The organism is Mesorhizobium sp. M0833 (assembly GCF_040319905.1).
Classification (GTDB): domain Bacteria; phylum Pseudomonadota; class Alphaproteobacteria; order Rhizobiales; family Rhizobiaceae; genus Mesorhizobium.
Window position 1 is genome coordinate 167,600 of record NZ_JAMYOQ010000010.1, and the last position, 48,310, is coordinate 215,909.

Consider the following 48,310-nt stretch of genomic DNA (forward strand, 5'->3'; position numbering starts at 1 on the left):
GCTTCAAGATATTCGGTGTGCTGCTCGAAGGCAGGGAGCCGGCCGACGAGGGCGCACCGGTCTATCGCGACGGCAAGAAGGTCGGCGTGGTGACCTGCGCCATGTATTCGCCGCTGGTCAGGAAATCGATGGGCATTGCCCGGCTCGACGTCGACTGCGCGGTCCAGGGCACCAGGCTCGAGATCCGCAACAAGAGCGGCGCCATCAGCGCAACCGCCGAGCCGCTTCCGTTCGACGATCCGAAGAAGACCAAGCGCACGGCGAAAGGCTGAGGCATACTGCGGGTATGGCAGCGAAAAGCATCATCAGCCGCCCGGTCTATGGGACCCTGTCTCCGCAGCCCGGCAAGCACCATCTTTTCGTAGCGGACGCAGAGGGAGCGCTGGCGATTGCCGATCTGGCCGCCAAGGCACCGACGGATTTCTTCGGCGGCGCCCACATCATCTTCATTCCCGGCCGCGACGGTAAATATGCCGAGGCGCTCGAAGCACTGAAGCCGGCGCAGCTCTACCTCGGCCATTCCTTCGCCAGTGCCCTGCCGCGGCTGAAGCAGACGCTGGCCAACGCCCATATGGGCCTCAGGCTCTACCTTGCCGGCACCGAAGGGCTGATCGGCCAGGCCATGCAGGCGGCGCTCGAAGCCGGCATCGACCACACCTCGATCCAGACCGAGCATCGCGGCTCGCTGGCGCGCCGCGTGCAGTGCGTCCATTGCAAGGGCATCACCGAGAACGTCACGACGCAGCCGGCAACCTGTTCGCATTGCGGCCTGCTGCTTCTGGTGCGCGACCACTATTCGCGGCGCCTCGCCGCCTTCCAGGGCGTCTGCATCAACGCCGAGGACCGCAGCGAAATTCCTCCGATCGAGGAGGTCTTTCGATGAGCACCGGCACCACCAAACTCGATGTCGTCGTCAGCGATGTCGTCCCGGTCAACGAGTTGGTGACGCGCTTTCATTTCCGCAGGCGCGACGGCCAGCTTTTGCCGACCTTTTCCGGCGGCGCCCATGTCGTCGTCGAGATGCGCGATGGCGAACGCACCAGGCTCAATCCCTATTCGCTGATGGGCTCGCCGCTCGACACCCGCGAATACACCATCTCAGTGCGCCGCGACGACGCCGGCCGCGGCGGCTCGCTGTTCATGCACAGGCAGGTCAGGCCGGGCACGGAGATGGTGGTCAGCTACCCCGTCAATCTGTTCTCGCTCGACCTTCGGGCCAGGAAGCATCTGATGCTGGCCGGCGGCATCGGCATCACCCCGTTCATGGCGCAGACCGCGCAGCTGGCGGCGCAAGGCGGCAATTTCGAATTGCATTACACCTGCCGCACCGCCTCGCTCGGCACCTATGCCGACCTGCTGAGAGAGCGCTACGACCGCCGGGTCAGGCTTTATCACGACGACCGCGACGAGCGCGTCGATCTCGACCGGCTGTTGTCGTCGCAGCCGCTCGGCACGCATCTCTATGTCTGCGGGCCGTCCGGCATGATCGGCTGGGTGCGCGAACGCGCCGCTGCCCTCGGCTGGCCGCCAGAGACCGTGCATTTCGAGCATTTCGCCGCACCCCAGCCCGGCGCGCCCTTCGACGTGACGCTGGCGCTCAGCGGCAAGACGATCCGTGTCGACGAGCAGCAGAGCCTGCTCGAGGCGATCGAGGCGGCCGGCGTCGATCCGCCCTATCTGTGCCGCGGCGGCGTCTGCGGCCAGTGCGAGACCAACGTGATTTCGCATGACGGCAAATTCATCCACAACGACCACTGGCTGAGCGAGGAAGACCACCGGTCGGGTTGCAAGATCATGCCTTGCGTCTCGCGCTTCGAGGGCAGGTCGCTGGTGCTGGAAAGATAGGAGGCGAGCTTGGGCATCACCTTTCGCAAGGAAACGTTCCGCGACGGCTTCACCTTCAGGAATAGCCCCGAGCACATCAGGCGGTTCCCGTTCCCGTTCCATGAAGACAGCTACATGTATGCGGTCAACATCGAGCCGCATGTCGTCGGGCCGAAGGGCAGCGTGCTGGAGAATTTGATCGACGTCGACGAGCACTATGTCGCCGAGATGCAGGACCGCGCTTTGGTGCTGGCCGAGGATCCGCTGCGCTGCCAGTCGCTGCCGCACATGACGCTGGCCGGCTGGGACCTGCTCGAACTCCTGATGGAGCAGCAGGCGCTGGGCTATCCCGAGCATTTCACGCTGATCCGCGACGGCGATCGCTGGCGCTGGATCAACCGGCCGCTCGGCATCGACGACAGCTTCACCTTCGGCGACGTCTCGACGCTGCCCTATGGGCCGATGGAATACATCACCCGCCAGAGCCAGGGCGATTTCTGCATTCTCGACCAGCGCGACGGCAATCTGTGGATGGATGCCGGCATGGTCACCACCCAGGCCGACTGGTCGCTCGATTTCGACATCGGCATGAACTTCTTCGAATGGCACGCGCCGGTGCCGCTGGCGCACGAGAAGGGGATCTTCGTCCGGGCGCTGAAATTCCTTACCAACATCCAGCAGGGTAAGCCGGCGCGCCGGCTGAACTGGACGATGACCATCAATCCGCGCCTCGACACCAGCCCGGAAAATTACCACAAATGGGGCCCGGACCGCGCCACGGTGACGCCGGAAAACGTCGGCGAAAAAGTGCATCTGCGCGTCGAGCTGCAGAGTTTCTGGCGGCTGCCGCGCTCGAATGCGATCGTCTTCCCGATCCGCTGTTACCTCATCAAGATGGACGAACTGGTGACGCAGCCGAAATGGGCACGCCGCCTGCACCGCGTCATCCGCGACCTGCCCGACGAACTCGCCAATTACAAGGGCCTGACGCGTTATCGGCCGACCTTGGTCGAATGGCTGTCAAAGCTCGACGACGGCAGCCCGACATCGCCGGGCTTCGGGCCGGATTAAAGCTGCCCGCGAAGCTGCTAATCTCCCCCACGAGGGGGGAGATTGGCCAACTCACCCTGCGCTCTGCGGGTAGCAGATGATCGACAGATAGCGCATCGGCAGAACGCTCAACACTTCCGGTCCGTGCGGCGCATCGGCGTCGAAGAACAGGCTGTCGCCGGGCTTCATCGGGTAGAGATTGCTGCCGTGCCGGTAAACCACTTCGCCTTCGAGCATATAGAGGAATTCCATGCCTTCATGCTGGAAGGTCGGGAACACGTCGGAATCCTCCGTCAGCGTGATCAGATAGGGTTCCACGACGACGCCGCTGGTGTTGGAGCCGATATGGCCGAGCAAATTGTACTGGTGGCCGGCGCGCGTGCCGCGGCGTTCGACGTCGAGGCCTTCGCCGGCCTTGACGAAGACGGCACTGCGCTCCTCCTCGAAACGGCGGAAGAAGGCGGTGACCGGAACGCCGAGCGCCCGCGACAGCGCCTGCAACGTGGTCAGCGATGGCGAGGTGATGCCGTTCTCGATCTTCGACAGCATGCCGAGCGAAATGTCGGTGGCGGCAGCCAGATCGGCGACGGTGATGCCGAGCTTTTTGCGGAATGCCCGCACCTCGCGGCCGATCGCGACCTCAAGCACTTTTTCGCGGGTGTCGCGAATGGCGTGAGGGTTCTGGGTGAGCGGCACGCGTATCTTGCGCGGCTCGATCGCGGCGGGTTTGGCTTTGCCCGCCGCGGCGCCGGCATCATGCTTCAGACTGGATGCTTTTTTCGCCATTTCGCCACCCCGGACCTTGCCGATTCATTTCACTCACGGTGAACATATTCGGTGCCGATACAGAAGCGCAACTCTCACGACAAGCCGAATTGCGCAATGACCGGATTTCGCCCGAGCTTCCACGTCGTTTAGAAATCCAGCTCGGCGAAGCGCGGTTTCGCGACAAGCCCTGTTGACAGCATCGAAGGGGCAATTACTGTCCTGTCAGTGAAATTTGTTTCGTTAGAGAAATGAGATTGGGAGGCCCGCATGAAAGATCGTGTTGCCGTCATCGGAGCCGGGCCGTCCGGCATGGCCCAGCTCCGGGCCTTCAAGTCGGCCGCCGACAAGGGCGCCGATATTCCCGAGATCGTCTGCTTCGAAAAGCAGTCCGACTGGGGCGGCCTGTGGAATTACACCTGGCGCACCGGCCTCGACGAGCACGGCGACCCGGTGCATGGCTCGATGTACCGTTACCTCTGGTCGAACGGGCCGAAGGAATGCCTCGAATTCGCCGACTACACGTTCGAGGAGCATTTCGGCCGGCCGATCGGCTCCTATCCGCCCCGTGCCGTGCTGTGGGACTACATCAAGGGCCGCGTCGAAAAATCCGGCGTGCGTCAATGGGTGCGCTTCAACAGCCCGGTGCGCATGGTCACCTTCTCCGACACGACGAAAAAATTCACCGTCACCGCGCATGACCGCACCAACGACGTCACCTATTCGGAAGAGTTCGACAATGTCGTCGTCGCTTCGGGGCATTTCTCCGTGCCCAACGTTCCCTATTTCGAGGGCTTCTCGACCTTCAATGGTCGCATCCTGCACAGCCACGATTTCCGCGACGCGATGGAATTCAAGGGCAAGGATATCTTGATCATCGGCCGCTCCTATTCGGCCGAGGACATCGGCTCGCAATGCTACAAATACGGCGCCAAATCGATAACCTCGAGCTACCGCTCGAAGCCGATGGGCTTCAAATGGCCGGAGAACTGGAAGGAAGTGCCGCTGCTGCAGAAGGTCGTCGGCAAGACCGCGCATTTCAAGGACGGCAGCACCAAAGACGTCGACGCCATCATCCTGTGCACCGGCTATCTCCACTCGTTCCCGTTCCTCACCGAGGATTTGAAGCTGAAGACTGCCAACCGCATGTGGCCGGACGGGCTCTACGAGGGCGTCGTCTGGGAGAAGAACCCGAAGCTTTTCTATATCGGCATGCAGGACCAGTTCTACACCTTCAACATGTTCGACGCGCAGGCCTGGTTCGCCCGCGACGTTATCATGGGTCGCATCAGGCTGCCGTCGGCCGAAGCGATGGCGGAGCACGGCCGGAAATGGCGGGCACGCGAGGAGACGCTGGAAGACGCCGAGCAGATGATCTGGTTCCAGGGCGACTACACCCGAGAGCTGATGGAGCAGACCGACTATCCGGGCTTCGACGTCGAGGCCGTCAATCGGACCTTCATGGAGTGGGAGCACCACAAGGCGGAAGACATTATGGGCTTCCGCGACCATGCCTACCGCTCGCTGATGACCGGCACGATGGCGCCTTTGCACCATACGCCGTGGCTGCAGGCGATGGACGATTCGATGGAGAGCTATCTCGAGGTGAAGGGCGTGGCGGCGGAGTAGCAGTCCGAACGGCGAGTGCCTTGCCTCAGACAACTTCCCGCGCCGGGTCGGCTGCAAGCGCCAGGGAATTTGCGACGTGCTCGAGGTGCTCCTCGTCCAGAATGCTGGTCGCGACGCGGACGGCGTTCGTTTTTCCGGTCGAAAACTTCGCTCCGGCATGGACCGCGATGCCGTGGGCGGCCAGCGTGACCATCGCGTAAGGTTCCGAAGCAACCGGAATGAGGACGCTGAGACCGTGTCCGGCGTCGATATCGACATTGCGTTTGGCCAGTTCGCAGGCGAGCCGTTCGCGGCGGCGGCGGTAGACCTGCTTCGCCCGCTCCACCAGGGCGGCCGTGGCCGGGTCTTGCAGCAGCCAGGCGGTGGCCGCCTGCAGGATGCGGCTGGTCCATCCCGAGCTGAAGCTGCGGTAGGATTGGATCTGCTCGACGATCGTCGCCGATCCGGACAGGACGGCGAGCCGCAGGTCAGGGCCATGGGTCTTGGAATAGGACAGGATATGGATGACGCGATCGGGAAAACGCCGACCCAGCGAAATGCGCGGCGCCGAGGCAATATCGCCGACGCCGTCGTCTTCGACAATCAGCACGTCGGTACCGGCGAGCAGGTCGCCGATGACTTCCAGCCGCGCCGGCGACATGCAGGCGCCGGTCACCGAATGGACGCGCGGCTGGAACAGGAACGCGACCGGCCGCTGCCGCAGAGCGCTGGCGAGCGCGTCCGGCAAGGGGCCGTCACCGTCGCAATCCACCGGGATGATCGGTACGTCGAGATCCTCGAGGATGTCGAGCAGGCGAAGCGCCGTCGGGTTCTCGATGGCCACCGGCGCTCCCGGCGGGACCAGCGCATGCAGCAAGGTGTAGATGGCGTTGTAACCGCCATTGGTGGCCAGGAACGCACCGGGATCGTACGGCCATGACGGGCGCACTGCGGCCTCCAGCTCGGGCAGGATACGCACCCGCTCGTAGCTGTTGAGCTTTTCGGCGCGCGCACCATGCGCCAGCGCGATGTCGAGCGGCGGCAAGAGCCTCACATCGGGCTCCGCGATCGCCAGGTTCAGAACATCCTGTCCGTAATTGCCGCCGCTCATGTGGCGCTCGGGGCGGGCGGCAAAGCGGTTGCCCATGATCCAGGTGCCGTTGCGTCCGCGGCCGCCGATGATCTTGTAGCGCCGCAACTCGCTCCACGCCTGCGAGACCGTCGCCGGGCTGACGCCGAGCACATAGGCCAGATCGCGCACCGGCGGAAGTTTCGCGCCGACCGGCAGCGCGCCGCTTCTGATCAGCGCACTGGTCTCGCGCGCGATGCCGCGCATCGTGCGGTCGCCAAGGCGTTCAGCGAACCATCCTGCATCGAAATCCATCGGCATCGGCGACCGTTGAAGCTAATGTTCAATAACATAATAACATTTGATCGGCAGAAAATAAACATTTACCAATCGCCGGTCAAACATAGCTTTGAAGTTCATGCCGATGGCCGTTTCGATCACTATAGCCACCCGCGATTGGGACTATCTCACTCCCTTGGTCCTGGGTGACGTCGCCTCCAACCGCCTGTCGGTGAAGGTTGACCGCGTCGCCACGCTGATCGCGGATCTCGGCACCGATCCGAACTACGATGCGGCGGAGGTCTCGTTCAGCCGTTATGTGTCGGCCATGGCTTCGGGCGTCGATACGGTGGTTGGACTACCGTGTTTCATTATGCGCGGCTTTCGCCATCGCTGTATCATCACGGTCGAGGACAGTCCGCTGGAGCAGCTTTCCGACCTTGCCGGCAAACGTATCGGCGTCACCGGCTGGCGCGATTCCGGCAACACGTGGACGCGCGGGGCGCTTCGCCGGGAGGGCGTCGGCATCGAGGATGCCTATTGGTTTGCCGGCCGGTTGACATCCGAGCACCCGATCGCCGACCGCCTCGACGGATTCGGCAGGCTGGGGCGCATCGAAACAGCATCGGGCGAGCGCCCGATGATGGAGCTGCTGGCGCAAGGCGAGCTCGACGCCGTTTTCACGCCCTTCATGCCGGACGGCTTTTTCGGCCCGGCTTCCGGCTTCCGGCAAGTGCTGCGCGATTTTCGCGCGGCCGAACGCGCCTATTTCGCCGACGTCGGCTATGTGCCGGGCATGCATCTGGTCGCCGTCAAGGCCGCAGTGGCCAGGGAGCACCCCTGGCTGCCGCAGGAACTCGCCAGGCTGATCGACGAAAGCCAGCGCGTCTGGACGGCAAAGCGCCGAAAATATGCCGACACCTCGCCTTGGATCCTCGAGGAGCTGCTTCATGCGGGGCGCGACCTGCCTGCCTCCTGGAACGCCAGCGGCCTGCCTGCCAACCGGCGCATGATCGAGGATTTCGTCACCGAGCTCCATGCCCAGGGCATTCTGGCGGAACCGATTTCCGCCGAAGCCTTGTTTCCTTTCGAGGCCGGGTCGCGGGCCACCGCCGCCTGACAACGCGCAACGAAGAACACGAAGGAGAATGCCATGAGGACAATCAGCTTCATATTCGCCTCGCTCGTCACCATGCTGGCGCAGGCCGGCTTTGCCCAGGATATCCAGAAGCGATCGGTGAACGAAGACTTGCGGGCCCGGCTGCCGGAAGAGATCCGCACGGCGGGAAAGATCACGGCCGTCAACAACGGCTCGTTCCCGCCCTATGAGATCGTCACTGGCACCGAACTGTCCGGGGCGACCAAGGACATTTCGGACGCTATAGGCCAGCTGCTCGGCGTCGAGGTCGACCATGCCTCGGTCGCCGGCCTGCCGGCTTTGCTGAGCGGCATCAATGCCGGCCGTTATCAGTTCGCGATGGGGCCTGTCGGCGACTATCCCGACCGCCAGAAATCCAACGACTTCGTCGATTGGGTGCGCGAATACGTCGTCTTCGCCGTCGAGAAGGGCAACCCGCAAGGCATCACCTCGCTCGACACCGCGTGCGGCAAGCGCATTGCCGTGATGTCGGGTGGCTCGGCCGAAAAGGTCATCAAGCAGCAGGCGCAGAAATGCACCGAGGGCGGCAAGCCGGCCGTCGAGGTGCAATCCTTCACCGACCAGCCAAGCTCGATACTGGCCGTCCGGTCGAAACGCTCCGATGCATTCTTCTCCTCGCAGGCGCCGCTGACCTATTTCGTCGAGCAGGCGAAGGGCCAGCTGGAACTCGCCGGGGTCGGCCAGGCCAACGGCTTCAAGGACATCTACCAAGGCGCCGTCGTCAAGAAGGGTTCGCCGCTGGGCGGCGTGCTGCTCGACGCCTTCAAGATCCTGATGAAGAACGGCACCTACGCCGCGGTGATGAAGAAGTGGGGCCTCGAGAAGAACATGATCGACGCGCCCGGCATCAACCAGGGCCAGTAGAGGCTGCCATGACCGACGCGACCGCTGCCTACGCGGCCGGGCTGCCGCGGCGTCCCGACGACGCGCTGCGCGACGTCAAACGAGCCCACCGGCCATTCCCGCTCGTCCGGCTGGCGCTCTGGGCATTCACCGTCGCCGTCGCCGCCGGCTTCGCCTATATCGTCGCGGTCAACCCGAATTTCGGCTGGCCGGTGGTCGCCCAGTATTTCTTCGATCCGACGGTCATGCAGGGGCTTTCCGTAACGCTCGGCCTGACGGTCGTGGCGATGATCCTGGGCATCGTGCTCGGCCTGCTGCTCGCCATCGCGCGCATGTCGAACGACAGGCTGGCATCCTTTCTCTCCGGCCTGTTCATCTGGTTCTTCCGCGGAACGCCGCTGCTGGTGCAATTGATCCTGTGGTACAACCTTTCGACGCTGTTTCCGCGCATTTCCATTGGCTTCGCCAGCTGGAACACCAACGACCTGATCACGCCTTTGACAGCCGCCGTTCTTGGTCTGGCGCTGAACGAGGCCGCCTACATGGCCGAGATCATTCGTGGCGGGCTGCTGTCGGTGGACAAGGGACAGGCCGAAACGGCTGAAGCCTTCGGCATGACCCGCGCGCGGGCCTTGCGGCGCATCATCATCCCGCAGGCGATGCGATCGATCGTGCCGCCGACCGGCAATCAGCTGATCAGCATGATCAAGGCGACGTCGCTTGTCAGCGTCATCGCGATGGCCGACCTGCTCTACTCGGTGCAGTCGATCTACAACCGCACCTTCGAAATCATTCCGCTGCTGATGGTTGCAGTGCTGTGGTACCTGCTGATCACCTCGGTTCTCAACGTGGCGCAAGGCGCGATCGAACGCCACTACAGCCGCGGCGACCGCGGCGCCCGTGAGAAGACGGCGACCGCCACACTGGAGGCCGCCAATGAGCGCGCATGACACGCCCCTGGTCAGGGCGCGCAACGTTCACAAGGCGTTCGGCCCGCTCGAGGTGCTGAAGGGCATCGACCTGGACGTCGCGCCTGGCGAGGTGGTGGTCATTCTCGGACCGTCCGGCTCCGGCAAATCAACCTTCCTGCGATGCATCAATCATCTGGAGGCGATCGACCAAGGGTCGATTGAGGTGGACGGCGAGCAGATCGGCTACCGGCTGCAGAACGGCCGGCTCGACAAACTCTCCGACCGGGCGATCGCGGCGCAGCGGCGCAAGATCGGCATGGTGTTCCAGCAGTTCAACCTCTATCCACACATGACGACCCTGCAGAACGTCATCGAGGCTCCGGTCGGCGTTCACCGGGAGAACCGCAAGGAGGCGATCGGCTACGCCCGCGAACTGCTGACCCGCGTCGGTCTCGCCGACAAGATCGACGCCTATCCGCGCCAGCTTTCAGGCGGCCAGCAGCAGCGCGTCGCCATCGCCCGTGCGCTCGCCATCCGCCCGAAATTGATGCTCTTCGACGAGCCGACGTCGGCGCTCGATCCGGAACTGGTCGGCGAGGTCCTCTCCACCATGCGTGATCTTGCCAAGCAGGGCTTGACCATGATCGTCGTCACGCACGAGATCGGCTTTGCCCGCGAGGCGGCGGATCGGGTGGTGTTCATGGACGACGGCAATGTGATCGAGGCCGGGCCTCCGGACGAGGTTCTCGCCAAACCCAGGCACCCGCGCACGCGGGCCTTTTTAAGCCGTTTCATCTGACAGCAAAGCCGGCACGATTACGTGCTCGGCAAAGGACCTTCGATGCCAAAGACCTCCAACCAGTTCGCCGACATTTCCGACTTCGCCGACAAGGCCGCCGAGCTTGCGGCGGTTCGCCAGCACCTGCACGCGCATCCCGAGCTTTCATTCCAGGAGCACGAAACGGCTACATACGTTGCCGAACGGCTCGAAGGCTGGGGCTACGAGGTGACGCGCAATGTCGGCGGGCTCGGCGTCGTCGGCCGCTTGCGCCAGGGCAGCGGCCGCAGCATCGCCATCCGCGCCGACATGGACGCCTTACCGATTACCGAAGCGACCAATCTCCCTTATGCCAGCCAGGCCAGCGGCAAGATGCACGCCTGCGGCCATGACGGCCACACCACGATGCTGCTCGGCGCCGCCGAATACCTGGCGCGCACGCGGCACTTTAACGGCACGGTGAACCTCATCTTCCAGCCGGCCGAGGAAGCCGGCAAGGGAAGCGGGGCGCAGGCGATGATCGCCGACGGCCTGTTCGAGCGCTTTCCCTGCGATGCGATATTCGGGCTGCATAACCATCCGGGCGCGCCGACGGGTTCGTTCCTGATGCGCGCCGGGCCGCTGATGGCGGCGAGCGATACCGTCACGATCAAGATTACCGGGCGTGGCGGCCACGCCTCGCGTCCGCACCTGACGGTCGACCCGATCGTCGCTGCCGCCAACATCGTCATGACCCTGCAGACGGTGGTGTCGCGCAACGTCAACCCGATCGAGACGGCTGTCGTTACCGTCGGCACCATTCACGGCGGCACGGCCTCCAACGTCATCCCGGAACACGCCGAGATCACGCTGAGCGTCCGCTCTTTCTCGGCCGAGATTCGCGACACGCTCGAGCAGCGTATTCGCAATATCGCAGCACTTGTGGCGCAGGCGCATGGCGCAACGGTCGAGATCGATTACGAGCGCGGCTACCCGGTGGTGATCAATTCGGAGGGCGAGACGTCCTTCGCGACAGACGTCGCTGTCGAGCTCGTCGGTCAGGACAAGGTGTCTGTCTGCCCGTTGATCCCCGGCAGCGAAGATTTTTCTTATTTCCTCGAACACAAACCCGGTTGCTTCCTGCGCCTCGGAAACGGCGAGGATTCAGCCATCCTGCACAGCCCGAAATACGATTTCAACGACGGCAATCTGACCGTCGGCGCAGCGCTCTGGGCTCGACTGACCGAGAGATTCCTGGCCATTTGATTCACATCTGCGGCTTGGATTGTCGATCGGCCGGTCGAGCAGAATTGGGGCGACCGGCCGCGCGACTATCGTCAACGAACTCTCACCGCATTCCGCCTCTTCGAATAGGATAAGAGTTTCGCTCTCAGACGAACAAAAAGTCGCTCGTCGTCAGCGTGTTCGTAAAGTTTGCGAGAGTAACTTGATCGACTCCCGCGGTAATGATGGTGTCGGTTCCAGTTTGCGCAATAGTGAGATCATCGAACGATTGCACGCCCTCCACGCCACTAAACACGATAGTGTCGCCTTGGGTCTGGCTGAAATCGTAGATGGTGTTGTGGGTTCCGACCGTCATGGAACCATCGTCCTTGAATATGAATTGATCTCTGCCGCCCTGAGCGAACTCGCTCAGTTGCCCGTCTCCCCACATGTCATTGATGACCGTGCAGCCGGGTGCCGCGCTCCCGGCGTACAGGGTATCGTTTCCACCCTTGGCCGAACCGGACATTTGCAGGGCGTCGCCGCACAGGAAGTTACGGACCTGGCCGCTTTCGCTGTTCTGGCCCCCGGTAAGAATGTCGTTGCCGCCCTGGGCGGAACCGGACATATCGCGCGCGTCGCCGTATAACTCGTTTAGAACATCAGGGAAGGCGCTTTTGTCCCCGCCGGTCAGGGTATCGTTGCCGCCCACAGCGCTGCCGAGCATCGTGACCGCATCGCCATACCCCAAATTATGAGTGCCTTGCAGCACGGCCACGTCGTCGCCCCCAAGCGCATGGTCGGACATGTTGCCGCCCGCGTCCCCGTAGAAAGTTATCTCCGAGCCACCCGCGCTCGTGAAAGTGTCGTTGCCGCCCGCGGCGAAACCGGAAAGATCACCGCCCGCATCGCCATAAAGAGTTTTGCTCCCGATCTCCCCACCCAGGTCCGTATAGTGGTCGTCGCCGCCCTGAGCATGGTCAGACATGTTGCCGCCGGCGTCGCCGAAGAAAGTGTTGGTGGAAAAGAAGCCACCCGTGAAGGTATCGTTGCCACCCTTGCTGTAGTCCGACATATCGCCGTCGGCATCGCCGTAGAAAGTGTTGAAGGAGTCGGTCCTAGTCGTGAAACTGTCGTCGCCGCCTTGCGCATTGCCGGACATGTTGCTGCCCGCGTCACCGTAGAAAATGTTATTGGCTTCTATCGAGCCCTGGAAGGTGTCGTTGCCGCCCTTGCCATGGTCGGACATCTCGCCGCCCGCGTCACCGTAAAAGGTGTGATCGGCTCCTTGTCGAGTGCTGGTCACGAAAATGTCGTCGCCGCCTTGAGCAAAGCCGAATATGTTGCCGCCGGCGTCGCCGTAGAACGTGTTGTCTACCCGTCTACCCACTTCACTGCTCAACGTATCGTTGCCGCCCTTGCTGTGGTCCGACATATCGCCGCCGGCATCGCCGTAAAAAGTGTTGAAGGAGTCGCCCTCGGCCCTAAAACTGTCGTCGCCGCCCTGAGCATGAACGAACATGTTGCCGCCGACGTCACCGTAGAAGACGTAGGTGCCTAGCGAGGCGCCTGTGAAACTGTCGTTGCCGCCCTTGCTGTGGTCCGAGCTATCCTCGCCGGCATCTCCGAAAGCAGTGGTGGTGGAGGATGGCGATCCCGTGAAGATGTCGTTGCCCCCCCTCGAGAAATCTAGCAGGCTTCCGCCAGCATCGCCGATTAAGATGTTTGTATTTAGATCGCCTGCGAGGACGTCATCGGTGCCCCGTTGACGATCTACTAGATCACCGGGAGTAAAGGGAACGCGTATAGCCATTGTTCGCTCTCCTGTTAAGCCTGCCCGTCCGGTGACAGCCGTACGATGTGAGGTAACAGCGAGCAATCATCCCGAATGGCTATATCTTTAGGCGTAGGGATCGGTGCCTCGTTAACGGCGCGCTTGGCGGCAGCTTCCTGAGGCCGTCCTATTCCGGACTATCCCAGCCTTGCGCGAGCCTTCGCCGTCCAGGCGTTGAACAGCCGGTCGGCGACGATGCCGATGAAGGCAATGGCCAGGCCGGCGACGATGCCGCGGCCGGAATCGGCCTTGGACAGGGCGATGAACACCTCCTGGCCGAGATCGCGGGTGCCGACCATGGCGCAGATGATGATCATCGCCAGTGCCATCAGGATCGTCTGGTTGACGCCAAGCATGATCTCTGGAAGGGCCAGCGGCAGCTGCACGCGAAAGAAGGTCTGCCGCCTGGTGCAGCCGGACACCTTCGCCGCCTCGATCAGCGCCGGCGGCACCTGCCGGATGCCGTGATTGGTGTAGCGGATCGCCGGCACCACGGCGAAGGCGACGGTGGCGATCATCGCGGTGACGTCGCCGACTCTAAACAGCATCACCACCGGAATGATGAAGCAGAACGACGGCAGCACCTGCAGCGTGTCGATGACCGGCGTGACGGCCTTTTCGAAGCGGTCGCTGCGCGATGCCATCAGCCCGATCGGAATGCCGATGAGGCAAGCGATAAAGGCCGAGATGCCGCACAAATAGACCGTCGCCATGGTCTTTTCCCAAAGGCCGGTGACGGCGCAGAACGCTGTCAATGCCGCGACCAGAGCGGCGAGGCGGAAGCCGCCGAGCTGGTATCCGGCAAGGCCAAGGAGACAAACCGCGCCCAGCCACGGAAAGCCCTCGCAGAAGGCGCGCACCGGGTTCAGCACGTTGAGGATAAGCGCCACGCGGAACGCTTCGATCGTGTCGAAGAAGTTGATGGTGATCCAGTTGACCGCCGCCTTCCACAAAGGCGCGGTGGTGAAGGTGATCGCTTTCGGCACCGCGGCGAACGCCGGCACGAACAGGCCGAGCAGCGTGGCGATGGCGAGGATGACAACGGCCAGCGTCAGATTGGGATAGCGCCGCCAGAAACTGGTGCCGGCCTGGTGGCGGACATTGCCCTTGGCGTGATTGTGGGCGATCGCCTGGCTCAGCCGGTCGAGTGCAATTGCCAGTGCGACAATGGCGAGGCCAGCCTCCATCGCCTCGCCGACCTTGAGCGCGCGCAGCGCCAAAAGCACGTCATAGCCGAGCCCACCGGCGCCGATCATCGAGGCAATGATCACCATATTGAGCGCCAGCATGATGACCTGGTTGACGCCGACCATCAATGTCGGCCGTGCCGACGGCAACAGCACCCGCCACAGCTTCTGCCGTGCCGTGCAGCCGGCCATCTCGCTGAAATCGTCGATCTCCGACGGCACCCGCGACAGGCCGAGCATCGTCGCCCGCACCATTGGCGGCGTCGCGAAAATTGCCGTCGCGATCATTGCCGAGACCGGGCTGTTGCCGAAAAGAAGCAGCATCGGGATGAGATAGGCGAAGGTCGGGATCGTCTGCATCAGATCGAGGGCAGGGGAGATCAACAGCCTCTCCGCCCAGGGCTTGCGCCATGCCCAGATGCCGGCGAACAGCCCGGTGACAATGCAAAACGGCACGGCGATCGAGATTAAGCCCAGCGTCAGCATGGCGCTGGTCCATTGCCCGAACAGCGCGATGTAGAGAAAACAGCCGCCGGCCAGCGCACCCAGCTTCCAGCCGCCGGCGGCGCGTCCGGCAAGGTAGGCGGCAGCGCAGACGCCGACCCAGGACAGGCGCGGCAACACGACCATATCGGCGCCATGGCCGATCTTGAGATTCTTGGCCAGAAGAGCCAGCGCGAAATCGAGCGGCACGCCGAGCACCGCGGTGATCGAACGGGTCAGCCAGGAGAAATTCGACTTCACCCAGTTCATCAGCGCACCGACCCAGTCTGCGACAGGAACGATCGCGCCGGCCGGGTAATTGACCGCCCAGGGCAGGCTTTCCTGCAGCAGGAAGACGATAAGCACGGCGGCGAGCGCGCAGGCCCAGATCGCCAGCCAGGTTTGAACCGGCCGGGGCCTCGCTGCGCTGGCGCTTGCCGTGACCGTCATGCGCCGGCCCCACGACGTTCTATGCCGGCGAGAAGATCGATCACCGCCTGCGGCGTGACCTCGCCGATCGGCTTTCCGGCGCCGTTGACCACCGCGAAGGGCTTGCCGGCAGAGACGATATCAGCCGAAAAACTCGATATCTTGGCATCCGGCGCGACCGTGCCGCCGTACTCGGCGCCGTCGCAGGCGCGCATCAGGCTGCGCGCCGATATCACCTTGGCGCGATCGACATCGCGCGTGAATTCGGCGACATAGTCGGTCGCCGGATTGACCACCAGCTCTTCCGGCGTGCCGATCTGGATGACCTCGCCGTCCTTCATGATGGCGATCCGGTCGGCCAGCCGGATGGCCTCGTCGAAATCATGGGTAATGAAGACGATCGTCTTGTGCAGCATGGTCTGCAGCCGCATCAGCTCGTCCTGCATCTCGCGGCGGATCAGCGGATCGAGGGCCGAGAACGGTTCGTCGAGGAACCAGATTTCCGGCTTCGTGGCGAGGCTGCGGGCGATGCCGACACGCTGCTGTTGTCCGCCGGAAAGCTCGCGCGGATAGAAATGCTCGCGGCCGCGCAAGCCAACCAGCTCGATGACTTCACGGGCCCGCTTCTCGCGCGTCGGCCGGTCCTGCCCCTGGATGCCCAAGGGAAAGGCGATGTTCTCCAGTACGTTGAGATGCGGCAGCAAGGCAAAATTCTGGAACACCATACCCATGCGATGGCGTCGCAGCTCGATCAGCGCGGCATCGGAAATCTTGAGCAGGTCCTTGCCTTCAAACTCGACCTTGCCGTGGGTCGGCTCGATCAGCCGCGACATGCAGCGCACCAGCGTCGACTTGCCTGACCCCGAAAGTCCCATGATGATGAAGATCTCGCCCTGGCGGATTTCGAGATCGACGGCGCGCACCGCGCCGACCAGTCCGGCGGCGGCGATGTCCGCCAGGCTGGCCTTGCCGTCGCGCTGGCGGATGAAATTGGCCGCGTCCGCGCCAAACAGCTTCCAGACATTGCGACAGGCAAGTTTTATCGGGCGTGCATCGTTGCCCGCTTTCGCCGCCTGTTCAATCGTATCGCTCATTCAATCGTCCTTCTGGAATAGGGGATCGAGACCCGGCCCTGAGTGGCCGGGTCGTCGCGTTTCCAGTCAGACGGTCACTCGGCCCAGGCTTTCCAGTCGGCTTCGTGGGCGGCGATCCAGGCGGCGGCGACGTCTTCCGGCGTCTTGCCTTCGAGATCGATCTCGCCGCTCATCTTGTTGAGCTCGTCGGTATCGACCGTGTAGTTTTTCGCGACCTTGTAGGCGACCGGCCATTTGTCCTTCATGCCGGCCCAGGAATATTTCCAGATCTCGCCATGCGGCTTGCCGCAGTCATATTTGGCGTCGGGGTTCACGCCCCATTTCGGGTCGTTGTAGCATTCCGGCGTATAGTCGGGGAATTCGACCCATTCGCCCTTGTATTTAGCCGGCGCCCAATGCGGCGAATAGATCCACAGCATGATCGGCGCCTTGCGCTGATAGGCCGAGTCCAGTTCGGCGAACATCGCCGCATCGGTACCGGCATGGATGACGGTGAAGGGCAGCTTCAGCGCCTCGACGCGTTCGTCGTCAAAACCTTCCCATGTTACGGGGCCGCCGAGATAACGCCCCTTCGGCGCGGTTTCGGCGGTCGAGAATGCTTCGGCGCATTTCGGGTCTTTCAGCGCTTCCCAGTTCGGCAGGCCGGGGCATTTCTCTTTCATATATTCGGGAAACCACCATTCTTCCTTGGCCTTGGGTCCGAGCTTGCCGAGACGTTCGGTCTGGCCGGTCGCGTCCGAGGCCTTCATCGCCTCGCCGGCCGTCGTGTCCCAGAATTCCAGGCCGACATCGATGTCGCCATTGGTCAGGCCGGTGGTCAGGCTGGAGAGATAGTCGGCGGTCGGATACTCGACGGTGTAGCCGAGCTTTTCGAGGATGCCGCCGAGGATCTTGGCGTTCAGATTGACGCTGGTCCAGTCGAACAGCGCGATCTTGATCGGGTCGTTGGATTCCGGCGCTGCCGCATAGGCCGAAGACGTCAGCGCGCTCGCCGCGGTAAGTATTAAGGCTCCCATTGAGAAACTCGAAATCATGTTCCGAAGTGACATGCTTGTTCTCCTGTCAAGCTCTGGTGAAGTTATCGTTCGTTCCCTTCTTGCGTCTTTTTTTGATTGTGTTGGAAAAGCTGGTCGTTGCGCAAGGGCGTTGGCGCCAGATTGCTGCCGGCGCTGAAGCGGCGCAGAGCGGATGGTGCCCAATTTTGTGAAAATGTGCCGGAGGGGACCGTGTCATGGCTGCCGATGGATTGCCGCCAAGGCAGTCCGCAGATCGATCGCCGGTCTGGCGGCGCTATGAAAGGTGCGAGCCATCAAGGTCCCATGATCTCAGCTGTCGGCCTGGCGAACCCATCTCGCCAGAGCCGTTTCATGGGATGAAATTATATATACCAACATTCATGTCTCGCAACGCGTAATGCCGTCACGGTCATGCAATTCGGACAGGGCACTGCCGCCCGAGTATCCTCACGACATGATCAGGCCGCCATCGACATTGATGGTCTGCCCGGTGATGTAGGCCGCATCGTCGCTGGCGAGAAAGCTGACCAGGCCGGAGACATCCTCGCCGCTGCCGGCGCGGCCCATCGGGATGTTCTTCACCCATTCGGCCATCAGTTCGCCGGGCTTGTAATCGCCCATCAGCTTGCCCCACGCCGCGTCGTTATAGGCCCACATGTCGGTGTCGATGATGCCGGGGCAGATCGCGTTGACGGTGATCTTCTCCTTTGCCACTTCCTTGGCCAGGCTCTGGGTGATGCCGACGACGCCGAATTTCGAGGCCGCATAATGCGGCGTGTAGATAAAGCCCTGCCGCGCCTGGCCGGATGCGGTGTTGATCAGCCGGCCGCCGTCGCCGTGCTTGCGGATGCGCGCGATCGCCTCCTGGCAGCACAGGAACACGCCCTTGGTGTTGACCGCCATCACCTTGTCCCATTCGGCCTCTGTCATCGCCTCGACCCTGGCGATTGTGATGACACCGGCATTCTGTACGGAGATGTCGACGCGGCCGAACTGTTGCTCGGCCAGGTCATAGAGGGCGACGACCTCGTCCTTCCTGATCACGTCCATGCGCAGCGATGCGACCCTGGCGCCCGCAGCCTTCAGGTCGGCGGCAACCTCATCGACGCGCGCGTCGATGGCGCTGACGACGACCGCCGCACCTTCCGCGGCGAAGCGCCTGGCCATTGCCGCCCCAATGCCGCCGCTGGCGCCGGTGATGACCGCCGTTTTTCCCTGGAATCGCTTCTGCATCTTTTCTCCTACCAGCAGACGAAGCCGCCATCGACGATCAGGTCGATGCCGGTGACGAAACTCGAGGCGCGGCTGGCCAGGAACACGGTCGGGCCGACCATCTCTTCCGGCGCCGCCATGCGGCCCATCGGGGTGTCGCGCTCGAAGATCTTGACCTGATCGGCGACCTCCGGCCGCTTGTTCATCGGCGTCAGCGTGTAGCCGGGGCTGACGACATTGACGCGCAGGCCGCGATCGGCCCATTCCATGGCCAGGCTCTTCGACATGTGGATGACCGCGGCCTTCGACGAATTGTAATGCGCCTGGGTCAGGCCGCGATTGACGATCGAGCCTGACATCGAGGCGATGTTGATGATCGAGCCTTTGCCCCGCGTCAGCATGGCGCGGGCCTCGGCCTGGCAGGACAGGAACACGCCGCTGACATTGACGTCGTAGAGCTTCTGCCATTTCTCCAGCGACAGCGTCTCGGCCGACTCAGCTCCGGCGACGCCGGCATTGTTGACGGCGACCGTCAGCGCGCCGAGTTCCTTCTCCGTACGCTCGATCGCGGCCGCAAGATCGGCCTCTGACGTCACCGTGCCGTTCAGCACCAGCGCCTTGCGGCCAAGTGCCGTGATCCGGTGCGCGGTCTCCTCCAGCCCGCCTTTGGAGGCGTGGCCGAAGCAGGCTATGTCGGCGCCGGCCTCGGCCAAGCCGATGGCGATTGCTTGGCCGATGCCGCTGCCGGCGCCCGTAACAAGTGCCACGTCACCATGAAGTTCGAATAGTTTCATCGTCGGTCCCTCTGTTCCAACCGCCGTCCTCCGGAAATAAAGGGGCGCCAACTCTGTTGCTGGCGCCCCGCGCGGTCTGGTGCCCGGGAGGATACCACCTGCTGCGCTTTGTTTCGATGGGCCGTCCTAGCTCGTGGCAAGTTCCATGACGGCGACATTGCTCGCTTCGCTGCGGTCGAGAATGCCGCGTTGCCGGCCGCGGCTCAGCACCAGCACGCGATGCGACAGGCCGAGCACTTCCTCGAGATCGGAACTCACCACCACCACCGCCATGCCGGAACGGGCAAGGTCGGCGATGACATCATAGATTGCGGCGCGAGCGCCGACATCGATGCCGCGCGTCGGCTCGTCCAGGATGAACACCTTGGGCGGGCGCGACACCCATTTGGCAATGATCACCTTCTGCTGGTTGCCGCCGGAGAGCTTGCTGACCGCCTGGTTCGGCCGGCCCTTGACGCCGAGCCGGCGAATGCCGGCCTCGGCGAATTTCTGTACCGCCTTCGGGAACACCCAGCCATTCGGCGCGACATGGTCGAAATTGCCGATCGCCAGGTTCTCGCCGATCGTCTGGTCGAGCACCACGCCTTGCGCCTTGCGGTCTTCCGGTACGAGAACGACGCCGGCCTTGATCGCCGCCGCCGGGCCATTGAGATGCACCGGCTTGCCGGCGACGCGCACCGAACCCGATGAGATCGGATCGGCGCCGGCGATCGCCCGCACCAGCTCCGTGCGTCCGGCGCCGATCAGCCCGGCAATGCCGAGGATTTCGCCGGCCCGCACTGAAAAGCTGACATTTTGAAAGCTGCGTTCCGGCGAGGACAGGTTCTCGACGTCGAGCAGCGTGTCGTTGCCCGGCGCCGATACCGTAGGGAACATCCGCTCGACGCTGCGGCCGACCATCTGCTCGACCACGGTGCGCACCGGAATGTCGGCGCGCTCGTGCCGGGCGACGATGCGCCCGTCGCGCATCACCACCACGCGATCGGCGATTTGGGCGATCTCGTCCAGCCGGTGGCTAATATAGATGAAGGACATGCCTTCCGCCTTGAGCTTGCGGATTTGCTGGAACAGGAGCTCCGTTTCCTCGCCGCCAAGGGCGGCCGTCGGTTCGTCGAAGATCAGCAACTCGGCATTGAGCGTCAGCGCCTTGGCGATTTCGACCTGCTGCTGGGCGGCGATACGCAGCGTGCGCACTTTGCGCTCGGGCGAGACATCGAGGCCGAGGCGCTTCAACTGGGCCGATGCCCGTGCATTCATTGCTGCGCGGTCGATGCGGCCGCCGCGCATCGGCAGGCGCCCCACATAGACGTTTTCGGCGACCGACAGATCGGGCAAGAGCTTCAACTCCTGGTGGATCATGCCGATGCCGGCGTCGATCGCCGCGGCAGGATTGGCGGGGGAATAAGGGTTCCCCCGCCAGGTGATGGTGCCGGCATCGGGTTTCGTCGACCCGGCGATGATGTTCGAGACAGTCGACTTGCCGGCGCCGTTTTCGCCAAGCAGCGCCACGACCTCGCCCGGCCGCACCTCGAAGCTCGCATCGGCCAGGACCTGCACCGGCCCGTAGCTCTTGCAGAGGCCGCTGACGACGAGCCCGTTATGGGGGCTGTGCGTATGGCGAGGATCGGTGGACATCGTTGCGCTCGTTGACTGCCGGACTGGTCTCAATCAGGGATGCTTGGCGATGAACTGCTCGACATTGTCCTTGGTGGTCAAAGTCGCATCCTGCAGCTGTTCGGCGGGAATGGTCTCGCCGGCCACCAGCTTGATTGCCGCGTCGACGGCAAGCCGGCCCATGCCTTGCGTCTGCTGCGTTGCCGTCACGTCGAAGACGCCGTCCTTTAGTGCCTTGAGCGCCGCCACGTCGCCGTCGAAGCCGGCAACCCAGACCTTGTGGCCGGGATTGGCGACCTTTACCGCCTGCGCCGCACCGAGCGCCAGCGCGTCGGCCTGGCCGATGACGATCGACACATCCGGATGCGACTGCAACAGATCCTGCGTCAGCTTGAAGCCTTCGTCCTGGTGCCAGCCTTCGCTCCACAATTCGCCGACGACCTTGATGTCGGGATAGTTCTTCAGCGCTTCGCCGCAGCCCTTCGAGCGATCGACCTCGGGCGTCGTACCCTTCTGGCCGTGGATGATGATCAACTCGCCCTTGCCGCCGGCCTGCTTGGCGATGTAGTCGCAAACCGCCTTGGCCGATGCCACGCTGTTGGTGGCGATGAAGGTGTCGCCGGGTGCGCCGTCGGCGTTGCGATCGACATTGATCACTGGGATGCCGGCCGCCTTGGCCGTCTTGGTCGGCACGGTGGCGGCGGTGGCGCCGGCTGGAATGTAAATCAGCGCATCGATGTTCTGCGTGATCAGGTCCTGCACCTGGCTGACCTGGGTCGCCGAATCGCCCTTGGCATCGACGGTAACGACCTCGATGCCCTTTTCCTTGCCATAGGCTTCGACGGACTGCTTGATCTGGTTGAAGAAGTCGGCCTGCAGATTGGCGACGGCGAGGCCGAGCTTCTTGGCCTCCTTGGCCGAGGCCATATCGGACAGGCCAAGCAGCGGGATGACGGCCGCGGCGGCAAGCAGCAATGAACGTTTGGTCAGCATGTTATTCCTCCGTTGATGTTCAATCTGTCCTGCCCGCGCATCGCGGCGCCCCTTGGCCGAACAACTCCCAGTTTCGGATCACCGATCCGTTTTCGCCCGAATATCCGGGTGAATCTCATTGAGCCCAATTCTTCATTGTGCCCATTCTTCATTGTGCTCGGCGCCGCCAGGTGTCGGTGGCCACCGCCAGCGCGATCACCACGCCGATAACCACTTGCTGGATGAAGGGCGAGACACCGAGCAGGTTCAGCCCGTTGCGCAGCACGCCGATGATGAGGACGCCGATGGCGGTGCCGCCGATCGAGCCGACGCCGCCCGACAGGCTGGCGCCACCGATCACTACCGCCGCGATGGTGTCGAGTTCGTAGCCGAGGCCGGAGCTCGGCTGGACGGAATCGAGCCGCGCGGCAAGCACGATGCCGGCGAGACCGGCCAGTACGGCGCAGATCGCATAGACCCAGTTCGTCAGCGACTTGACCGGTATGCCGGACAGCCGGGCGACTTCGGCACTGCCGCCGATTGCGTACAGGCTACGGCCGGTGGCGCGGTAGTTGAGGAAGATCGCGAAAACGACGGCAAGCACGATCATCAGCCCGACGGTGACCGAGAGGAAGCCGAAATGCCGGATGATCGACAGGCTGGTGAACCAGTCGGGAAAGCCGACGATCTGCGAGCCGTCGGTGATCATGTTGGCGAGACCGCGCGCCACAGACATCATCGCCAACGTGGCGATGAAGGGCGGCAGCTTGGTGATCGTGACCAGCAGGCCCGAAACCAGGCCGCAAAGACCGGCGACGACGAGGGCCGCGGCGATGCCGGCGGGCAGGCCGAGATTGAGATAGTCCGGATGGGCGACGAAGCCCATCACCATGGAAGCCAGTGCCAGCACCGAGCCGACGGACAGGTCGATGCCGCCGATCAGGATGACCAGCGTCATGCCGATCGCCATGATGCCGAGCACGGTGACCTGGTCGAGCACGTTGAGGATGTTGCGGATGGTCAGGAACGTGTCGGTGGTCAGCGAGAGCGCCAGGCACAGCAGAACCAGTCCGATCAGCGGACCCATGGTTCCGGCAAAGACAGCTGAAAACCTTGCGCCTGCCGTAGCCTGCGCGCCAGCGCCTGCCTTCAACTCGCCTGCCTTCAAATTGCTTGTGTCGTTGCTCACAGCCACTTTGTCTCCTCCACAGCAATCCGGCGCTGCATCACCGGGCCACTTTGCTCACCAGGCTCCTCCCTGTGAACAATTTATCTTTAACATGCAATTTTGTTCAGCTAAACTGTTCGTCGGAAAATTGTCAAGGCCTGCCGCTTCATTCGAGGACGGGTTTGCGCTGTCCGCCGGTTTGGCTTACGCAAGGTCTTCGAAATCTTGGGCATTTCGAAGTCGCCGGATTGGAATTTCATGAGCAGAGCCGGGCGGCTGCGGCAAGGCAAACAGATGACGATCGTAGAGAACGAAAGAGCCTCGCGCTTCCCCGACGCTGAACTCAAGGCCCGCGCCGCCTGGCACTATTACGTCGAGGGTCTTACACAGGAACGGATTTCCGAAATTCTTGGCGTCGGCCGCATCAAGGTGCATCGCATTCTCTCCGCCGCCCGCGAAGAGGGGGTCGTCCAGTTTCGCATCCGTGACAGCGTCGTCGAATGCGTGATTTTGGAGGAAAGCCTGAAGCAGCGGTTCGGGCTCAGCCAGGCCGTGGTCGTGCCGTCGGCAGCCGACCGAAGCAATGCGCCGCTGATGATCGGCCACGCCGCTGCCGCCTACCTGGCCGACCATGTGAATGCCGGCGATGTCATCGCGCTGGGCTGGGGGCGGACACTGAAATTCGCCATCAATGAATTGCCGCGGCGGCCCATCGCCAGGACGACGGTGGTTTCGATGCTTGGCGGCCTCACCCATGCCCAGCCGCTCAACCCGACAGAAAGCGCCTGGGATTTCGCCGAAAAGATAGGTGCGGAATGCTTCCTGCTGCCGGTGCCGGTCTATGCCGACAGGCCGGAGCAGCGCGACGCCTTCATGAGCCAGCGCAGCGTTCAGGACGTCGTCTTCCGCGCACGCCGGGCAAACATCGCCGTGCTCAGCGTCGGCTCGTTTTCCAACGACAGCCCGATCGCCAATTATGGCTTCATCAAGCCAAGCGAACTCGAGGAATTGCAGGCGGCCGGTGCCGTCGGCGATATTCTGTGTCATTTCATCGACGCCGAGGGCCGCCCGGTCGACCACGAGGTCAACCGCCGCGTCTGCGCCTATCCGCTGCAGGATCTGTCGGATATCCCGAGCATCATCCTGGTGTCGGGAGGCAGCGAGAAGGTTGCGGTGATGCGGGCTGCGCTCGCCAACACCAAGGTATCGGTTCTGATCACCGACGAAGACGCGGCAAAGGGGCTGCTCAACCGCTAGATTTCGCGGAGAGCGCCGAGGCGGGTATGGATATCGCGCGTCGCCTGGTAAAGGTCGCGGTAGATTGCCTTGCGGTCGCGATAGGCGGCGACAAGCCCGTCGACCGGATCGACATGCCTGGTGGGAGCGGCAGCCATTGCCTGCGCGGCGGCTTCCGGTGAGGCAAACCAGCCGACAGCCGCTGCCGCCAGCATGGCAGCGCCGAGTGCGGCGGCTTCGTTGACCGGCGAAACCGAGAGCGGCCGCTGGAGCACGCTTGCCATGATCTGCATGAGCAGTGCGCAATTGGTGCCGCCGCCGGCGGCAATCATCGCCGCCCGTCCGCCGGCCCGGGCTTCCATGGCCTCAGTGGCGACGGCCTGCTCGAAGGCGATGCCTTCCAGGACAGCGCGGAAGAGATGCTCCGGCCGGTGATCGAGCGACAGGCCGACAATGGCGCCGCGCGCTGCACCGTCCCAATAGGGGCTCATGACGCCGGCCCAATAGGGCATGATGAGCAGGCCGTCGCTGCCCGCGGCAACATCCAGCGCAGCCTTCTCCAGCGCTGCCGCCGACGGCGAACCGGTCGTGCGAACGATCCAGTCGACCAGCTGCATGCCCGAGCGTAGCACGGTCTCCAGCATGAAACCGGAGCCGGTCGGCGAGACCAGCGTTCGAAAGGCGTCCGAGGTTTTCACCTTGCCGGAATAGCAGCCGCTGACCACGCCGGAACCGAGCGAGAGATAGCTCTTGCCCTCGCCGTAAACGCCCATGCCGAGGCCCATAGCTTGGCCGTCACCGGCGCCGGCAACGACCGGCGTGCCGGCCTTCAGGCCGGTCAGCTGCGCTATGCTTGCGGAAAGACTGCCGCAGACCACGCCCGGCGCGACCAGCTCGGGCAATTGCTCCAGTTGCAGCCCCGCCGCCGCAACGAGCTCTGGACGCCAAGTGCCTTTCTCAACGTCGAGCAGCCCGAGCGGATCCGCACTTGCGGTGCTGGTGACCAATCGCCCGGTCAGTCGCTGGACGAAGAATCCGTGCACGTCGACCAGCGCCGCTGCCTGGCGAAGCACTTGCGGCTGGTGCTCGGCAAGCCAGGCGATGGCGTAGAGTGCCGGCGTCGGGTCCGGCGGCTTGCCGCTCCAGTCGCGGATCGCCTCGCGGCCGAGTTCGGCCGACAGCCTGATAACCTGCGGACGGGCGCGTTCGTCCAGCCACAGGATCGCCGGGATGAGTGCTTTGCCGGCGCTGTCCACCAAAGTGAAGGTCTCGCGCTGATGAGCGATGCAGATCGCCGCCACCCGCGCAGCGCCGACCGCCTCGGTGACCTGCTTCAATGCGCCAAGCAGCGCCGTCCACCAATGTTCGGCGTCCTGCTCGAAATGGCCGGGCTTCGGATTTGAAAGCGGGTACGGCTCGCGCGCCTGGAACAGCTCCTCGCCGTCGCGCGTGAAGGCAATTGCCTTCACGGCCGTGGTCGAGGCGTCGATCCCGATTACGACATCTTCCATCAGGCGGAGATCCGGCGGGGTCAGGCCGCGTTGGTGGCGAACCGTCCGTCTGACTGGTCGAGACGGCGGCGGATCTGGGTTATCACCATCGAATCGTCGGGTACACAATTTTCATAGGTCAGGAAGTCGCCGGTCTTGAGCGGCTTGACCACCTTGGCGCGTTCGGCAAGGCCGAGCGGCAGGGCGCCGCAGGCGCGCGCATCCTCCCAGGTCATGGCGAAGCCGCGATAGTCGTTCTCGCCGATCATGCCGAGAGATTGGCCAATGCCGAGATCGCTCTTGGCAACCGCCACCGCCTCGGCGACCGGATGGTCGAGCGGCTCCATGTCGGCACGCTTGTAGACCACCGCGCGCGCCGCCGACAGCGGCACTTCCAGGCTGGTCAGATGATAGGGCCGGAAGATCGTGAAATAGGGGCCTTGGCCGACCTTGAGGTCGATCATGCGCTCCAGCACACGCGGATGCCGGGTCTCGATGATGCAGAACACGCCGGGCGCCACACCCTTGCCGATCGAGTAATCGACAACGCCCTTGCGGTGCAGCACGCCGCCATCCTCGCGCGGGCAAAGCACGCTTGCCAGCTCCTCCAGCGTTGCGGTCGGGCCGTGCATGCCCGGCACATCGGGCACCAGGCCGGTCGCATTGGCGATTGCCACCATTTCGATCGCCGTCTTCGAGCCGTCGACGAATTCGACCAGCATGCGCGCATTCATGTTGCGCTCGGCCGCCTCCTTCTCGTAGTCGGCCGGCATGGCGTCGATCTTCAGCGGATTGTTCTTGCCCTTGCCGGCGGCGATGATGTTGAAGCCGAGGCTTTTGGCAAAGCCGATGATCTCCAGCGTGCAGGCGGGCTCGTCGCCGGCGGCACCGGTATAGACGACGCCGGCCTTGCGTGCCTCCTCCTTCAGGAAGCGGCCGATGGTGATGTCGGCCTCGACATTGAGCATGACGATATGCTTGCCGTTCTTCATCACTTCGAGCGCAAACAGCGTGCCGATATTGGGATTACCCGTTGCGTCGATGATGACGTCGATCCGGCCGGCCGCCGCCAGGGCATGCAAATCTTCGGTCACCGCGATCTTGCCCGCCTCGATGGCGCGATCGATCGCCGCGGCATTGCCGGCCTGAACGATGTCGGATTGGTCATGGCCAGCGAGCAGCGCCGCGTCGATCGCTGCCTGCGGCCTGACTTCGGAAATGGCGCCGATCCGCATGCCCGGCATCAGCGCGACCTGGACGACGATGTCGGTGCCCATCTGCCCGGCGCCGGCAAGCCCGATGGTGATCGGCCCCTGCTGTTCAGCGCGCTGCAGAAGTTCCGCTGCAAATTGCGGATGGGACATGTCGCTTCCTCCAGTTCCTGATGCGCCGCAGCGTCCAAATCAACGTTTTGAACATTTCTATTTGCAAATGAAAAATATTTCAACCGGCAATTGGGCATTGTCGCTCTGCAATCAGTCGAAGACGATTGGATGAGCGGTCAATCCACACGGCCGTGCCTCCGCAGTCAGAAGGACGCGGCATATTCAGGTTGATTCGGTGCAGCCTTATTGCAGCTCAGCTGCCGATTTCGAAGAAGGGCGCACCGAGCAGGCCGGGAACGACATCGATGCCTAGGCCCGGCCCATCCGGAATGCCCATACGGCTTCCCGAAACCGGCGGCATGTTGGATGCGGTGCGCACCGTCACCCATTCGTGAAAGGCGATGGCGTGCAGCCGGTGCTCCTCCGGCGTCGACAGCGACAGATGCGCCATGGCCGATGTGTCGATCTCGGCGCCGCCAGTGTCCTCGACCGTGATCATGAAGCCGAGGTCGACGGCAAGGTCGCGGATCTGGCGCGTTTTGGTGATGCCGCCGAGGCGTGAGATCTTCAGCGTCAGCCCGTCGGCGGCCCCCTTGCGATAGATGTCGAGCATATCGTCAAGCGAGGCGACGGATTCGTCGAGCACCATCGGTTTGTCGAGCGAGCGGCGCAGCGACAGGCATTCGTCGATCGTCGTGCAGGGCTGCTCGAACGTGTAGTCGATGTTGCGCGTCGCATCGGCGAACTGGCGCGCCTGGTAAGGCGTCCAGCCGGCATTGGCGTCGCAGAAGATGACGGTGCCCTTCGGCACGGCGGCGGCGACGGCTGTGACGCGTTCGATGTCGTCATGGACGTTGCCGCCGACCTTGACTTGCAGCCGGTGAAAGCCGTCCCTGACGATGCGCTTGGCGAGTGCGGCCATCGCGTCGACGGTGCCGTGAGTGACGACCTTGTAGAGTTCGGCCGTCTCGCTTTCGCGCCCACCGAGCAGCGTGACCAGCGGCACGTCGGCGGCGCGCGCCGCGAGATCCGAGCATGCCATGTCGAGCGCCGACTTGACATAGGGATGGCCCTTGAACACCGTATCCATCAGCCTGTTGATGCTTGCAAGCCCGCGTGGGTCATGGCCAATGAGATGCGGTGCGATCTCGACGACGCCGGCGCGCGTGCCGGCGGCGAAGGCAGGCGAATAGAAGTTGCCGAGCGGCGCCATCTCGCCCCAGCCGGTGAGCCCGCTATCGGCGGTGACGGCGACGATCACCGCGTAGAACGCATCGGCGACGCGCCCCTTGGACATACGATAAGGCCCGTCAACGAAGGGCTGCACGACATGGTAGGCCTTGATGGTTTTGATCTGCACGTTTTCTGTCCGTTATCTGCGGTATTAAGGGTGGCCCGCCAAGCTTATCGGGCTCGTCACGCGGTTTCTGGCCGGCCGCGGGTCAGGCTTGCACGATCAGCGTCATTTGCGCGGCGTCGCTCCAGCCCGCGCGCATAGGCGAGCAATGCCTCGAAATCGAAATCGATATGCTCCTTGGCGTGGCGCTGGGCAGCGCGCATGTCGCTGCCCTTGAGCAGCCGTACATAGGTCTCGTGAGCATCTTCGGCAGGCACCAGCTCGTTGCGCGCCCGCTGGTGCAGCGCGAAATACATCTGCAGCCGGCTGGTCAGCCGCTGCCACGTCTCAAGCAGCACCGAATTGTCGGCCCATTCATGGATCAGGCCATGCAGTTGCAGCGCCGTTTCGATCTGCCGCGTCGTGTCCAGTTCGCGCGTCGCCTGCTTCACCGCCGCATGGCGTCGGTCGATCTCGTCGAAGAAGCGCTGGTCGCGAAGCGGCCAGGTCCGCGCGATGGCGAATTCGTCGAGCACCTTGTTGAGCGAATAGGCATCGTCGATATCCTTCGCGGTAACGTCGATGACGAAGGTTCCGGCGTAAGGAATGCTGGTCAGGATGCCTTCCTGCACCAATTCGCGCATCGCCTCGCGCAGCGGCGCACGGCTCACCCGCATCTGCTCGGAAATCCTGAGTTCGTTGAGCTTCTGCCCAGGTTCCAACTGGCCGGTCAGGATCGCCCGCCGGAGCAGCGCCACGATCTCGGCGCGTCTTGTCGTGTCGGCGATCGGACTGAAATCCAGCGTTGCCATTCCGGCTGCTCCAGCAAACCGGAAGGAAAACCAGATTGTCGACAATCTTACAAGAGGCTGGTTGTGGATTTCTTGACTTCCGCTTGGCCGGCGGCTTGCGGCGCAGGCAAGGCCGTCAGGGCGCACGGCCGCAAAAGCCGACCCCGCTGAACATCACGCCGGCTTCTCGAAGCCGGCGTATGTAGCGCTTTCCCCAAGGAATTGCGTAAGACGAACATAGCAAAACGGCGCCCTTGGCGTGGGAGCCGAGGGCGCCGCGGGACCGGACCTGATGGGGGTTATCAGGTGGCCGGTTTCTCGGGCAGCGGCGAGACCGGCATTCCCGGGCCGATCTTCTGTAGATTGCCGGTAATGACCCGGTCGCCTTCGGCCACACCGCTCAAGATGGCGACCTGATCGCCATTGGTCGGTCCGAGCGAAACGATACGCTGGTCGACCGTGTTGTCCTTGCCGACGACATAGAGGTATTTGCCGAGCTGGCCTGAGCCGAGTGCCGTCTGCGGTACCATCAGCGCATCGGGCTGCTCTTTGACGTGCAGCCGGACGCGGACATATTGGCCGGGGAGCAGCGTGAACTTGGCGTTGCCGATCGTCGCCCGCGCCGTGATCGTGCCGGTCGAGCGATCGATCGTGTTGTCTATGAAGGTAAGATCGCCCTTCTGGCGCGGTTCCGTTTCACCGGGAAGCAGGACGTCGACGCTGATCGGTCCTGCGGCCCGGGCTTCCTCGATCTGTGTCAGGTCGGTCTCGCTCGGATTGAAGGTGACGTAGATCGGATCGAGCTGCACCAGGGAGTTGAGCACGGTGCCGGCAACGCTGACCAGCGTTCCGACGGAAGCCTGGCTGCGTCCGATGCGTCCCGCGAATGGGGCACGGATTTCGGTATAGCTCAAATTGAGCTCGGCGGTCCGCAAGGCGGCCTGGTTCACGGCGAGCGAGGCCTGAGCCTCACGCAAGGTGCTGGTGCGCTGGTCGAACACGTCCTTGGCGAGATAGCCGCTCTTGGCGAGCTCGCTGCCGCGCCCGAGATTGGAGCGCGCATAGTCGAGTGTTGCCGTGTCGCGCTGGATAAGCGCCTTCGCCTGCTCGAGGGCAGCCTGGAAATCCTCGGGGGCTATCTTGTAGAGAAGGTCGCCCTTCGCAACGTCACTGCCGTCGATGGCGACCTGCTCCTGCAGGTAGCCCGGCACGCGCGCCTGCAGCGTGATGCTGCGGATCGGCTCCACCCGGGCGGCGTAGTCGAGATAGATCGGGATCGTCTTCTTGACGACGCTCACCACCGGCACCGGCATGACGAAGGCTTCCGGCTTGGGTGTTGCCGCCCCGGCTGTGCCGGCGTTGAGGCTGAGGCTGCCCATGTCGAGCAGGTGAACGCTCGCCACCGAAATCGCCCCAAGGGCGACGGCCGTTCCCAGCGCGATTTTCCATTTACGCATGATCAATTCTCCAGTCCTATTCAGCCGCTTCGGCCAGGGGCTCGAAGGCGGGTTCGGCAGTTGGTTGTTCGGTCGCTTCGGAAACCGGTTCGCTCTCGCTGCGGCGCTCGCGCAGCTGCTCGATCACCGCATAGAAGACCGGCACGAACACCAGCGACAGGATCGTCGCCGCGACCATGCCGCCAAAGACGGTGGTGCCGATCGACTGCCGGCTTGCGGCACCCGCACCTGTGGCAAACATCAGCGGCAGCACGCCGAGGATGAAGGCGAAGGCGGTCATCAGGATCGGTCGCAGCCGAAGCCGCGCCGCTTCCATCGCGGCGTCGACGATGCTGAGGCCTTCTTCGCGCCGGCGCCGGGCAAACTCCACGATCAGAATCGCGTTCTTGGCCGCCAGTCCGATCAGCATGACGAAGCCGATCTGCGAATAGACGTCGATCTGCATGCCGCGCAGCCACAGCACGACGAACGCACCGAACAATGCGAGCGGCACCGCCAGCAGCACCATGAACGGCATCGCCCAGCTCTCATACTGCGCGGCCAGGATCAGGAAGACGAAGACGATTGCAAGGCCGAAGACGACGGATGCGATCGATCCTGCCTTGAGCTCCTGATAGGTGATGCCGGTCCATTCGTAGCCGAAATCTCTCGGCAATGCCGTGGCAGCGGCACGCTCCATCGCCGCCACCGCCTGGCCGGACGAAAAGCCGGGGGCGGCGCCGCCATTGATCAGCGCCGACGCATTGTTGTTGTAATGCGGCACGGTCTCGGGGCCGACGATCGGCACAAGCTTGCCCAACGTGCTCAACGGCACCATGCCACCCGACGCATTGCGGACATAGAGCCGCGATATGTCGGCCGGACCGGCGCGAGAGTCCTTGTCGGCCTGGATCGTCACCCGGAAGGTGCGGCCGAACAGGTTGAAATCGTTCACATAGAGCGAGCCGAGATAGATCTGCAGCGTGTTGAAGACGTCCGGCAGGTTGAGCCCGAGCAGCTTCGCCTTGGCGCGATCGAGATCGTAGTTGAACTGCGGCGTCGAGGTCGAGAACGACGAGAACAATTGCTGCGGGTTGAGCTCCGGCTGCTTGCGCGCCTCGGCAATCACCGCTTGCGTCGCATCGTTGAGCGCCACGCTGCCGCGGCCGGTCAGGTCCTCGACCTGGAACTCGAAGCCACCAGTGGTGCCGATGCCCGGGATCGACGGCGGGTCGAAGCTCAGCGCAAAAGCCTCCGGAATTTGCAGCAGCTTGTTGCGCACGTCGGCGACGAGTTTCGAGGCGCTCTGGTCGGGGCCGCGTTCGTCCCATGGCTTCAGGATCGCGAATTCGACCGCCGAGTTCGACTGCGCGGCACTGGTCAGGAAGTTCAAGCCGCTGATCGAGCCGACGATATCGACGCCCGGCGTGTTTTGCAGGATGTCGCGCGCCTTTTGCGCCACTGCATCGGTGCGTTCCAGCGAGGCCCCGTCGGGGAGCTGGATGACGACGAAGAAATAGCCCTGGTCCTCGACCGGAAGGAAGGTCGACGGCAGGCGCTGCCAGACGAAATAGGTCGCGACAAGTCCGGCCGCGAACACGCCGAGCATGATCCAGCGCAGGCGGATGAGAATGCGTACGCCATTCGCATAGGCATGCGCCAGCCGTTCGAAGCCCCTGTTGAACCAGCGGAACAGCACGAACTGTGTTTCCGGCCGGTGGCGCAGGAAGGCGGCGCTGAGCGACGGGGTAAGCGTCAGCGAGACGAAGGCCGAGATGCCGAAGGAGATCGCCACGGTCAGGGCGAACTGGTTGTAGAGTCGGCCGGACACGCCGGGAATGAAGGCGACCGGCACGAACACGGCCATCAGCACGGCGGTCGTGGCGATGATCGGGCCAGTGACCTCGGCCATCGCCGTGCGCGTGGCGGCCAGAGGCTTGAGGCCGGCCTCAAGTTGGCGTTCGACATTCTCGACGACGACGATGGCGTCGTCGACGACGAGGCCGATCGCCAGCACCATGCCGAGCAGGCTGAGCATGTTCAGCGAGAAGCCAAGCATATGCATGACGGCCAGCGTCGTCACCAGCGACACCGGAATTGCGATCGTCGGGATGATCGTGGTGCGCCAGCTTTGCAGGAAGATGAACACCACGGCGACGACCAGGACTAGCGCTTCGCCGAGCGTGATCAGCACGTCGTGCATTGAGGCCGAAACGAAACGTGTCGTATCGTAATGCATGGCGTAGCTGACGCCCTTCGGGAAACGGGCTGACAGCTCCTGCATCTTGTCCTTGACGCGCTGCTGCAGATCGAGCGCGTTGGAGCCCGGCATCTGGTAGACCGCGAGCACCACCGTCGGGTCCTTGCCGAAGAAGGCCGACGACGAATATTGCAGCGCACCGAGTTCGATGCGCGCAACGTCGCGCAGCCTGACCAGCGAACCGTTGGCGGTATTGGCCCGCACGACGATGTCGCCGAACTCCTTGGGATCGCTCAGCCTGCCGACGGCGTTGACCTGCATCTCGAAGGCAGTGCCGGCCGGAGCCGGTGATTGCCCGATCTTGCCGGCCGCCACCTGGACGTTCTGCTCGGCGACGGCGTTCTGCACGTCGACGGCAGTAATGCCGAGATTGGCGAGCTTGTCGGGGTCGAGCCAAATGCGCATCGAATAGCGCCGCTCGCCGAAGATCTGCACGTCGCCGACGCCGGGCAGGCGCTTCAGCGGATCGACCACCTGCAGATAGGCGAGATTGCTCAGCGCGACCGGATTGACGGAACCGTCCGGCGAGGTGAGGTCGACGATCAGGACGAAGTTCGGGTTCTGCTTCTTGATCGTCACGCCGCCCTGATTGACGATGGCCGGCAGCGAGGAAGCCGCCTGCGAAACGCGGTTCTGGACGTCGACGGCCGCCGTGCTCAGATCGTAGCCGACGTCGAAGGTGATGGTGATCGTCGACGAGCCGTCATTGGAGCTCGACGACGACATATAGATCATGCCTTGGACGCCGTTGATCTGCTGTTCGAGCGGTGTCGTCACCGTGTCGGCGACGACCTGCGCGCTGGCGCCCGGGTAGTGGGCGCTGACCACGACCTGGGGCGGCGTGATGTCGGGAAATTGCGAGACCGGCAGAAGGAAATAAGAGATCCCCCCGGCGAGCACCATGATGATGGCGATCGCCGACGCAAAGATCGGACGATGGATGAAGAAGTTTACCATGAGATGCACGCCTCGCCCGATGTTCTGGCCCGGCCGAAGGCCTTGGCCACCCTGGACAGCCGCCGGCTGCGCGTTGAGCCGGAATCTTCGAGAAAGCCGAAATCTTGCAGGGGACGACGCGGCGCATTGCGGCGCTCGGCCTGCTCGTCCGCCAGCGCACGCAGCATCGCCTCGAAAGACCGCGGGTCGACGCGGTCGGCTTTCATCAGCATGCGGATCATCGGATCCCTCACGACTTCATCGATCGTCAGATCATTGCGCTGCGACATCGAAGCGGCTCCTGGTTTTGGCGATACGCGGCAAGCCGCGGATCTGGTGTTTTCTTGCTCGCCGGCCGAGGCCGTGCGGTGCGGTTCGTCCCCTTGCCGATCGGGGCGGGGCTGATGACCGGCACTTGCGAATTTGACATAATGCAATGCGGGTGTTACAGGTAAGTAACATCTCTAACGTTACAGACCGGTAACACCCTAGTCAAGAGGTGCACCGAGGGAATTTCGGAAACGCAATCACGGAGGTTTTGATGACAGACGGTGTTGTGGAGCGTGTTCGCCCCCGGGACAGGATCCTGGAGACGGCACGGGACATGTTTCACAAGCATGGCATTCGCGGCGTCGGCATCGATGCCATCACCGAGGCTGCCGGCACCAACAAGATGACGCTCTACCGGCATTTCGAGTCCAAGGACGACCTGATCATCGAATGTCTGCGGGCGACCGCCTGCAGCGCTAACGCGATGTGGGAGAAGTTCGAGGCGGAGAATCCGGGCGACAAGCTGGCGCAGCTGCACGCCTGGGTCCGGATGGCGGCCGATTGCCTGATGTCGGATCGCCGCGGTTGCGACATGGCCAACGCCGCCATCGAGCTGAGCGAGGCCGATCATCCGGCAAGGCAAGTGATCAAGGAACTCAAGGAAGCGCAGCGCGAGCGTCTGGTCTCGCTGTGTCGCGATGCGGGTATCGGACAGGCCGAGCTTCTCGCCGATACGCTGTCGCTTCTGCTCGAGGGCGCCCGCGTCAGCCTGCAAAGCGTCGGCGCCGAGGGCCCGAGCGCGCAGTTCGTCCGCATGGCGGAAGGCCTGATCACTTCTTTCAGGGCCAGATAATCTCGCAAGCGGCGAAACGATCCGCGGCGTTTCGATTGCGCGCCGTGCCGCCGGGTGATGTCTCGTCCATCGCGATGTGCCATCTCGCGTCTCCCTTGCCCCAACAGCATTGCTGGCGCGGCGTTGTTTGCTGGTCGTGAGGCAGGATAGGGCCGCTGGCGAACCGGTGAGAGTGACAAGTGTGGCAGGATTCTGCCCGACAAGCCGCGGCGAAGCTCAACGATTTGCGGATGAACAGCCGTGTCCGAAGCTAGTAACGACCCCAAGCATCGCCCCCTATCCCGGCGCTGGAACAAAAAAAGCCCGCTGCCGGGAGGAGGTGGCAGCGGGCTCGATTTCGAATACGGCACGGGAGGAGGTGTACCGCACTCAGCGTCGGCATCGCATCTGGGAGGAGTAGATGGCCGACACCTGCGAAACTATCAATTGCCCAATGATTCGGCAACCAAAAAAGTTGCATAGGTGATGTGCAGATTTGCGGTATCAACCGAATTTTAACGATCAAGGCCCGAGCGACCATCGCCCCCGCACGACATCACTGCACCGGGACATTTTCCTTGAAGATCAGGCGCGGCTCGATGAATTTCCGCGTTAGATAGGGCGCCGACGAAGCGATCGAGCCGAGCAGGCGAATGACCAACTGTTCGGCGATCAGCCGCGCATTCTGGTCGATGACGACGTCGAGCAGATCGTCGACCAGATAGCCGCGCGTCTCGCGCGTCAGGTCATGGCAGATGAACACCGGCTTCGTCCGCGGCCTGGCTTCGAGCAATGCTTTTGCCACGCCCGAGCGCCCGGCCCCGATACAGTAGATGCCGAGCAGCTCCGGCTCGTTGTGCAGCGCCTTCATGGTCGCGGTATAACTGACCTCCGGCTCGTCGTTGATCTCGACGGCGCTGGTGACGGCCAGGTTGGGGAACTCCTCGCCGAGCACGGAGCGAAAGCCCATCTCGCGTTCCTCGTGGCCGCGATAGGAGCGTGAGCCGACCACCATCGCCAGATGGCCCTGGCGGCCGCCGAGGAACCGTCCCATCAGCAGCGCCGCGGTGCGGCCGGCCACTCTGTTGTCGATGCCGACATAAGCTGAGCGCGGCGCGCCGGGAACGTCGGACACCAGCGTGACAAGGCGGATGCCGGCCTCGACGATCTCGCGCAAGATGTTGCGCGTTCTCGGATGGTCGATGGCGATGACGCCGACACCGTTCGCCTTGAGCGAGAGGTTTTCGACGGCCGTCTGCAAGGCACTCGGCGAGATGCCGGCGAGCTGGTGGATGCGGCAGGAGGCGACCAGCGGCAGGCGCGCCGCATAATCCTCGATGTGCCTGGCCAGATCGGCCATGAAGGCATTGCTGCCCATCGGCAGGAAGAATTCGAGATGTGCCGGCCGCGAGGGCAACGCGACCTGGTCGACGACCGGCAGATAGCCGAGCTGCTTGGCCGCCTCCATCACGCGCTGCCGGTTGGCGGCACTCGCCCCCGGCCGGTTGTTGAGCACACGGTCGACCGTCGCGGTCGACAGGCCGCAGCTCCTGGCAATATCCGAAACGGTGGCTTTCATGTCGCAACCATGTGGCGATGCGATCCAGTGCCTCGACGATAAGCCCGGCCCGGCTGCTCACCCGGGCCGTTGCGTGCCCTCGGCCAGCGCGTCACGGATCTCCTTGTCCGACATGCCGGTGATGACGCGCTCGACTTCGGCGACGCTGGTCTTCTTCGGGTCGATATCGTCGGCGACCACCTTGCCGCGGCGCATGACGACGATGCGGTCGACCACCTGGAAGACATGATGGATGTTGTGGGCGATGAAGATGCAGGAATGGCCGGAATCGCGGGCACTGCGCACGAAGCTCAGCACCCCTTGCGTTTCGGCGACGCCGAGATTGTTGGTCGGCTCGTCGAGGATGATGAGGTCGCTGTCGAAATGCATGGCGCGCGCAATCGCCACCGCCTGCCGCTCGCCGCCGGAGAGTGAGCCGATCGGCGTCGTCGGCGGGATGTTCTTCGAGATGCCGACCTGCTTGAGCAGGTCACGGGCAACCACGTTCATCGCCTCCTGGTCCATGCGGTTGAGGAAACGCGGCGGCTTGATCGGCTCGCGTCCAAGGAACAGGTTACGGGCGATCGACAGCTGCGTCACCAACGCGGAATCCTGGTAGATCGTCTCGATGCCATGGGCGATGGCGTCGCTGGTACTGCGCAAATTCACCTTCTTGCCGCGGATAAAGATGTCGCCGCTGGTCAGCGGGACCGCGCCCGACAGCACCTTGATCAGCGTCGACTTGCCGGCGCCGTTGTCGCCGAGCAGTCCGACGATCTCTCTTTCGTTGACATGGAAATTGGCATCAACCAGCGCCTGCACACGCCCATAGGACTTGCGGATGTTCGTCATGCGGATCAGTGGCTCGACCATCGTCTCAAGTCCCTGCCTGATGCCGGCGTTCCAGCCATGAGTGGAGCGCCATCATGCCGAGGATGATGGCGCCGATGAAGATGTTGTAGGCAAGGCCCGGCACACCGATCAGCACGATGCCGTTGCGCATCACGCGCAGGATCAGGATACCGAGCACCGTGCCGATGATTGTGCCGCGCCCGCCGGTCAGCGCCGTGCCGCCGATCACTACCATGGCGATGACTTCGAGCTCGTAGCCGGTACCGCTGTTGGGGTTGGCCGCCGAGGTACGCAGCGAGGAGATGACGCCGGCGAGCGAGGCCAGGATCGACGACAGGATGAACAGGCCGATCTTGACGCCGCTGACATTGACGCCGCGCGCCCTTGCAGCACTCGGGTTGCCGCCGGCCGCCTGGATCCAGTTGCCGGTCCGGCTCTGCGTCAGCACGTAGCCGAGCGCGATTGCGGCGGCGATGAACCAGAACAGCGACATATAGATACGGAACGGCCCGATGAAGAAATCGCCGACCAGGGCTTCCGCCAGCCAGCTGCCCTCGGCGCTCCAGGTCCGCTGCGGAAACCCGCTGGTGACGAACAAAGCGGTGCCGCGCACCACCAGCAGCATGCCAAGCGTCACCAGGAAGGACGGGATCTTGAGCTGCGTCACGAACCAGCCATTGACCAGTCCGATGAAGGCAGCGACCACCAGCGCAACGACGAAGGCGGCTTCGAGCGAGGCGACGCCGCTGTTGAACAAGGTCCACATCAGGACCGGCGAGAAGCCGAACACCGAGCCGACCGAGAGGTCGAATTCGCCTGATGTCATCAACAGCGTCATCGCCAGCGCGATCAGCCCGAGTTCGACCGTGAAGGCCAGCGTGTTCGAGATGTTTTGCGGCGACAGGAAGTCGTGGTTGATGCCCCAGAACACGGCGATCTCGATGACGAGCAGCACGAACGGCCCGAACTCAGGCCGCGCGATCGAGCGTTGGATAAGAGAACGATTTTCCACCTTGGACCCGCGATAGGATTGGATTTGGCCGAGACCGCAAGCGGTTCGGCGGAATGATGAGACGGTCACGGCCTCCGAAGCGGCCGTGACCAACTCGATCGCGGACCTATTTGCCGGACAGGATCTTGTCGTATACCGCGGCGGTGTCCTTCTCGTAGAGCGCGCCGGTGATCACGTCGAAGCCTGGCGGGATACCGCTTGCCGCCATGTTGGCGAGCGAGAGCGCGACATAGCTGGTCGCCTGCGGATCCTGCCACTGCGCGGCATTGACGTAGCCGTTCAGCACTTCCTGGGTGGTGTCGAGCGAGTTGCCCCAGCCGACGACCGGGATTTCGCCCGGCTTGACGCCGACCTGGTCGAACACTCGCTTGATCGAACCGGTGACCAGGTCGCCGAGGCCGATAACCGCCTTGACCTTGGCCCTGTTGGCGGTGAGGTAATCGACCATGCGGTTGATCACTTCGGCCTGGTCGAGCGTCGCTTCGGTGATTTCGTAGGTGATGCCGAGCGGCTCGAACACGCTCTTGATGCCTTCCTCTTCCTGGACGCCATAGGTGGCGCCGGGAATCTCGACCGGCATCCAGACGAAGTCGCCCTTCTTCACCAGGCCCTTGTCGACCAGATACTGCGCCCAGTGCTTGCCGAAGGTGACGTTGTCGCCGCCGACATAGGCGTTGAAGTCCGCCTTCGGGTCGGGCGTGTTGAAGTTGATGATCGGGATGTTCGCCGCCCGCGCTTCCTTGACGATCTCGACAAGGCTGCCCGGATCAGGGCTGGTCGTGGTGATGCCGTCGGCCTTCGCGGAAATCGCGGCGCGAATAGCCTCCTGCTGCGACGCCACGTCGCCATTGTGGAACGATGTGTTGACAGTGTTGCCGGTGTCCGCCGCCCATTGCTTGGCCCCGGCAAGGAAGTAGGTCCAGACCGGATCGGCCGGGCCGCCATGCGAAATCCAGTAGAACGTCTTGGCCTGTGCCGCGGCCGGAATGGCCAGCGCCACTACCAAGCCAAGTACAAGCAGTCTTAGCCTCGTCAGCATGTGATTTCCTCCCATTTGAACCGAACTCCTCCTCCGACGACGATCACCGCGAAAGGCCGTGCGCGGCCAAAACGGTGGTCGCATTTTGCCAGCGTCGACCTGGGCGCATTAGAGCATTCCCTTTTTCGATCGATGGCAAGCCTCCATCCGCCAATGGACGTTGGCGCAATGCACGACGCCATCAGCAATCCCATCAGATTGCATCAGTTTGGCTGATATTTTCCAGGCGGCCGACGATCGGCCCTGCGACCGTCACGCAATGCCGCGCGGCGGCGCGCCGAGCACGGATTGCTCTAGGTCGATAAGCGTCCCGGTCATCAGCCCGGAGGCGTCGCTGAGCAGGAACAGCGTTAGCTGGGCGACTTCGTCCATGGTCAGCAATCGACCAAGCGGCAGGCCGGCGGCGGCGATCTTTGCCCAGTTTTCGCCCTTGCCCAGCGTGCGCGCCTGCATCTCTTGTTCGGCCGGCGTCGCTACCCAGCCCATGTTGATGCCGTTGACGCGGATGCGATCGGAAAGATGCGCGTTGGCAATGTTTCTGGTCAGCGTCGAAAGCGCGCCCTTGGTGGCGGAATAGATGGCAAGGTCCGGCGCACCGCAATGCGCATTTACCGACAGTATGTTGACGATGGCGCCCGCCGCCCGCCGTCTCTTCATGTCGGCTACGGCCGCCTGCATGAGGAAGAACGGCGCGCGCGCATTGACGGAAAACAACCTGTCCCAGTCGTCGATTGTGCCAGTTTCCAGCGAGGCCCGGTCGGTGAGGGCCGCAGCGTTCACCAGACAATCGATGCGGCCGAGTCTTTTGATGGCTTCCGCCATGACAGCTGCAGGCGCGGCCGGATCTCCAAGCTCGGCCTGGATGAAGACGACGGGCCGGCTTGGTCGTGAAAGCTCTTCGGCGATGCGTGCGCCACGCTCGGCATTGCGGCCGACAATGGCGATCCCTTCGCCGCCGCCGGCTGAGGCCAGCCGGGCGATGGTCTCGCCAAGCCCTTGCGTCCCGCCGGTAACGACAAGGGTCTTGCCCTCAAGAGCGACGATCAATGGACTCTCCCGAATGCTGACGAGCAGGTAATTTCCAATCAGAGAATTCTAGATCTATCGGATGTTAGGCTGGGGACTAGATGAGGTCGGCCCTTGCGAGGTCACGCATCAGATGGCTGGCGCCGTAGGTCCAGTGTGGGCAGTCGGGTGACAGCCGCACGCGGTTGACCAAGGCACCGAACTTCTCCGAGGATATGGTGACGATGTCGCCGACCTTGTGGGTAAAGCCCTTGCCTGTTTCGCCGCGATCCTTCGACGGCACGAACATCGTGCCGAGATAGAGCGCCAGCCCGTCCGGGTATTGGTGATGTGGCCCCATGGCGGCGGCGACCAACTCTTCTGGCGAGCGGCTGATCTCGGCCATCGAACTGGCGCCTTCGAGCGAGAATCCATCCTCGCCTTCGACTTTCAACCGTACGATCGCCTGCTTCACGTCGCCGATGGAAAATGTCTCATCGAACAGCCGGATAAAGGGGCCAAGTGCTGCCGAAGCGTTGTTGTCCTTGGCTTTGCCGAGCAGCAGCGCCGAGCGCCCCTCGACGTCGCGCAGATTGACGTCGTTGCCGATCGTCGCCCCGACGATCCTGCCGCTGCTCGCGGCGATCATGGCGATCTCCGGCTCCGGATTGTTCCATGTCGAAACCGGATGCAGGCCGACATCGGCGCCGAAGCCGACCGAGGCCATCGGCTGGCATTTGGTGAAGATCTCGGCATCGGGGCCTATGCCGACTTCCAGATATTGCGACCAGGCGCCGCGCGCAATCAGCTTGGCCTTGATCTCCATCGCTTCCGGCGAGCCGGGCTTGAGCTTCGACAGATCGTGGCCGATCAGCCCGGCGATGTCGGCGCGAATGGCGTCGGCCTTGTCGGCTGAACCGCGCGCCTGCTCCTCGATCACCCGTTCGAGCAGGCTGACGACAAAGGTGACGCCAGACGCCTTGATCGCCTGCAGGTCGACGGGGGACAGCAGGTACGGTTTCCCCGGATCGCGCGCTGTCTCGAAACTGTTGGCCGCAATGGCGTCGAGCGGGCCGATCGGCCGCCCCTTTGCCGAGCGGACGTGTCCTGCCGGATCCGGCAATTCGCAAACGTCGCGTACGGTCGGTGCCACATTTGACGTGATGTCGAAGACCGTGCCGTCACGCACCGTGACCACCAGCGGATGGGAAGCATCACTCGCCCGGGCGCGGCCCACGAAGAGGCCTTCGGCGGGCAAATGTGTGGCGTTCGTCATGGCTTGTATTTCCTGTTGTCTTGTCCTTCGGCCGCGGCACTTTCAACAAATTCCCGGCAAAGGTCTATCCCGTTTCGAAGGCCAGCTTTGTCAATCTGTTAAGGTCGTCTTGCGCGGCTGGATCGTAATCGATTTCGCCCTGCGCCAATGGCGAGCCGAAAACAGGCTGTCAAATCCATGAAATCGTCATTAGGATTTTCACTGAAAAGCGCAGCCCAGGTGACCCTTGTCCTTACGGTTTTCCGATCCGATCTGGCAAAGGCCGCGGACAGCCACCGCGTTCCAGTCGCTTGTTCCTGCAGGCCAATGCGTCGATGTCGTCATCGTCGGCGGCGGCATCATGGGGCTGTCAACGGCCTTGCACGCTGCCCGGCTCGGCCTTGCGGTCCAGGTGCTGGAGGCCGGCGAAATTGGCAATGGCGCGTCCGGCCTCAACGGCGGTCAGGTTATTCCTGGCCTGAAATACGATCCGGACTGGCTGCTGGAGCATTTTGGTCTCGAACGCGGCGAGGCGCTCGTCAACTTTGCCGCCTCGACGGCGGACGCCGTTTTCGAAATGATCCGCGACGAAAGACTGGCGGTGCCGTTCGTCCGCAATGGCTGGATCCAGGCCGCCCACACCGAGACCGCGCTGAAAGCGGCGGCGAATCGGGATCGGCAGTGGCGGGCGCGGGGCGCCGATGTCCGGTTGCTGAGCGGGACGGAGATCGCGACGATGACCGGCGCGCAAGGCTATCTCGGCGGCTGGCTCGATCGCCGTGCCGGCGTCATCGACCCGCTCGCCTACACGTCGGAACTGGCGCGCGTCGCTGCAGCGACAAGCGTGAACATCGCCGAGCGCCAGAACGTGATGCAGATTAGCAAGAATGCCGGCAATTGGCACGTTTTTACGGAAAGCGGCGCCGAACTCAAGGCCAAGGCGATTGTCCTGTCGACCAACGCCTATACCGGCGGCCTGCTTCCCGGCCTCGCCGAGACGATCATCCCGCTGCATTCCTTTCAGATCGCGACAGCACCGCTATCGTCCAATCTCGCGGCGGCGATCCTGCCGGAGGGGCAGGCGGTTTCGGATTCGCGCCGCATCCTCGTCTATTACCGCAAGAGTGCCGATGGTCGGCTGGTGCTCGGCGGACGCGGCCGCATGGCCTTGCCGAACAGCCCGGCCGACTGGGCGCATCTGGAACGCGCGCTGCTGCGGCTCTACCCGGCGCTGTCCGACGTGGCCATTGAAAAGCGCTGGTTCGGCCGGGTGGCAATGACGCCGGACCATCTCCCGCATATCCACGAGCCAGAGAAGGGTCTGCTGGCGGTCGTCGGTTGCCAGGGCCGCGGCGTTGGCCTGATGACGGCGCTTGGCGAGCGCATCGCCTCCTATCTGTCGAATGGCGACACCAGGCAATTGCCGTTCCCGGTCTCGCCGATCCGGCCGATCCCGTTTCACGCCTTTCGGCAGGTCGGCGTTGCCGCGACCATCGCCTGGTACCGGATGCTGGACGCCTTCGAACGCTGACGTTCATGCCCAAGCGTCAAACAGCTTGACAGCTTCACGAATATGAAAAAAGCTTGGTCGATTTCAAATTATGATGGGCAGCCGATGTCGACCGTCGCCGCAACGCAGTCGCTGCCGGAAACCCGGTCTTCGCCGGGTTTTCGCTTCGCCATGCTGCTGCCCGGCGGGCTCGTCACCTTTCTGCTGATCCTTTTCGCCCTTGGCCTTGTGTTCTTCCTCGCCTTCCGCGGAAATGACGGCTCGCTGCTGGGGGCTGGTTTCACCCTTGCCAATTTCGTCACCGTGGCAACCGATCCGCTGTATTGGACGGTGACATTGCGCTCGCTGGGCATCGCCGGCCTGGTGACGCTGGCAACCGTCGTCACGGCGTATCCTGTCGCCTACTATCTGGCCTTTCATGCCGGGCGGCGACGCGGGCTGCTGTTGCTCCTGCTGACCCTGCCATTCTGGACCAGTTATCTGCTGCGCGTCTTCGCCTGGAAGATCGTGCTTGCCTATAATGGCGTGCTGAACTCGGCGCTGATCGAAAGCGGCATTTGGTCGGAGCCGACATTGGCCTTCCTTAATACGCCGGCAGCGGTCATCGTCACGCTTGCCCACGCTTATGCCCCGTTCGCCATCCTGCCCATCTATGTGGCGCTGGACACGATCCCGAAATCGCTGCTCGAAGCCGCTTCCGATCTCGGCGCAAGACCGTTCACCAGCTTCCGCCGCATCGTGCTGCCCAATTCGATGCCGGGCGTGCTGGCGGCGGCCCTCGTCGTCTTCGTGCCGACCGTCGGCGACTATGTCACCCCGGCGTTGGTCGGCGGCCCGGCCAGCACCATGATCGGTACTCTGATCCAGGCCGAGTTCGGCAAGGCAAATGACTGGCCGTTCGGCGCCGCACTCGCCGTCGCCGTCATGCTGGTCATCCTCGCCGTGGTGCTGGTGGTGCGCTTCGCCGACCGCCGATACGGCAGCCGCACATGAACGCGGCGCGTGTCGATGCAAAACAGGGCGGCGGCTGGCTCGGCGCCTATGTCCTTGCCTATTTGATATTCCTGTATTTGCCGATATTGCTGATCCCGCTGTTTTCCTTCAACGATTCGATCCAGGCGGCGTTTCCGCTGCAAGGCTTCACGCTTGAATGGTACGGCACGCTTTACGGCAATTCGGCGCTGTCCGGCGCGCTTGCCACCAGCCTCGTCATCGGCGCAATTGCTGCCACCGGCGCAACACTCTGCGGCGTGACCGTGTCCTATATGGACCTCTATGGCCGCTCGCCGCTGGCCGTCGCGATCAGTGCTATAGCGCGGCTGCCGATCCTCATCCCAGGCGTCATCGTCGGCATATCGCTGCTCATCCTGGTCAACCTCGCCGGCTTTGGGCCGTCGCGCATTGCCATTGTGCTCGGGCATGTATTGGTGGCGCTGCCGACGACGGTGGTGGTCATGCGCAGCCGCTTCGCCGCCATCCCGAAGACCATCCGCGAGGCAGCGCTCGACCTCGGCGCTTCCGACTGGACGACCTTCAGACGGGTGATGCTGCCGCTTAGCCTGCCGGCCATTATTTCGGCGTTCATGCTGGCCTTCCTGACCTCCTTCGACGAGTTCATCGTCGCCTTCTTCCTTGCCGGCACCGAGCCGACGCTGCCGCTTTATATCTGGAGCCAGCTGCGCTTCCCGAAATCGCTGCCGACCGTCATGGCGCTCGGCACTTCGATCCTGGCCGTGTCGTTCCTCATCGCCGCACTCGCCGAAATGCTTCGCCATCGCGGGCTTGCTGCCACCCGGCGGTCAGCGCCCGCCAACCTGTCAAAACCAGAAGAAACCGAAGGAGGAGAACTGCAATGGCATTCGACCTGAAATCGATAACGGCAAAGACAGCGAAAACCGGATTGGCTGCGTTCGCGCTGGCGCTTGCGTCGACTGTCGCCTTTGCCGGGGACAAGCTGCAATATTTCACCTGGTCGGGCTATGAACTGCCCGACTTCAACAAGAGCTTCCTCGCCGCGCACCCCGATGGTGTCGAAGCTTCGATGTTTGGCGACGACGATGACGCTTTCACCAAGGTCAAGGCCGGCTTCCGCCCCGATGTCGCTCACCCATGCTATGACAAGGTGGCGCGCTGGAACAAGGAAGGCCTGCTGCAGCCGATCGACACCAAGCGCATCAAGAACTGGGATTCGATCTTCCCGGTCTTTAAGAACCTGCCCGACCTGCAGGCCGGCGACGGCAAGGTCTGGATGGTGCCGTGGGACTGGGGCAACACCTCGATCCTCTACCGCACCGATCTGGTGAAGAACCCGGAAGCCAGCTGGAACCTGCTTTGGGACAAGCAATATGCCGGGCGCATGGCGACCATCGATGCCGTCCACGACACACCGGTGGTGGCGGCCCTTCTCGCCGGCGTCAATCCATTCGACATGACACCGGAACAGATGGACAAGGTGGCAGAAAAACTTCGCGAGCAGCGCCCGCTGCTCTCGAACTACACCACCGACATGACCTCGGTCGAACAGGCATTGGCCAGCGGCCAGCTGGTCGCGGCCATGACCTGGAACGCCTCGGCCACCTCGCTGAAGAAGCAGGGCGTGCCTGTCGAGTTCATGAAGCCGAAAGAAGGCATGCTGACCTGGGCTTGCGGCTTCGTCATGCTCAAGGACGCCAAGAACGTCGACCTAGCCTATGACTTCATCAACAGCCGGCTGGAGACGGATTCCGGAAAGTATCTGATCCAGGCCTACGGCTATGGCAGCTCGACCAGCTCGGCTTTCGCCGCCGTGCCGAAGGAGGAGTTGGAGAAACTGCAGCTGCCTTCCGATCCCGAGGTGATGCTGAAGACCACCATCTTCACCGGCCCGATGAAACAGAATGACGAACTCGCCAAGATGTTCGAGAAGGTCAAGGCAGGCGGCTGAGTTCGCAATTCCTTCTCCCGTTGCGGGAGAAGTGTCGCCGAAGGCGGCGGATGAGGGGTGTTCCAGATGGCGCCAACGGCACTCCGGCCGACACCCCTCATCCGTCTCGGCGCTTCGCGCCGATCCACCTGCTCCCACAAGGGGAGAAGGGGAACCTTACCAAACAAGGACGAACGAATGGACATGTTGGACGAAGCGGCTGAAAAGCCGAAGGACGACGCCGACGTCAGGGTCGGCCGGCGCGTGCGGGCGCTCAGGCTGGAGCGCAATCTCTCCCTGGCCGAACTCGCCGCCAAAGCCGGCGTCTCGATCGGTGCGCTGAGCCAGATCGAGCGCGGCATGTCGTCATTGCGGGTGCGAGTGATCTGGCCGCTCGCCGCCGCACTCGACATCGAGCCGTCGGCGCTGATCGTTGACGGCAACGATGCCGGCAACGATCTTTATTGCGTGCGCGCCAACAGCCGGCGTCAGATCCCGGTCAAGTCGGAAGGCATCGCCAAGGCGCTGCTGTCGCCGCCGGCTGCCACGCTGACCGGCATGCTGGTGACGGTGGAAGCCGGTGGCGGCACCGCCGAAGCCTACGCCCATGCCGGCCATGAATTCGGCTTCGTCCTGTCGGGCGAGGTCGAGCTGGTGGTCGATTCGACCAGATACGGGCTGAAGGCCGGTGACAGCTTCGCCTTCAAGAGCACCTTGCTGCATGCCTTCCGCAATCCGGGCAGCGAGCGCTGCCAGATCCTGTGGGTCAACACCACCAAGCCGTCCGAGGTTCGCGATGGCGCCTGATCCGCTCGTCCGGCTGGACAAGGTCTCCAAGATTTTCCCCGGCGGCATCGTCGGGCTCGACACTGTCGATCTCAATATTTCGCGCGGCGAGTTCCTGACCCTGCTCGGACCGTCCGGCTGCGGCAAGACCACCAGCCTGCGGGTCATCGCTGGTTTCGAAGGCCCGTCGAGCGGCAGGGTCCTGCTCGAAGGGCGCGACATCACGGGGCTCAGGCCCTTCGACCGCCCGGTCAACACCGTATTCCAGGACTACGCGCTGTTTCCGCACATGAACGTCGCCGAAAATGTCGGCTTCGGCTTGTCGCTGCGCAAGCTCGCGGGTGCCGAACAGGCAAAGCGCGTCGGCGCAGCGCTCGACATGGTCGGCCTTGCCGACAAGCTCGGCGCCCGCGTGTCCGAATTGTCGGGTGGCCAGCGCCAGCGCGTCGCGCTTGCCCGCGCCATAGTCTGCGAACCGCGCGTGCTGCTGCTCGACGAGCCGCTGTCGGCGCTCGATGCGCATCTTCGCGAACAGATGCAAGTCGAATTGAAGCGCCTGCAGTCGCGCCTCGGCACCACTTTCGTCATGGTCACGCATGACCAGACCGAGGCGCTGTCGATCTCTGACCGCATCGTCGTCATGAACAAAGGCCGCATCGAGCAGATCGCGCCGCCGGCGACCCTCTACGACCGGCCCGCCACCAAATTCGTCGCCAGCTTCATCGGCACGATGAACATTCTGCAGTCGCGCTTTGTCGGCCGCGACGGCGAGCGCTTGCGGTTCGCCGCCGGCGCCCTGCCGCTGGAAGCGGTTTCGGAGACGGGCGAATTGCCTGGCGAGGGCACGGTGCGCACCATCGGCGTGCGTCCGGAGGATCTTTTGGCGACGACCGAGGCCACGGCCGGCACTGTACCGGTGCGGGTGAACAGCATCGTCTTCCACGGCCGCACCTTGCGCCTTCATGCAGAGCTGGGGCAGGGGACACAGGTGGTGATCGACGCGCCACGCCCGACAGAGGGTTTTCAATTCAGCGTCGGCGATGTGGCGCATATCAGCCTGCGCCGCGGCGCCAACTGCCCAATGCTGCCCAGCTAGAGCGTCGGACATTCAGGTTGAATCGCGAAGGATTCCGCTAACGTCGGGTTTGTGATTCACTTCCTTAAGGAGGTGATTTGCCATGCCCAAG

General features: G+C 63.3%; 42 protein-coding genes (1 of these 42 only partly in view). 18 read left to right on the forward strand and 24 right to left on the reverse strand.

The window, feature by feature from the left end; genetic code table 11:
- The 4 genes in view from NKH98_RS14185 to NKH98_RS14200 are tightly spaced (at most 14 nt apart) and all read left to right on the forward strand, a layout consistent with a single transcriptional unit that may run on beyond the window.
- Positions 1 to 272, forward strand: partial view of an aminomethyl transferase family protein gene (locus tag NKH98_RS14185; RefSeq protein WP_352899240.1) — the 3' end only. The gene continues 862 nt to the left of window position 1, outside the view; 272 of the gene's 1,134 nt are visible here — the last part of the coding sequence; the start codon falls outside the window, past its left edge; its stop codon occupies positions 270 to 272.
- Between the two features lie 14 nt (positions 273 to 286).
- The gene (locus NKH98_RS14190; RefSeq protein WP_352899242.1) at positions 287 to 883 is read left to right on the forward strand and encodes a dimethylamine monooxygenase subunit DmmA family protein; all 597 of its coding nucleotides are present in this window, start codon (positions 287 to 289) and stop codon (positions 881 to 883) included.
- Entirely contained in the window at positions 880 to 1,845 is a 966-nt protein-coding gene (locus NKH98_RS14195; RefSeq protein WP_352505299.1) for a PDR/VanB family oxidoreductase, read from the forward strand. Before NKH98_RS14190 ends, NKH98_RS14195 begins: the two co-directional genes overlap by 4 nt.
- 9 nt (positions 1,846 to 1,854) lie before the next feature.
- Positions 1,855 to 2,895, forward strand: a complete 1,041-nt coding sequence (locus NKH98_RS14200) for a heme-dependent oxidative N-demethylase family protein (RefSeq protein ID WP_352899243.1) — start codon at positions 1,855 to 1,857, stop codon at positions 2,893 to 2,895.
- 51 nt (positions 2,896 to 2,946) lie between these two features.
- On the opposite strand, the gene NKH98_RS14205 is transcribed toward NKH98_RS14200, so the two are convergent.
- Complete coding sequence (locus NKH98_RS14205; protein WP_352899245.1) at positions 2,947 to 3,660, reverse strand: helix-turn-helix domain-containing protein; 714 nt, start codon at positions 3,658 to 3,660, stop codon at positions 2,947 to 2,949.
- A 249-nt stretch (positions 3,661 to 3,909) separates the two neighbouring features.
- On the opposite strand from NKH98_RS14205, the gene NKH98_RS14210 reads away from it, so the two are divergent.
- Positions 3,910 to 5,268, forward strand: coding sequence for a trimethylamine monooxygenase (locus NKH98_RS14210; protein ID WP_352899248.1), 1,359 nt, complete (start codon positions 3,910 to 3,912; stop codon positions 5,266 to 5,268).
- Positions 5,269 to 5,293: 25 nt separating this feature from the next.
- Here NKH98_RS14210 and NKH98_RS14215 read toward each other — a convergent pair whose 3' ends face one another.
- A complete protein-coding gene (locus NKH98_RS14215; protein ID WP_352899251.1) occupies positions 5,294 to 6,637 on the reverse strand; it encodes an aminotransferase-like domain-containing protein in 1,344 nt (447 codons plus the stop codon).
- A gap of 103 nt (positions 6,638 to 6,740) precedes the next feature.
- On the opposite strand from NKH98_RS14215, the gene NKH98_RS14220 reads away from it, so the two are divergent.
- The 5 genes from NKH98_RS14220 to NKH98_RS14240 all read left to right on the forward strand — a co-directional run bounded on the left by NKH98_RS14220 (position 6,741) and on the right by NKH98_RS14240 (position 11,531).
- Positions 6,741 to 7,715, forward strand: a complete 975-nt coding sequence (locus NKH98_RS14220) for a substrate-binding domain-containing protein (RefSeq protein ID WP_352899253.1) — start codon at positions 6,741 to 6,743, stop codon at positions 7,713 to 7,715.
- A gap of 72 nt (positions 7,716 to 7,787) precedes the next feature.
- Positions 7,788 to 8,618, forward strand: coding sequence for an ABC transporter substrate-binding protein (locus NKH98_RS14225; RefSeq protein WP_502894254.1), 831 nt, complete (start codon positions 7,788 to 7,790; stop codon positions 8,616 to 8,618).
- A gap of 8 nt (positions 8,619 to 8,626) precedes the next feature.
- A complete protein-coding gene (locus tag NKH98_RS14230; protein ID WP_352895948.1) occupies positions 8,627 to 9,547 on the forward strand; it encodes an amino acid ABC transporter permease in 921 nt (306 codons plus the stop codon).
- The gene (locus NKH98_RS14235) at positions 9,534 to 10,307 is read left to right on the forward strand and encodes an amino acid ABC transporter ATP-binding protein (protein WP_352899258.1); all 774 of its coding nucleotides are present in this window, start codon (positions 9,534 to 9,536) and stop codon (positions 10,305 to 10,307) included. The genes NKH98_RS14230 and NKH98_RS14235 overlap by 14 nt, the downstream gene beginning before the upstream one ends.
- 42 nt (positions 10,308 to 10,349) lie before the next feature.
- On the forward strand, positions 10,350 to 11,531 hold the full coding sequence (locus tag NKH98_RS14240) for a M20 aminoacylase family protein (protein ID WP_352899260.1): 1,182 nt from the start codon (positions 10,350 to 10,352) through the stop codon (positions 11,529 to 11,531).
- 124 nt (positions 11,532 to 11,655) lie between these two features.
- Here the strand turns inward: NKH98_RS14240 and NKH98_RS14245 are convergent, their stop codons facing one another.
- From NKH98_RS14245 to NKH98_RS14285, 9 genes are all read right to left on the reverse strand, one after another.
- Positions 11,656 to 13,302, reverse strand: coding sequence for a hypothetical protein (locus tag NKH98_RS14245; protein ID WP_352899262.1), 1,647 nt, complete (start codon positions 13,300 to 13,302; stop codon positions 11,656 to 11,658).
- Positions 13,303 to 13,460: 158 nt separating this feature from the next.
- Entirely contained in the window at positions 13,461 to 15,443 is a 1,983-nt protein-coding gene (locus NKH98_RS14250; RefSeq protein ID WP_352899264.1) for an ABC transporter permease, read from the reverse strand.
- A complete protein-coding gene (locus NKH98_RS14255; RefSeq protein ID WP_352899266.1) occupies positions 15,440 to 16,516 on the reverse strand; it encodes a quaternary amine ABC transporter ATP-binding protein in 1,077 nt (358 codons plus the stop codon). Before NKH98_RS14255 ends, NKH98_RS14250 begins: the two co-directional genes overlap by 4 nt.
- Before the next feature lie 74 nt (positions 16,517 to 16,590).
- On the reverse strand, positions 16,591 to 17,565 hold the full coding sequence (locus tag NKH98_RS14260; protein WP_352801396.1) for an ABC transporter substrate-binding protein: 975 nt from the start codon (positions 17,563 to 17,565) through the stop codon (positions 16,591 to 16,593).
- Positions 17,566 to 17,979: 414 nt separating this feature from the next.
- Positions 17,980 to 18,765 (reverse strand): SDR family oxidoreductase, encoded by a 786-nt coding sequence (locus NKH98_RS14265; RefSeq protein ID WP_352899267.1) that lies wholly within the window; start codon positions 18,763 to 18,765, stop codon positions 17,980 to 17,982.
- A gap of 8 nt (positions 18,766 to 18,773) precedes the next feature.
- Positions 18,774 to 19,538, reverse strand: coding sequence for an SDR family oxidoreductase (locus NKH98_RS14270; RefSeq protein WP_352899269.1), 765 nt, complete (start codon positions 19,536 to 19,538; stop codon positions 18,774 to 18,776).
- Between the two features lie 126 nt (positions 19,539 to 19,664).
- Positions 19,665 to 21,173 (reverse strand): sugar ABC transporter ATP-binding protein, encoded by a 1,509-nt coding sequence (locus tag NKH98_RS14275; protein WP_352899271.1) that lies wholly within the window; start codon positions 21,171 to 21,173, stop codon positions 19,665 to 19,667.
- Positions 21,174 to 21,206: 33 nt separating this feature from the next.
- The gene (locus tag NKH98_RS14280) at positions 21,207 to 22,145 is read right to left on the reverse strand and encodes a sugar ABC transporter substrate-binding protein (protein ID WP_352899273.1); all 939 of its coding nucleotides are present in this window, start codon (positions 22,143 to 22,145) and stop codon (positions 21,207 to 21,209) included.
- A 148-nt stretch (positions 22,146 to 22,293) separates the two neighbouring features.
- Positions 22,294 to 23,277, reverse strand: a complete 984-nt coding sequence (locus NKH98_RS14285) for an ABC transporter permease (RefSeq protein ID WP_502894255.1) — start codon at positions 23,275 to 23,277, stop codon at positions 22,294 to 22,296.
- 273 nt (positions 23,278 to 23,550) lie between these two features.
- Between NKH98_RS14285 and NKH98_RS14290 the strand changes: the two genes are divergently transcribed.
- Positions 23,551 to 24,549, forward strand: a complete 999-nt coding sequence (locus tag NKH98_RS14290; RefSeq protein WP_352899277.1) for a sugar-binding transcriptional regulator — start codon at positions 23,551 to 23,553, stop codon at positions 24,547 to 24,549.
- Here the strand turns inward: NKH98_RS14290 and NKH98_RS14295 are convergent.
- The 7 genes from NKH98_RS14295 to NKH98_RS14325 form a co-directional block, all read right to left on the reverse strand.
- A complete protein-coding gene (locus tag NKH98_RS14295) occupies positions 24,546 to 26,039 on the reverse strand; it encodes a xylulokinase (protein WP_352899279.1) in 1,494 nt (497 codons plus the stop codon). The genes NKH98_RS14290 and NKH98_RS14295 overlap by 4 nt on opposite strands.
- A 20-nt stretch (positions 26,040 to 26,059) precedes the next feature.
- Positions 26,060 to 27,382 carry an NAD(P)H-dependent oxidoreductase gene (locus NKH98_RS14300; protein ID WP_352899281.1) on the reverse strand — a complete coding sequence of 441 codons (1,323 nt, stop codon included), beginning with the start codon at positions 27,380 to 27,382 and terminating at the stop codon, positions 26,060 to 26,062.
- Between the two features lie 214 nt (positions 27,383 to 27,596).
- Complete coding sequence (locus NKH98_RS14305) at positions 27,597 to 28,703, reverse strand: mandelate racemase/muconate lactonizing enzyme family protein (protein ID WP_352899283.1); 1,107 nt, start codon at positions 28,701 to 28,703, stop codon at positions 27,597 to 27,599.
- Between the two features lie 56 nt (positions 28,704 to 28,759).
- Complete coding sequence (locus tag NKH98_RS14310) at positions 28,760 to 29,491, reverse strand: GntR family transcriptional regulator (RefSeq protein ID WP_352899285.1); 732 nt, start codon at positions 29,489 to 29,491, stop codon at positions 28,760 to 28,762.
- 281 nt (positions 29,492 to 29,772) lie between these two features.
- Complete coding sequence (locus tag NKH98_RS14315) at positions 29,773 to 30,927, reverse strand: efflux RND transporter periplasmic adaptor subunit (RefSeq protein WP_254820387.1); 1,155 nt, start codon at positions 30,925 to 30,927, stop codon at positions 29,773 to 29,775.
- 16 nt (positions 30,928 to 30,943) lie between these two features.
- Complete coding sequence (locus NKH98_RS14320; protein WP_352895925.1) at positions 30,944 to 34,123, reverse strand: efflux RND transporter permease subunit; 3,180 nt, start codon at positions 34,121 to 34,123, stop codon at positions 30,944 to 30,946.
- A complete protein-coding gene (locus NKH98_RS14325) occupies positions 34,117 to 34,392 on the reverse strand; it encodes a hypothetical protein (protein WP_352801404.1) in 276 nt (91 codons plus the stop codon). The genes NKH98_RS14320 and NKH98_RS14325 overlap by 7 nt, the downstream gene beginning before the upstream one ends.
- A gap of 251 nt (positions 34,393 to 34,643) precedes the next feature.
- Between NKH98_RS14325 and NKH98_RS14330 the strand changes: the two genes are divergently transcribed.
- The gene (locus NKH98_RS14330; protein ID WP_031211029.1) at positions 34,644 to 35,225 is read left to right on the forward strand and encodes a TetR/AcrR family transcriptional regulator; all 582 of its coding nucleotides are present in this window, start codon (positions 34,644 to 34,646) and stop codon (positions 35,223 to 35,225) included.
- A 535-nt stretch (positions 35,226 to 35,760) separates the two neighbouring features.
- Here the strand turns inward: NKH98_RS14330 and NKH98_RS14335 are convergent.
- From NKH98_RS14335 to NKH98_RS14360, 6 genes are all read right to left on the reverse strand, one after another.
- On the reverse strand, positions 35,761 to 36,783 hold the full coding sequence (locus tag NKH98_RS14335; protein ID WP_352899288.1) for a LacI family DNA-binding transcriptional regulator: 1,023 nt from the start codon (positions 36,781 to 36,783) through the stop codon (positions 35,761 to 35,763).
- A 57-nt stretch (positions 36,784 to 36,840) separates the two neighbouring features.
- Complete coding sequence (locus tag NKH98_RS14340; protein ID WP_352801405.1) at positions 36,841 to 37,635, reverse strand: ATP-binding cassette domain-containing protein; 795 nt, start codon at positions 37,633 to 37,635, stop codon at positions 36,841 to 36,843.
- A gap of 4 nt (positions 37,636 to 37,639) precedes the next feature.
- A complete protein-coding gene (locus NKH98_RS14345) occupies positions 37,640 to 38,626 on the reverse strand; it encodes an ABC transporter permease (RefSeq protein ID WP_254820392.1) in 987 nt (328 codons plus the stop codon).
- Positions 38,627 to 38,732: 106 nt separating this feature from the next.
- On the reverse strand, positions 38,733 to 39,665 hold the full coding sequence (locus NKH98_RS14350) for a sugar ABC transporter substrate-binding protein (protein WP_352505274.1): 933 nt from the start codon (positions 39,663 to 39,665) through the stop codon (positions 38,733 to 38,735).
- 252 nt (positions 39,666 to 39,917) lie between these two features.
- Positions 39,918 to 40,712 (reverse strand): SDR family oxidoreductase, encoded by a 795-nt coding sequence (locus tag NKH98_RS14355; RefSeq protein WP_352899291.1) that lies wholly within the window; start codon positions 40,710 to 40,712, stop codon positions 39,918 to 39,920.
- Between the two features lie 76 nt (positions 40,713 to 40,788).
- Positions 40,789 to 41,946, reverse strand: a complete 1,158-nt coding sequence (locus tag NKH98_RS14360; RefSeq protein WP_352737098.1) for a fumarylacetoacetate hydrolase family protein — start codon at positions 41,944 to 41,946, stop codon at positions 40,789 to 40,791.
- 226 nt (positions 41,947 to 42,172) lie between these two features.
- On the opposite strand from NKH98_RS14360, the gene NKH98_RS14365 reads away from it, so the two are divergent.
- The 6 genes from NKH98_RS14365 to NKH98_RS14390 all read left to right on the forward strand — a co-directional run bounded on the left by NKH98_RS14365 (position 42,173) and on the right by NKH98_RS14390 (position 48,219).
- The gene (locus tag NKH98_RS14365) at positions 42,173 to 43,456 is read left to right on the forward strand and encodes an NAD(P)/FAD-dependent oxidoreductase (protein ID WP_352899293.1); all 1,284 of its coding nucleotides are present in this window, start codon (positions 42,173 to 42,175) and stop codon (positions 43,454 to 43,456) included.
- A gap of 84 nt (positions 43,457 to 43,540) precedes the next feature.
- Positions 43,541 to 44,428 carry an ABC transporter permease gene (locus tag NKH98_RS14370; RefSeq protein ID WP_352899296.1) on the forward strand — a complete coding sequence of 296 codons (888 nt, stop codon included), beginning with the start codon at positions 43,541 to 43,543 and terminating at the stop codon, positions 44,426 to 44,428.
- Positions 44,425 to 45,303 carry an ABC transporter permease gene (locus tag NKH98_RS14375; RefSeq protein WP_352899299.1) on the forward strand — a complete coding sequence of 293 codons (879 nt, stop codon included), beginning with the start codon at positions 44,425 to 44,427 and terminating at the stop codon, positions 45,301 to 45,303. The genes NKH98_RS14370 and NKH98_RS14375 overlap by 4 nt, the downstream gene beginning before the upstream one ends.
- Positions 45,288 to 46,358, forward strand: coding sequence for an ABC transporter substrate-binding protein (locus NKH98_RS14380; RefSeq protein WP_352899302.1), 1,071 nt, complete (start codon positions 45,288 to 45,290; stop codon positions 46,356 to 46,358). The genes NKH98_RS14375 and NKH98_RS14380 overlap by 16 nt, the downstream gene beginning before the upstream one ends.
- 177 nt (positions 46,359 to 46,535) lie before the next feature.
- Entirely contained in the window at positions 46,536 to 47,144 is a 609-nt protein-coding gene (locus NKH98_RS14385; protein ID WP_254820400.1) for a cupin domain-containing protein, read from the forward strand.
- Positions 47,134 to 48,219, forward strand: a complete 1,086-nt coding sequence (locus NKH98_RS14390) for an ABC transporter ATP-binding protein (RefSeq protein WP_352899303.1) — start codon at positions 47,134 to 47,136, stop codon at positions 48,217 to 48,219. Before NKH98_RS14385 ends, NKH98_RS14390 begins: the two co-directional genes overlap by 11 nt.
- Positions 48,220 to 48,310 lie beyond the last annotated feature (91 nt).

Bases quoted from the DNA above. Each gene is read 5' to 3' on its own strand.
- NKH98_RS14190 (WP_352899242.1), top strand. From the start codon at position 287: ATGGCAGCGAAAAGCATCATCAGCCGCCCGGTCTATGGGACCCTGTCT.
- NKH98_RS14195 (WP_352505299.1), top strand. From the start codon at position 880: ATGAGCACCGGCACCACCAAACTCGATGTCGTCGTCAGCGATGTCGTC.
- NKH98_RS14205 (WP_352899245.1), bottom strand. From the start codon at position 3,660: ATGGCGAAAAAAGCATCCAGTCTGAAGCATGATGCCGGCGCCGCGGCG.
- NKH98_RS14210 (WP_352899248.1), top strand. From the start codon at position 3,910: ATGAAAGATCGTGTTGCCGTCATCGGAGCCGGGCCGTCCGGCATGGCC.
- NKH98_RS14215 (WP_352899251.1), bottom strand. From the start codon at position 6,637: ATGCCGATGGATTTCGATGCAGGATGGTTCGCTGAACGCCTTGGCGAC.
- NKH98_RS14220 (WP_352899253.1), top strand. From the start codon at position 6,741: ATGGCCGTTTCGATCACTATAGCCACCCGCGATTGGGACTATCTCACT.
- NKH98_RS14225 (WP_502894254.1), top strand. From the start codon at position 7,788: ATGCTGGCGCAGGCCGGCTTTGCCCAGGATATCCAGAAGCGATCGGTG.
- NKH98_RS14230 (WP_352895948.1), top strand. From the start codon at position 8,627: ATGACCGACGCGACCGCTGCCTACGCGGCCGGGCTGCCGCGGCGTCCC.
- NKH98_RS14235 (WP_352899258.1), top strand. From the start codon at position 9,534: ATGAGCGCGCATGACACGCCCCTGGTCAGGGCGCGCAACGTTCACAAG.
- NKH98_RS14240 (WP_352899260.1), top strand. From the start codon at position 10,350: ATGCCAAAGACCTCCAACCAGTTCGCCGACATTTCCGACTTCGCCGAC.
- NKH98_RS14245 (WP_352899262.1), bottom strand. From the start codon at position 13,302: ATGGCTATACGCGTTCCCTTTACTCCCGGTGATCTAGTAGATCGTCAA.
- NKH98_RS14250 (WP_352899264.1), bottom strand. From the start codon at position 15,443: ATGACGGTCACGGCAAGCGCCAGCGCAGCGAGGCCCCGGCCGGTTCAA.
- NKH98_RS14255 (WP_352899266.1), bottom strand. From the start codon at position 16,516: ATGAGCGATACGATTGAACAGGCGGCGAAAGCGGGCAACGATGCACGC.
- NKH98_RS14260 (WP_352801396.1), bottom strand. From the start codon at position 17,565: ATGTCACTTCGGAACATGATTTCGAGTTTCTCAATGGGAGCCTTAATA.
- NKH98_RS14265 (WP_352899267.1), bottom strand. From the start codon at position 18,765: ATGCAGAAGCGATTCCAGGGAAAAACGGCGGTCATCACCGGCGCCAGC.
- NKH98_RS14270 (WP_352899269.1), bottom strand. From the start codon at position 19,538: ATGAAACTATTCGAACTTCATGGTGACGTGGCACTTGTTACGGGCGCC.
- NKH98_RS14275 (WP_352899271.1), bottom strand. From the start codon at position 21,173: ATGTCCACCGATCCTCGCCATACGCACAGCCCCCATAACGGGCTCGTC.
- NKH98_RS14280 (WP_352899273.1), bottom strand. From the start codon at position 22,145: ATGCTGACCAAACGTTCATTGCTGCTTGCCGCCGCGGCCGTCATCCCG.
- NKH98_RS14290 (WP_352899277.1), top strand. From the start codon at position 23,551: ATGAGCAGAGCCGGGCGGCTGCGGCAAGGCAAACAGATGACGATCGTA.
- NKH98_RS14295 (WP_352899279.1), bottom strand. From the start codon at position 26,039: ATGGAAGATGTCGTAATCGGGATCGACGCCTCGACCACGGCCGTGAAG.
- NKH98_RS14300 (WP_352899281.1), bottom strand. From the start codon at position 27,382: ATGTCCCATCCGCAATTTGCAGCGGAACTTCTGCAGCGCGCTGAACAG.
- NKH98_RS14310 (WP_352899285.1), bottom strand. From the start codon at position 29,491: ATGGCAACGCTGGATTTCAGTCCGATCGCCGACACGACAAGACGCGCC.
- NKH98_RS14315 (WP_254820387.1), bottom strand. From the start codon at position 30,927: ATGCGTAAATGGAAAATCGCGCTGGGAACGGCCGTCGCCCTTGGGGCG.
- NKH98_RS14320 (WP_352895925.1), bottom strand. From the start codon at position 34,123: ATGGTAAACTTCTTCATCCATCGTCCGATCTTTGCGTCGGCGATCGCC.
- NKH98_RS14325 (WP_352801404.1), bottom strand. From the start codon at position 34,392: ATGTCGCAGCGCAATGATCTGACGATCGATGAAGTCGTGAGGGATCCG.
- NKH98_RS14330 (WP_031211029.1), top strand. From the start codon at position 34,644: ATGACAGACGGTGTTGTGGAGCGTGTTCGCCCCCGGGACAGGATCCTG.
- NKH98_RS14335 (WP_352899288.1), bottom strand. From the start codon at position 36,783: ATGAAAGCCACCGTTTCGGATATTGCCAGGAGCTGCGGCCTGTCGACC.
- NKH98_RS14340 (WP_352801405.1), bottom strand. From the start codon at position 37,635: ATGGTCGAGCCACTGATCCGCATGACGAACATCCGCAAGTCCTATGGG.
- NKH98_RS14350 (WP_352505274.1), bottom strand. From the start codon at position 39,665: ATGCTGACGAGGCTAAGACTGCTTGTACTTGGCTTGGTAGTGGCGCTG.
- NKH98_RS14360 (WP_352737098.1), bottom strand. From the start codon at position 41,946: ATGACGAACGCCACACATTTGCCCGCCGAAGGCCTCTTCGTGGGCCGC.
- NKH98_RS14370 (WP_352899296.1), top strand. From the start codon at position 43,541: ATGTCGACCGTCGCCGCAACGCAGTCGCTGCCGGAAACCCGGTCTTCG.
- NKH98_RS14375 (WP_352899299.1), top strand. From the start codon at position 44,425: ATGAACGCGGCGCGTGTCGATGCAAAACAGGGCGGCGGCTGGCTCGGC.
- NKH98_RS14380 (WP_352899302.1), top strand. From the start codon at position 45,288: ATGGCATTCGACCTGAAATCGATAACGGCAAAGACAGCGAAAACCGGA.
- NKH98_RS14385 (WP_254820400.1), top strand. From the start codon at position 46,536: ATGGACATGTTGGACGAAGCGGCTGAAAAGCCGAAGGACGACGCCGAC.
- NKH98_RS14390 (WP_352899303.1), top strand. From the start codon at position 47,134: ATGGCGCCTGATCCGCTCGTCCGGCTGGACAAGGTCTCCAAGATTTTC.